Below are 57,300 nucleotides of genomic sequence, written 5' to 3'. Positions count from 1 at the left end.
CCGGTAGCGTTCGGTTTCGACTTCCTGGGTCACGTAGCCGAGCGCCTTGAGCGTCTGGATCACGCGGTGCACGGTGGTCTTCGACATCGCAAGCCGGTGCGACAGCTCGCTGATGCCGATCTGCCCGCTCTCGCCGATCGCGCCGAGAATCGCGAACACGCGGCCGATCGACGACGCCGATTCGCCGCGCTCAGCGCCGCTGCCGCACTCCAGGCTATCCGTGCCCTGCACCTGCAAGGCGGCGTCGTGTTTGCGCTGTTTGCCTGTTGCTGCCATTTCCGTCATCCCTGTTCATGCCGAGCGGCGCTGCCACAGCGCACCCTCAATTCACGCGCCGAGGCGCGAGAGCATACCGTGTCCCGCGCGTTTGCGGCGAGCTAGCGCCCAAGCCAGCCGCCGTCCATCGCCAGTGTATGCCCGTGCACGTAGTCCGACGCGCACGAGGCGAGAAACACGACCGGTCCCGCGAGATCGTCCGGCGAACCTCAACGGCCCGCCGGAATACGGCCGAGAATTTCCTGGTTGCGCTGCGCGTCGTCGCGCATCGCCGCCGTGTTGGCGGTCGCCATGTAGCCCGGCGCGATCGCGTTCACGTTGATGCGGTGCTCGGCCCATTCGTTCGCGAGCAGCCGCGTGAGGCCGAGCACGCCGCTTTTCGCCGCCGTGTACGGCGCCACCCGGATGCCGCCCTGCAACGACAGCAGCGACGCGACGTTGATGATCTTGCCGCCGCTTTGCTGTTTGACGAACTGCCGCGCGGTTGCCTGCGACAGAAAGAACAGGCTCTTCAGATTGACGTCGACGACCGCGTCCCAGTCCGCTTCAGTGAAGTCGAGCGCGGTCTCGCGGCGGATGATGCCGGCGTTGTTCACCAGCACGTCGACGCGTCCGAACGCCTCGAGCGCGGCGCGCACGATGTCGTCGACCGGCGCGGTCGACGCGAGAGCGGCGCGCACGTCGGCGAAGCGGCGGCCGATGGCCTCGACGCGCGCGGGCGTGGTGCCGGCGTCGGCGCGGCTCACGCCGACGATGTCGCAACCGGCGGCGGCGAGCGCGACGGCCATCGCGGCGCCGAGTCCCCTGTTGCTGCCGGTGACGATGGCGACCGTGCCGGTGAGATCGAAAGTGTTCACGGTTTTCAGGCCCATATCGTTTGCAAAGGGTCGTCGGGAAGGAACCTGCGCGGCTTCATCGCAGGTCGCGGACCGCGACGTGGTCCATGTCGCCGAACACCTGGTTTTCGTCGACCATCCCCCAGATGAACGTGTACGCGCGCGTGCCGACGCCCGAGTGAATCGACCAGCCCGGCGAGATCACCGCCTGCTCGTTGTGCACGAGAATGTGCCGCGTCTCGTGCGGCTCGCCCATCATGTGAAAGACGGCGGCGTCGTCGGCGACGTTGAAGCAGAAATACACTTCCAAAGCTTCAGCGCATCGCGCTCGAACACCTGGTCGACCAGAAACACCTTGCGCAGGCCGGTGGTGTCGAGGGTCTTTGCGTATTCGCTGTTGATGGCCTGTCTCACTTCCATGTTCTGTCTCCGTGCGAGTCGATCCGGGCGCGCTGCCGCACGTGTGCGGGCAGCGCCGTTCTGGTCAGGACTGTAGCGCAGAATGGCGGTTTCGGAACAGTGGTCCGAAAAGACTGGATCGCTGCGGCAAGCCAGCCAAGTCTTGCCGGTCGCAGGCGGGTAAACGATGAGCAGAATTTCGGATTTGAAACGGAACGGCGTTCCTTTCACGATGCTATATTGCGCCGAAAGGGAGCAGTCCGCCGTCAGACCGGGACTTTTACCCCGGGCGATCCACCCGACCAACAGGACGCAAAGTCCATGGAGGAGGCATGAAGATCAAGAAGGTCATCGACCGCATTCCCGGCGGCCTGATGCTGGTGCCGTTGTTGCTCGGCGCCTGTGTCCACACGTTCGCGCCCGGCGCGGGCAAGTACTTCGGGTCGTTCACCAACGGCCTGATCACCGGCACCGTGCCGATTCTGGCGGTGTGGTTCTTCTGCATGGGCGCGACGATCGACCTGCGGGCCACCGGCACCGTGCTGCGCAAGTCGGGCACGCTGCTCGCCACCAAGATGGTGGTGGCGTGGATCGTCACGCTGATCGCGGCGCGCTTCATTCCGGTGGACGGCATCAAGACCGGACTGTTCGCGGGGCTGTCGATCCTCGCGATCACGACGTCGATGGACATGACCAACGGCGGTCTCTATGCGGCGGTGATGCAGCAATACGGGTCCAAGGAAGAGGCGGGCGCGTTCGTGCTGATGTCGGTCGAGTCGGGTCCGCTCGTCAGCATGATCATTCTGGGTGCGACCGGCGTCGCGTTCTTCGAGCCGCGGCTCTTCGTCGGCGCGGTGCTGCCGTTTCTGATCGGCTTCGCGCTGGGCAATTTCGACAGCGATCTGCGCGAGCTGTTCGGCCGCTGCGTGCATCCGCTGATTCCGTTCTTCGGCTTCGCGCTCGGCAACGGGATCGACCTGAACGTGATCGTCACGAGCGGCTTGCCGGGCGTCGTGCTCGGTCTTGCGGTGATCGTCGTGACGGGCATTCCGCTGATTCTCGCCGACCGCTGGATCGCGGGCGGCAATGGGGCGGCGGGGCTGGCGGCGTCGTCGACGGCGGGGGCCGCGGTGGCGAACCCGGCGATCATCGGCGACATGATTCCGAGCTTCAAGCCGCTGGTGCCGGCCGCTACCGCGATGGTCGCGACCGCTTGCCTCGTGACCGCGATCCTCGTGCCGATTCTCACCGCGCTGTGGGTGCGTCGCCATCACGCACGCGACGCGTTGCGCGAGGACTTCGCGACGCCGCAGGCAGCGCCGCTCAATGAGCGGGACGCGCGGGTTTGAGCTAGTGTCAGGTGGCCCGTTTTGTCCCTGATCGAGACGAGAACGGGCCATATATGCGTGCCGGCCAAGGTGGGCTGCATGGGACGGCAGGGCATATCGTTCATGGCAATAAAAAAGGTCCGCGAGCGAAGGCTCGCGGACCCGGTGTGACGATTCGAAACAGTGCGGGCCGGCAGGCTTGCGTCAGCCTGCCTCGGCCCGCCCTCGGCTGGCCTTAAGCCGACATCACCGACACCGCCTTCGTGACCAGATAGCCTTCCATGGCTTCTGGGCCGCCTTCCGAGCCGTAGCCCGAGTCCTTCACGCCGCCGAACGGCATTTCCGGCGAAGGCGTGGCCGGCTGGTTGATCCACAGCATGCCGACTTCCATCTGTTGCGACAGCAGATGCACGTTGCTGAACGACTTCGTGTACGCATAGCCGGCGAGGCCAAACGGCAGACGGTTGGCTTCGGCAATCGCTTCTTCGAGCTTGTCGAAGCCGCGGATCGCGGCGATCGGGCCGAACGGCTCGTTGTTGAACACGTCCGCTTCGAGCGACACGTTGGTCAGCACGGTCGGCGCGAAGAAGTTGCCTTCCGAGCCCACCCGTTCGCCGCCCGTCGCCACCGTCGCGCCGGTCTTGCGCGCGTCGGCGAGCACCTTGCTCATGGCGCTCAGGCGGCGCGCGTTGGCGAGCGGCCCGAGGGTCGTGCCTTCCGCGAGACCGTCGCCGAGCTTCAGGCCTTCGGCGTGCTTGACCAGCGCCGCGGCGAACTCTTCGCGGATGCTGTTGTGCACGAGAAAGCGCGTCGGCGAGATGCAGACCTGGCCCGCGTTGCGGAATTTCGCGCCGCCGGCCGCCTTAACGGCGAGCGCCACGTCCGCGTCTTCCGCGACGATGACAGGCGCATGACCGCCCAGCTCCATCGTCGCGCGCTTCATGTGCGCGCCGGCCAGCGCGGCCAGCTGCTTGCCGACCGGCGTCGAGCCGGTGAACGTGACCTTGCGGATCACCGGATGCGGAATCAGGTAGCTGGAAATTTCAGCCGGGTCGCCGAACACGAGGCCGACCGTGCCCGCCGGCACGCCGGCTTCGACGAAGGCCTGCAACAGCGCCGCCGGCGACGCCGGGGTTTCTTCCGGCGCCTTCACGAGGAACGAGCAGCCGCAGGCGAGCGCCGCGCTCAGCTTGCGCACCACCTGGTTGACCGGGAAATTCCACGGCGTGAACGCCGCGACCGGGCCGATCGGTTCCTTGAGCACCAGCTGCTGGGCGGCGAGGTTGCGCGACGGCACGATCCGGCCGTACACGCGGCGGCCTTCGTCGGCGAACCATTCGATGATGTCGGCGGCGGCCAGCACTTCGACGCGCGCTTCGGCGAACGGCTTGCCCTGTTCCTGCGTCATCAGGCGGCCGATGTCGGAGGCGCGCTCGCGCACCAGCGCGGCGGCCTTGCGCATGGTTGCGGCGCGCTCGTTGGCCGGAATCTTGCGCCATGCTTCGAAGCCGCGCTGCGCGGCTGCGAGCGCGCGGTCGAGGTCGGCGATGCCGGCGTGGGCCACTTTGCCGATGGCCTGGCCGGTGGCCGGGTTGATGACGTCGAGGGTCTTGCCGCTGGCGGCGTCGCACCATTCGCCGTTGATCAGAAGTCGGGTATCGGTATAGCTCGAAGTGGCCATGCTGGGTTCCTGTGAATGGGAAAAAACGACAGGCCGCGCAGTCGTGGAGCAAGCGGACGAACGGTGCGCGGCCGAGGATGGACTGCCGATAGTAATCATCTTATCTGATTGCGCGCGATTGCATCGGGTGCGGGCCCGGTTGCGGGACGCGGCACGCCGTTTGCGAGGCTTCTGTCACGGCGCTGGATAATCGGTCGCAGCGGCGTTGCGCAAAGAGGCGTACAGTCAAGCGGCGGTGGCAGTTGCGGTGGCGGCAGGGGGCCCGGGTCCGTGGCCACGGACCGTGCCGACGCGGCTTCGGGCAGGCACCCGCCGACTTGAGCGAAACGCGACGCAAGGTTCGCAAGCGGCGGCCCGAAGACAGCGACTGCAACCCAATCAACCCAGATCCACACGAGGAATCGACATGCCTACCGGTACAGTGAAGTGGTTTAACGACGCGAAAGGCTTTGGCTTCATCACGCCCGATGACGGCGGCGAAGATCTGTTCGCGCATTTCTCGGAGATTCGCTCCGAGGGTTTCAAGTCGCTGCAGGAAAACCAGAAGGTCAGCTTTGAGATTAAGCAGGGGCCGAAGGGTAAGCAGGCGGCGGATATCAAGCCGGTCTGACGAAGGAGGGTGGCCGTCCCTGCGCGTTGGCGTGGGGTCGGCCGCGTTGCCGTGAGTTAGCAGCGGCATTGCCGCGCAAGTTGCTACGGAAGCCGGCCAGCCGTTGCCCGGGTTGTTGCGATGACATAGGGTTGCCGCGAGATCGCCCGCTATACCCGCATCCGTCGAGGGTTTGACGCAGCCGCAATTCCTTCGAGTGTTTCATCCTGCACGTCCACGCGCGCCCATTGCACCGGTCACACGGATGCCACCGACGTCGTGCATGCGCCGGCCCCCTGCAGTGCGCACGCGTGAGCGACAGCAACAGGAGTTGCAGACGTTTGCGGGCCATCGCATCGATGTCGCTGAAAGCGGCCCGCCAAGAGGAAGTAGATCCGGCTGCGGGAACAGCCCGCCCGCAAGTGCCTCGGTCAGCCACCGCCGCGGTCTCGATTCCTGAAAAGTCACGCCGACACGCGGCGAATGGTCCACGCTGCGCGAACCCATCTAGCAGAAACTCGCCGTCGCATTCGCGATCGAGCGGTGCGAGCGCGCGCGGCAATGGCGCATTGCAGCATGAGTGAAATCGGGGTGAGGGGCGCGAGCGCTACACGCCCATGTGGCACGATCATGTCAATGGCCGCCACCGCGCGGCCTGTCGAAAAGCGAGGCCTTCGTGGACAAGGACAGCGCATACCAGCAGATCACCGACAACGGCGGCGAACCTTATGCAAGGTACTTCGCCGCGCAGAACCCCGATCATCCACTCACCCCGTTCTGCTACCGCTACCTGTCCGAAAAGGATCAGGAAGCGCGCACGGCGAGTCACGACGAAGAGCGCGGCTTCGCGCTGAAGTCGCTCGCGCAGATGGAGTCGTCCTCGCATAACGCGCAGGCGGCGGCGAGCGCGTCGCGTGATGCGGCCACGGCCGCGCACACGTCGGCGCTGAGTGCGCGGCGCTCCGCCTTCTGGACCATGATCGCGGCCATCGCGTCGGCACTCGGCGTAGTGGTAAACGCTGCCCTCAATCTGGGCTGGCTCGATTGGGCAAGACACGTGGTCCAGTGAGTTTGGCAACAACCCCGTAACGCGCGAATCAGCGCGCATTTTCTCCTAATACCACACCGAAAAGACAAACGAGCGTCACGCGAAACTAAACATGAGAACAATGCCGCAAGCAGCGGGAACGCAGTATTATTCTTCAGGTTTCCTTCAGCTTTGCTCCGTACTATTTGCGCCACGACTCGCGCCTATGCGACTCATGGTTCTATTAGCTTCCCGACAAAATACTGAAAGCGCCGTTCAGGCTCGCTGGAGCACTCATGAAAACTCTGTTCTTGCAGGCGCCATCTTTCGACGGTTTTGACGGCGGCGCGGGTTCGCGCTACCAGGCGAAACGCGAGGTGAAGTCGTTCTGGTATCCCACCTGGCTTGCGCAACCCGCCGCTCTGATTCCCGACAGCCGCGTGTTCGATGCGACCGCGAATGGCGCATCGGTCGAAGAGACGCTCAAGGTCGCGGAGCAATACGATCTCGTCATCATCCACACCAGCACCCCGTCGTTTCCCACCGACGCGATGTTCGCGCAGCATCTCAAGCAACACAAGCCGTCGCTTTTGATCGGCATGGTGGGCGCCAAGGTCGCGGTCGATCCGCACAACTCCCTCACCGCGACCGAGGCGATCGACTTCGTTTGCCGCGAAGAATTCGATTTCACCTGCAAGGAAATCGCCGAAGGCGTGCCGTTCCCGCAGATCAAGGGCTTGAGCTATCGCGCGGCGGACGGTTCGATCGAGCATAACGAAGCGCGCCCGATCCTCGAGAACATGGACGAGTTGCCGTTCGTCGCGCCGGTCTACAAGCGCGATCTGACGATCCCAAACTATTTCAACGGTTACCTGAAGCATCCGTACGTGTCGCTCTACACGGGCCGCGGCTGCCGCTCGAGGTGCACGTTCTGCCTATGGCCGCACACCGTCGGCGGCCACGCCTATCGGACGCGTTCGGTCGAGCACGTGCTCGAAGAGGTCAAGTGGATTCGCGACAACATGCCTGAAGTCAAGGAGATCATGTTCGACGACGACACGTTCACCGACTTCAAGCCACGTGCGGAAGAGATTGCGCGCGGGATGGGCAAGCTGGGCGTGACGTGGTCGTGCAACGCCAAGGCGAACGTGCCTTACGCGACGCTGAAGATCATGAAGGAAAACGGCCTGCGCCTCTTGCTGGTCGGCTATGAATCCGGCGACGATCAGATCCTGGTGAACGTCAAGAAGGGCTTGCGCACGGATATGGCGCGGCGCTTCGCGAAAGACTGCCGCACGCTCGGCATCAAGGTTCACGGGACCTTCATTCTGGGCTTGCCGGGCGAGACGCCGGAAACGATTCGGAAGACCATCGAGTACGCGAAAGAGGTCAATCCGCTGACGATCCAGGTGTCGCTCGCCGCACCGTATCCCGGCACCGTGCTCTATAACCAGGCGGTCGAGAACGGCTGGCTCGCGGAGAACAAGGTCATCAATCTCGTCAGCAAGGAAGGGGTGCAGCTGGCGGCGATCGGCTATCCGCACCTGTCGCGCGACGAGATGTATCACCAGCTCGAAAACTTCTACAAGCGCTTCTACTTCCGGCCGTCGAAAATCTGGGAAATCCTGCGCGAGATGTTCACGAGTTGGGACATGATGAAACGGCGCTTGCGTGAAGGCGTCGAATTCTTCCGCTTCCTGCGCGCCCATCAAGCGTGAGCGCCACACATCTGCTCGCCGTCACGCTGGCCTACGCGTGTGCGGCGGCGGCTGTGTTCGGTATCGGCTACACCGTGCTGGCCGGCGCGCTGATCGGGCGTTTCTTTGCCCGGCCGGTGGCCGAACCGGCCAGTTTTCCGCCGGTCACGATCGTCAGGCCGCTGCATGGCAGCGAATGGGCGCTGCTCGCCAATCTGTCGAGTTTCTGCTTGCAGAATTACCCGGGGCCGATGCAATTCGTGTTCGGCGTGCACGACTCGACCGACCCGGCGCTGCAAGCCGTCGACGAACTGCGACGGCTGCATCCGGAAGCGGACATCACCGTGGTGGCCGACGCGCGTCTGTACGGCCCTAACCGCAAGATCAGCAACATCCTCAACATGCTGCCGCACGCGCGGCACGACGTGCTGGTGTTCGCCGACAGCGACGTGAGCGTCGAGCCCGACTATCTGCGCAACGTGATCGGCGAATTGCAGAAGCCCGATGTCGGGCTCGTCACCTGCGCGTATCGCGGGCAACCCGATCCGGGTTTCTGGCAGCGGCTGTCGGTCAAGGCCACCAACTACCAGTTCCTGCCCAGCGTGGTGACCGGCCTTGCGCTCGGGCTCGCGCGGCCGTGCTTCGGGCAAACCATCGCGATGCGGCGCGACACGTTTGAAAAAATCGGCGGCTTCACACCGTTCGTGCGGCATCTCGCGGAAGATCATGCAATTGGCGAGGCGGTGCGCATGATTGGCGAGAAGGTGGTGATTCCGCCGTTCCCGATCTCGCATGCGTGCGTCGAAGCGAGCGCGACGCAGCTGGTCGCGCATGAACTGCGCTGGAGCCGCACGATTCGCCATATTGATCCGCTCGGCCATCTGGGCTCGGCGCTGATTCATCCGCTCGCATTCGCGCTGCTGGCGGTTGCGTTTTCAGGCGGCGCGTTCTGGGCATGGCCGTTGCTGCTCATCGCCATGTGTGCGCGGCTCGCGCTGCAACTGCTGACCGACCGCGCGTTGCGGCTGCGCTCCCGCGACATGTGGCTGCAGCCGATATGGGATATCGTATCGTTTGCGATTTTCGTCGCGAGCTTCCTGTCCTCGCGGGTGATCTGGCGGGGCTTCAGTTTCAAGGTGGACGGCGACGGTCTGCTGTCGACGGCGCGCGACGAATGACGGATTAACAGCAGTTTGGGTCGGCAATGATGCAAGAGTTTTTTGAACCGCGAGACGGCGGCAAGACAGCGGCGTTGGCAGTGTCAATGACAGTAACGCGCGCGCACGAGGGGGCCGCGTGATGAAACATGTCGGCCGCGTCGCGGCATTGGTGGGCTTGCTGCTGTCGCTCTGGCTCGTCTGGCGCGACAACCCCGGCGCCGTGCTCGGCGCGCTACGGGCCGCCGGCGCCGGCCTCGTGGTGGCGGCGCTCGTGCACGTGCTGCCGATGCTCGCCAACGCGTGCGACTGGCGTTCACTGATTCGCGGCGCGAACCGGCCCAGCATCCTGAAGATGCTGCATCTGGTGTGGGTGCGCGAATCGGTCAACAGCATGCTGCCGGTCGCGCGGGTCGGCGGCGAAGTCGTCGCGTTCCGCATGCTCAAAGGCTGGGGCGTCCGGCCGTCGATGGCGGTGGGCAGCATCATCGTCGACATGCAGCTCACGGTGATCAGCCAGTTGCTGTTCACGATGGTCGGCATCGGCTTCCTGTTCGCGCACGCGCAGTCGGACACGCTGCGGCTTGCCGGGCAACTGGCGTGGGGCGTCGTGGTGCTCACGCCGCTGCTGCTGTTGTTCGCGCTCGTGCAGCACGCCAATCCATTCGAACGCATCACGCGCGTGCTCAATCACATGACGAGCGGCAAGCTCGCCGCGCTGGTCGGCCAGTCGGCGCAGATCGATCAGTCGATCAAGGTGATCTGGCGGCGGCGCGCGGTGGTGCTGCGCTATCTGTTCTTCTGGCAGCCGCTGCAATGTTTCCTGACTTCGCTGGAAATCTGGCTCGCGCTGCACTTCCTCGGCGTGCCAGTCACGCTGGTCGAAGCGGTCGTGATCGAATCGTTGATCCAGGCGATCAGCAGCGCAGCGTTCTTCGTGCCCGGCGGCCTGGGCGTGCAGGAAGGCGGCTTCATTCTGGTAGGCGGCGCGCTCGGGCTCGATCCGTCCACCTGCCTTGCGCTCGCCGCCGCGCGGCGCATTCGCGATCTGCTGGTGTTCGTGCCCGGCCTGATCGCGTGGCAGTTCGCCGAGTCGTCCAGTCGCACGCTCGTGCATCAGCAGCGGGGCGCGCGCGCGGTGGCCCAATCGCGCTCCGCCGTGAGCGAGACGAGCCGGCGCTAGCCGCGCGGGCGAACCTGTGAGCAGCTCAGTGTGCGGGCGACTGCGCGGCCGCACGCGCGGGAAACGACACCTCGACCGCCAGGCCCCGTTCGCCGATGCCGGTGCCAAGATGCAGCCGCGCGCCGAAATGCTCGGCGATGCGCGCCACGATCGACAAACCCAGGCCGCTGCCGGTGGCCTGATTGCCGGTCGCGCGAAAGAAGCGGCTGGTCAGGCGCGCGAGATCGTCCGGCGCAACGCCGGGGCCGTCGTCGCGCACGGTGAGCTGCACGCGGTCGTCGGCATGGCGCACCGCGACTTCGATGCTGCCGCCGCTGCGCCCGTACTTGATCGCGTTGTCCAGCAGATTGTCTAGCAGGATGCCGATCAACACCGGCTCCGCATTGATCTCAGCGCGCATGTCGCCGATCAGCATCACGCTGATGTTCTTCTGCTGCGCGTTGCGCTCGTTCGCGAGCAACGTGTCCTTCGCCACGCTCGCCGGCTTGAGTGGCACCGTCGACAGCTTCTCCTGCGCGTCCAGACGCGCCAGCAGCAGCAACTGTTCCGCGAGCCGCGCGCTGCGATCCACGCCTTGCACCACCCGTTCCATCGCGAGCCGCTGCAATACCGTGTCCTGCTCGCCCAGCGCGACCTGCGCCTGTACCTTGATCGCGGCAAGCGGTGTCTTCAATTCGTGGGCGGCGTCGGCGGTGAACGCGCGTTCGCGCTCCAGCGAATTCTGCAAACGCGACAGCATCAGGTTGATCGCATCGACGAGCGGCCGCACCTCGGTCGGCGCGCGGCCGATGTCGACCGGCTCCATCCGGTTGATGTCGCGCGAGCGGATCGCGTCCGACAGCACCTTGAGCGGCGCGAGACTCCAGCCGATGCTGAACCACACCAGCAGCGCCAGCACCGGCAGCGCGATCAGCGTGGGCCGCGCGATGCGTCTCGCGACGCCGCTCACCAGGTCGCTGCGTGTGTTGGCCGGTTCGAATACGCGCACCGAATGGCCGAGCGCGGTGTCGCGCAACGTGAACGAGTGATACATCTGGCCGCCCAGCGTGATGTCGTGCGCGCCGCTCGCGGGCGGCACCGGCAGATCCCACGCGCTGAGCGCGCGCAACTGCGGGCTGCCCGCCAGCACCTCGCCGTTCGCGGCGCGCACCTGGAAGAGGGCGTCGCGCGGCAGCGTGTCGTCGTCGTCGAGATCGTTCGCGCCGGGGTCGCCGCCCTTTTCTTCTTCGCGCACGTCGATGCGCGCGTTGGCGAGCGTGATCAGATTGGGCCGATCGAGCAGCGCGAGGATCTGCGCGAGTTCCGCGAGGCGCGCCTCTTCCCATTCGCCGACTTCGCGCGACGCCTGAAGATAGCTCGACACCAGCGCGATGCCCCAGATCAGCACGATGCTCGCGAGCACCAGCAGCGACAGGCGCCGGCGGATCGACGCACCCATCACGCTTTCTCCATCACGTAGCCGATATTGCGCACGGTCTTGATCAATCCCGCGCCGAGTTTCTTGCGCAGATTGGACACGTGTACTTCGATCGCGTTGCTTTCGATCTCTTCCTGCCAGCCATACAGGCTTTCTTCGAGCTGCGAGCGCGACTGCGGAATCCCCTGGTTGGTCAAGAGCTGCAACAGGATCGCCCATTCGCGCGACGTGAGCGGCACGCGCGCCGCGCCCACTTCGACCGTTTGCGCGGCCGGGTTGACCGTCAGTTCCTGATAGTGGATCAACTCGACGCTGCGGCCTTGCGCGCGGCGCAGCAAAGCGCGGCAGCGCGCAATCAGCTCGGTCAGGTCGAAGGGCTTGCCGAGGTAGTCGTCGGCACCGGCTTCGAGACCGCCGACGCGGTCGACCACCGTGCTCTTCGCGGTCAGCACCAGCACCGGCACGTCCTTGCCCGCGTCGCGCAGATGTTTGAGCAGTTCCATGCCGGACACGCGCGGCAAGCCGAGGTCGAGGATCACGAGCGCATACGCGGTCGTGTCGAGCGCGAGGCTGGCCTTGTGGCCGTCGCGGGCCCAGTCGACCGTGAAGCCCGCCTGACGCAGTCCTGCTTCGATGCCGTAGCCGATCAGTTCGTCGTCTTCTACGAGGAGTAGGCGCATGTTTGGAATTCCGTTTTGAAAGTTTTATTGCATAACTGTAGGCGTTTTTGTGCAAGCGCTGAGTCGTGCGGGCGAAGTTTAACCAGCCCTTTGATGATCCGCTTCATGCCATGGGCATGCTTAAGGTTACCTTCAGCTTGAATCGATAGTATCGCCCATCAACAGCCCGGTTCGAGTGGTGATGAAGCGCGTGAAGCGGCGTTGTTGTCAGCCCCTTCTCTCGATTGCTTTGTCAGGTTCGTGCAGCTCGATCGTAAGTACATCGAAAGAATTTTTCCGGCCGGCGCTTTTATGCCGATGAATCGCGCCGTGCGTTCCGTCAGGTCACGAGGCCACGTTATGAAGCCAGTCACCGCCGACATGCTGCGAGCCCATCTGCTGGTCGCATCGCTCACGGCCGCGGGAGCCGAGGCCGTGGTCTTTATCGCGCTGCTGGTCTTGCCGGTGTCGCAGCAGTTCTTCATGACCACGCCGTTCCGCGTGCTGGCGATCGCGGTAATCGCCGGCGGTGTGATCGTGACGCGCGGATTCGCGCAGGCCGCCTTCGAGTTTTCCGTCAAAAGCCACCACACGTTGGCCGCCGGGCGCGCCGCGTCGCCGGTCGAGGTGGCCTCGGACTGTCCGCGCCGCTGGCTCGTCATTCTTCATCTGCGGATGACGGGGCGACCGTTCGTGCTGGCCGGGCACTGACGGAAACGGGCGATGGCGGCGCACGCATGGACCATATGTCAATGGATACTGCTGATCGGCTGCACCGGCGCCGCGCTCTACGCGACGGCGGCGGCGCTGGCGATGCCGTTCTTCGGCATGCGCCGCAACGCCTCGTCCACGCGGGCCAACTCCTCTGATCTTTCACGTGCCGCCGCATGTGCGCCGCAACCGGCGCAGCCATTTGCGCTGGTCGGCGTCAGCGTGCTCAAACCACTATGCGGCGCCGAGCCGCGTCTCTACGAAAATCTGCGGACCTTCTGCGAGCAACGCCACGGGCAGTTGCAGCTGGTGCTCGGCGTGTCGTCGCCGCACGACCCCGCGATCGCGGTGGTGCGCCGTTTGCAGGCCGCCTACCCGGCGCGCGACATCGAGCTGGCGATCGACACGCGCGTGCACGGCAGCAATCTGAAGGTCAGCAATCTGATCAACATGGCCGGGCGAGCCCGTCACGACGTGATCGTGATCGCCGACAGCGACATCGCGGTCGAAGTCGACTATCTCGACAGCGTCGCCGCGCCGCTCGCGGACCCGCGCGTGGGCGTCGTCACCTGTCTGTATGTCGCACGGGGTGTCGGCGGGTTCTGGCCGCGCGTGGGGGCGCTCTTCATCAACGAATGGTTCGCGCCGTCGGTGCGTGTCGCGCATGCGGCGGGCTCGCGCCGCTTCGGCTTCGGCGCGACGCTGGCCCTGCGCCGCGCGACGCTCGAACGTATCGGCGGTTTCGACGCGCTGAAAAACTGTCTCGCGGACGATTACTGGCTGGCCGAACACGTACGTGCGCTGGGGCTGCAGACGGTGCTTTCGCGCGTGATGGTCGCCACCGATGTAATCGAGCCGACCTTCGGCGCACTCTGGCAGCGTGAAACGCGCTGGCTGCGCACGATCCGTTCGGTGAACCCGTTGGGTTTCGGGTCGCTCGCCATCACGTTTCCGACGCCGTGGCTGCTGACCGGCGCGTTACTGAGCGCATCCCTCGCGACGAGCGCGTACCATGGCGCGCACGGGGCGGCGGCGATCGCGAGCGCAGCCGCCACGGCGGCCGGTCTGGGCGCGCGTCTGCTGCTGCATCTGCGCGCCGCGCGCCGCGAGCGCACGTTCTGGCGCGACCTGCCGCTCGTGCCGTTGCGCGATCTGCTGCTGGCGTTGCAATGGTGCGCCGCCGCGTTCGGTTCGCATGTGACGTGGCGCGGCGCGCGCGTGCCGCTGGAGACGTCGGCTGCGTCGCTCGCGCGCGGCAGGCGCCTGAACGTGATGGATGGGATGGAGGTGTCGGATGGCGGCTAGGCCGCGCGGACTGATCGTGACGGCCGACGATTTCGGCCTGCATCCGCGCGTGAACCAGGCGGTCGAACGGGCGCATCGCCACGGCGTGCTGAGCGCCGCGAGCCTGATGATCGGCGCGCCGGCCGCGCGCGACGCCGTGACGCGCGCCCGCGAGTTGCCGCAGTTGCGGGTCGGTCTGCATCTGGTGCTGGCCGACGGCGCCGCGCTCCTGCCGCGCGCGTCGATTGGCGCGTTGCTCGACGAGCATGGCCGCTTCGGCGACAACATGATGCGCGACGGCGTGCGCTTTTTCTTCCTGCCGCATGTGCGCAGACAGCTCGAGCGCGAGATTCGCGCGCAGTTCGACGCCTTTGCGCAAACCGGTTTGACGCTCGATCATGTGAACACGCACAAGCATTTCCATTTGCACCCGACCGTGCTCGGGCTGATTCTCGCGATCGGCCGCGAGTACGGGATGAAGGCGATGCGCCTGCCGTTCGAGGCAAACGCGCCGCTGTGGCTCAAGCCGTGGATCGCGCAGGTGAGGGCGCGCCTCGATCGCGCGGGGATCGCGCACAACGACTATGTGGTGGGAATCGCCGGCAGCGGGCGCATGGACGAGGCGGCGTGGCTCGCGGCGCTAGCCGATCTGCCGCACGGCGTGGGCGAGATCTATTGCCATCCGGCGCTCGCCGGCGAGTTCCCGTTGAGCGACGGCATGCGCGACTACCGGCATGCCGACGAACTGCAGGCCTTGCTTTCGCCGAAAGTGGCCGCCGCGATTCGGGCGTTGGGCGCGCGGGTCGGCGGATTTGCCGACGTGCTGGCGTAGGCGCTTTTTCCTTTGGCCACGGCGGGCAGGTCCACGACGACATGCCGTGGACCTACAACCGCAACGCACGACGCGACGCCATGCACCCCGACGCACGGGGCAAAAACCGCGCGCTATATCGGCTGCTTCTTCATCAACAGCTTCAGTAGGACCGGCAGCAGCAACAGCACCAGCGGCAGCTGCACGATCAGCCCGGAAATGATCGCAACCGCGAGCGGCTGCTGCATCGCCGAGCCTTGCCCGAGCGCGAACGCCAGCGGCAGCAATGCGAGGATCGCGGCGATCGTCGTCATTGCAATCGGGCGCAGGCGATTGCGGCCGGCGCTTCGCAACGCCTCGTCGAACGGCATCTCCTCGTCGCGCACCAGCGCCTGCAACTCCGACACATAGAAGATCGCCACTTCGGTGACGATGCCGATGATCATCGTCATCCCCATCATTGCCGAGATGTTCAGCTCGATGCCGGTGACCCACAGGCCGATGAACACCGCGCCCGCCGCCAGCAATGGCATCGCCAGCACCGCCAGCGCGACGCGGAACCGCTCGTACAGAAACAGCAGCAAGCCGAACACCAGCGCGATCGCGGCGCCGAACACGGTCAGCAAGCCCTTGAAGGCGATCTGCTGTTGCTGATACAAGCCGCCCAGTTCGTAGTAGACGCCTGTTGGCAGCAGGGTTCCGTCGCCGAGCGCCTTCTGCACGTCGGCGATGGTGGAGCCGAGATCGCGCCCATCGATCCGCGCGGTCACCGCCACCATCCGCTTCAGGTTGTCGCGGCTGATCTCCGGCTGGCCCGTCACCGTCACCTGGTCGGCGACGCGATTGAGCGCGAACAGATGACCATCCGGCGCGCGGATCTGTAACTGGCCCAGTTGCGTATCCGTCAGCTTCAGCGCGCCGTCCACCCGCACGCGCACGCCGATCGTTTTCGGTCCGCTCTGGAACTGGGTCGCCACATTGCCTTCGACCATGTCGGACACGGCCTGCGCGATGGTTTGCGGGTCCATGCCCTCGGCGGCCGCCGCCGCGGGCAGGATGTGCAGTTCGAGCGCGTCGCCGGCCGGGTTGATGCCGTCGTTCACATCCACCACGCCCTGAATCTTGCCGATCCGCGCGGCCACCTTGCGCGCGGTGGCGTCGAGCGTGTTCGCGTCGTCGGAAAAGATCTTGATCTGCACCGGTTGCGGCACCGCGGTCAGATCGCCGATCAGGTCCTCCATCAGCTGCGCGAGTTCGACATTGACGCCGGGCACCTGCGCCTCGACCTGCGAGCGGATTTCTTCCATTACCGTGTCGATCGGCTCGCGCCGCCCGGACTTCAGCCGCACGAAGAAGTCGCCCTTGTTGGGTTCGTTCAGATCGCCGCCAAGACCCGCGCCGGTGCGGCGCGAATAGGTCGACACATTCGGATCCGCGCGGATGATGCGCTCGATCTGCTTCATCAGCCGGTCGGTCTCGGTCACCGAGGTGCCCGGTTCGGTGTGGTAGTCGAGCACGAAGCCGCCTTCGTCCATGCTCGGCATGAAGCCGCTGCCCACCCGGGTGAACGCGAACGCGGCCACCGCGATCAGCGGCACGACGCCGAGCAGCACGAGCACCGGCTTCGTGGTGACGCGCTCGACCAACGTCCCGTAACGCCGGTTCAGCCATGCGGCGAAGCGGGTGTCCGCGTGCTCCTCGGCGTCTTTCGGTTTGAGCCAGCGGTCGCACAGGATCGGCACCGCGAGCCACGTGACGAGAAACGAAATGAACAGCGCGCTGGCCATCGTCACCGAGAGCGCCTTGAAAAACGCGCCCGTCACGCCCGACAGAAACGCGAGCGGCACGAAGATGATCAGCGTGGCCGCCGAGGAGCCGGCCAGCGGCCGTGTGAATTCGAGCGCGGCCGCCATCACGCGGCCGTGAAACGCGTGCGCGCCGGCTTCGCGCATGCGCCGCACGATGTGCTCGATCATCACGATCGCGTCGTCGATCACGAGGCCGACCGCGGCCGCCATGCCGCCGAGCGTCATGATGTTAAATCCCATGCCGAACACGTCGAGCAGCAGGATCGTCGCGGCCATCACCACCGGCACCAGCGCGACGGCGATCGCGGTGATCTTCCAGTTGCGCAGGAATACGAACAGTGTGAGCGCCGCCAGCACCACGCCGATCATGATCGCGTCGCGCACGCTGGTGGCCGACGCGATCACCAGTTCGCTCTGGTCGTACCAGTTCGACAGATGCACGCCCGGCGGCATCTGTCGCTGGAAGTCGGCCAGTTTCACGCGGATCGCCTTGGCCATCGCGACGCTGTTCGCGCCGGGCTGCTGGTAGACATTGAGCAGCACGGCATCCTGGCCGTCGGCGGTGACGCGCATCCATTGCGGCACGACGCCCTGGCGAACCGTCGCGACATCGCCCAGACGGATCTGCGTCGCGCCGTTGGCGGACACCACCACGTTGCGCAATTCGTCGAGCTGCGTGATGGTGGTGTTGGTGATCACGAGGTACAGCTTGTCGTGGTCCTCGATGCGGCCGTTGGCCATCAGCACGTTGTGCGCGCCGATCGCCTTCGACACGTCGCCGAGCGACAGCTTGTACGCGGCGAGTCGCGCGGGGTCGACCGCGACTTCGAATTCGTCCTGCGCGCCGCCGGTCACGTCGACCCGCGCGACGCCCTCCACCGACGACAGCAAGGGCCGCATCTGGAACTGCGCGAGATCGTGCAGCGCGGATAGCGACTGCTGCGTCGACGTGAGGCTGTACGCGAGCACCGGAAACACCGTCGGGTCCATGCGCCGCACCTGCATCGAGGTGCCCGGCGGCAGCGTCGCGAGAATCTCGCTGATGGCCGACTGCGCTTGCAACGTGGCTTGCGCCATGTCGGTGCCCCAGTCGAAGTTCAGCGAGATTTCCGCCGCGCCGCGGCTCGTCCTCGACTCCACGTCGCGCACGTTCGGCACGCGGCGCAGCGCCTCTTCGACCGGCATCGTGACGAGCGTGGCCATCTGTTCAGCGGGGCGATCGCCCGCGTCGAGCGAAACCACCGCGCGCGGAAACGCGACGTTCGGGAACAGCGAGATCGGCAGGCGGAACGCGGTCAGTGCGCCCGCGATCGCGAGCAGCGCGATCACGAACAGCAGCGAGCGGCGATGCGCCTGCATCCATTGACCGAAGTTCATCGCGGCGCGCCTCCGGTGGTCCGCACCGCCATGCCGTCCTTCAGTTCATAGTTGCCACTGATCACGAGCCTCTGGGCGGCGTCGAGCGGACCGTCCACGCCATAACGGTCGCCGTTCTCGATCCGGATGCTCACGGCGACGCGGCGCGCCTTGTTCTGCGGCGTGATCTGGAATACGTAGGCGCCGTTGTCGTCCTTCAACACGGCCACGCGCGGCACGACCCAATGCGTGCCGCTGTGAGTCGCAATGTCGGCGCTCACGCGCGTGCCCGGAATGAACGCGCTCTGGCCGAGCGGCACGTTCGCGCCGACGTCCACCAACTGGCTCTGCTGATTGACTGCCGCGCCGACCAGCACCACGCGTCCATTGACCGGCGTGTTCGCGAGCGCGGTCGACAGGCCGCGCAGCGTGACGCTGTCGCCCGCGTGAATGGCGGCCGCGTCCGACGGTTCGACGCCGAGCACGACGTTGGCGCGCGCGTCCTTTGTATCGCCGCCGGCCAGTTGCAGGATCGCCGCGCCAGCCTGCACCTGATCGCCCTGAGCCGCCGACAGTTGCAGCACCACGCCGTCGAGCGGCGCGGTCACCACCTTGTTGCCGCTCGCGACGCCGGTCTGATTCTGCGCGGCGAGGGCTTGCTGCGCGTCGTCGGCGGCCTTGCGGGCGCTCGCGAGTTGCGACTGCGTGGCGAGCCCCTTGTCGTATAGCGACTGCGTGCGCGCCAGTTCGCCTTGCGCGAGTGTCACGGCGCTCTTCGCCTGGCTTGCGGCGAGCACGGCGGCGGGATCGGCCTGCACGACGAAGAGCGGCGTGCCGCGCGCGACGGTCTGTCCGGACTGCACGCGCATCTGCACGATGCGCGCGACGTAGGGCAGATTGATGGTCGTGAGATTGGCTGCGGACGCGGCGACGATGCCGAAGCCGCGCACCGGTTGCGCGATCTCGGCGCGCTGCACGCGTACTGTCTCGACGGATACGACGGGCTGGCTGGCGGTTTCGTCAGCCGAGCTAGTGGCGGCGCTGGCCGTGCCGGCGGCATGAGTCACGCTCACGGCATGGAGCGTCACGCACAGCAGCGCGGCGCAGCCGAGCGCGGTCGCCACGGCGGCGACGCGTGGCCGCGAGGTTGGAAGCGGGCTATTTCGCATGAGTATCGATGAAGGTCTGAGCGGAAGTGAAAGCGTCGGGAATCGTGCTGCCCAGCAGCGCCTGCAAGCCGACGCGCTGTTCGGCGAGCGACTCGCGCAGCGTCGCCACGTCCACGCGTTTGACGAGCGCGGCGCTTTGCGCGTCGGTGTACGCGCCGAGCGCGAGGTTGTGTTCGGCGTAGGCCGCGGCCGCATGCTGGGCGGCGACGTCGACATCGGGCAGCGCGGCTTCGGTCTGCTGCAATTGCCGCGTGAGGATCAGCTGGTCCGCGCGCATCTGGGCGACATCCGCGTAGGCCTGGTTCAGGCGCGTCTGGTATTCGTCGCGCAGCCGCTGGCGGGTGGTTTTTTCGATTGCGACATTGCCCTGGTTGCGATTGAAGATCGGCAGGCTCAGGTTGATCTGGAAGCCGCTGGTGTAGATGTTCGAGGTGTCGCGCGCGCGCACGAAACCCACCGACAGGCTCGGAAACTGGCTCAGAATCGCCGCGCGATATTTCTGCTCCTGTGCTTCGTAGCCCGCCTGCAACGCGATCAGATCGGGGCGGCGTTGCGCGAGATTCGCGAGCGCGGTGTCGAGCGTGGGGTCGGTCAGCGGTGCGAGGTCTTCGTTGCCGCTCAGTTGCAACTGGACTTCGGGCGCGAGGCCGAGCAACGCGTTCAGATCGTGATGCGTCTGCTGCGCGGCGCGTTCGGCATCCGTGGATTGCTTGCGCGCGTCGCTGTAAGCGGTGAGCGCGGCGCTCAGCGTGTCGTCGGTGAGGTTGCCGTCGCGGCGCGCTTCGGCCATCCGTTCGTAGCGCGTGCGCGCGAGATCGCGCTGTTGTTGCAGCAACGGCAGCGTGTCCTGCTGAAAACGCGTCTTGATGAACAACTGCCGTGCCTGCGCGACCACCTGCCATTCCTGCCAGAGCAGGCCGAGATCGGTCTTCGCGACGCTCGCGTCGGCGGACTGCTGGTTCGCGCTGCGCAGCACGATCGCCATCACGTCGATGCTCAGGCCATAATTGAACGCGCGCGTGGCGCCGGCGGCGCCGGGGTAATCGCTCGACACGCTCAGTTGCGGGTCGGGCAGCAACCCCGCCGAGTAGGCCTGCGCGCGGGCGATGCCGAGATCGTCGCGGGCCAGCTTGAGCTCGGGATTGTTGGCCACCGCGAGCATCGCGACTTCGTCGATGTCGAGCCCGTCGGACGGATCGAAACGATGCGCGGCCAGTTCGGGCAGCGGCATGCGCGACGCGTCGATCTGGATGCGTTCGAGCGAATGAGCGGAAGTGGACGTGTCGCGCGGCGCGAGCGGCTCGCGCTGATACCAGGTGCAGCCGCCCAGCAGCAGCGCGCCCACGGTCACCAGCGCGCGCAGCCGTGGCGAGCGGCGGGCGGCCTCTGAAGCGCGCGTTGGCGCGGGCGCGCACGCTTCGCAAAGCGTTCGGAAAGCCGCCGCGGCGGCATCGAAAACGGGCAAAATCCGGCTCCTGAATCAAGAGGAAGAATTGCTGCACCGCGAGCGGATGCGGCGAAGTGGGGCGAGTTTGCGGAGGAAGCGCTTAAGTCACGCTTAAGTTCGCTTTCAGCAGGCGGTCGGGATCGCTGGCGATCCCTTGAGCGTCAGGTAGCCGTCAGGCCGCCTTAAGGAAGCCATAAGCAAGCGTTAAGCTAGCGGCCCGGACAATGTGCGGTCCAAACTGGACGGAGAAGAGGGCATGCGCCTGTTACTGGTCGAAGACGACGAGATGATTGCGGAAACCGTGCTGGGCGCGATGCGCCGCTCCGGCTACGCGATCGATTGGGCCGCCGACGGCCGCGCGGCCGAGCTGTCGCTGGGTAACGGCGTGTACGATCTCGTGCTGCTCGATCTCGGCTTGCCGAAGAAGGACGGCATCGAAGTGCTCAACGCGTACCGCAAGAACGGCGGCGCCGCGCCGGTCATCATTCTGACCGCGCGCGACGCCGTCGACGAACGGATTCGTGGTCTCGACGCCGGCGCCGACGACTACCTGATCAAGCCATTCGATCTCGACGAACTGGCCGCGCGCGTGCGCGCGCTGCTGCGCCGGCGCACCGGCCAGAAGCAGCCGGTGTACGCGCACGGCGAACTCACGCTCGATCCCGCCGCGCACGAAGTCACCAAGGACGGCGCGCCCCTGCCGCTCGTGCCGCGCGAGTTCGCGCTGCTGCAGGCGCTGATCGAAGAGCCCACGCGCGTGTTCACCAAGGCCGAGCTCGAAGAGAAGCTGTACGGCTGGGGGGAGGAAGTGGGCAGCAACACGATCGAGGTCCACGTGCACAGCTTGCGGCGCAAGATCGGCGCGGAGCAGGTGGTGACCGTGCGCGGCGTGGGCTACCGTCTGAAGAGGTGCTGATGACGTCGATTCGCCGCTGGCTGCTGGGCTGGCTGATCTTCGGCATGGCGGCGGCGGCGGCCGTGGCAGGGTTCGGCATCTTCCACACGGCGCGCGAGGAAGCCAGCGAGCTGTTCGACTATGAACTGCGCACGGTCGCGTTGTCGATGCCGTCGAACCTGACCGGCGTGGGCGACGGCGAACATCGCGACCCCGACCTCGGCGACCTTGCCGACGACCGCATCGTCATCGGCATCTGGGACCGCGGCGGCGAGCTGATCTATCACTCGGTGCATGCGCCGGTGCTGGCGCGCTTGCCGGAAGGCTTCAACACGGTCGAGCGCGGCGACTATCACTGGCGCACATTCGGGGTGGACCAGAAAGACCGTTATGTGCAGGTGGCGCAACCCGTCTCGGTGCGCGAGGACCTCGCGCTGAAGCTGGCGCTGCACACGCTGTGGCCGCTGGCCCTGCTGGTGCCGGTGACGATCGTGCTGGTGCTGCTGGTGGTCGCGCGCGGGCTTGGGCCGATCGGCGGCCTGTCGCGCGCACTGTCGACCCGCTCGATCGACTCGCTCGAGCCGCTGCGCCTGGACGGCAGCGTGCCGGTCGAAATCAAGCCGCTGGTGCAGGCGCTGAACGATCTGCTGCAACGGCTGCACACGGCCTCGCAGGCGCAGCGCACGTTCATCGCCGATGCCGCGCACGAACTGCGCTCGCCGCTCGCCGCGCTGAAGCTGCAACTGCAGGCGGCCTCGCGCGACGGCTCGCTGAAGGGCGAGGGGCAGACGCTCGAGCGCGTCGAGGGGCGCGTGAACCGGATCATTCACCTGGTGCAGCAGTTGTTGACGCTGGCGCGCGAAGACGCACATCCGGTCACGTCGATGGTGCCGGTGAGTCTACGGCGGATCGGCGAGCAGGCGGTCGGCGATCTGTCGCTGCTGGCGGAGACGAAGGAGATCGATCTCGGCCTCGAATGCGAAGGCGCGCGCACGCCCAGCGACGCCTACATGGTGCTGGCCGAACCCCATGGGATGAGCGTTCTGTTAGGAAATCTGATCAATAATTCGATCCGGCATACGCCGCGCGGCGGTCGCGTCGACGTGATCCTCAAGCGCGCCGGCGAGCGGGTCGCATTCGAGGTCGTCGATAGCGGCTCGGGCATCCCGGAGGCCGAAATGGAGCGCGTGTTCGACCGCTTCTATCGCGGCGAGGACGCGCGCGGCGAGGGCAGCGGGCTCGGGCTCGCAATCGTGTCGCGGATCGCCGAGCGGCATCAGCTTGGACTGTCGCTGCGCGATAACGAGGGGCGGCCCGGCTTGTGCGTCGCGGTGTCCGGTTTGCAGGCGCTCGCTGCCGAGGTGCCCGTGCCGGTTAGAACCTGAGGCCGTGGCGGGCAGGTTTGCGCGGGATGCAGGCTGTGCGGAGGCACAAGGGATTTGTCTGCGGATTATCCAGCGTGCACGCGCGGCGCAGCGGGCGGGAACACCGTCTGCCGGCCCGCGCGGCGCGCAGTTGCAGCGCGTGCGAAACCGGGTTCGCAGCGTTGTCATGAGCGCGTTTCCACACGCTGCTACAATCCTGTCTTTCTCGACCGATTGTGCGCTATGGGTTTCGAACAACTCGCTGAACTGAAGAAGCAACTGGCCGCTGCACGCGCCGAAGCTGCGCCTGCCGCCAAGTCCGGTGCCAGACCGGCATCCAAGTCTGCTTCAAAGCCTGCATCCAAGGCTGGTTCCAGGCCGGGCGCGAAGCCTGCCCGCAACAATGCCGCGCCGCGCCGCGATGAGCCGGCGGCCGCCGCGCAAGGCCGGCCGGCGCCGGATGCCAGGCCGGTGGACCCGGTCGTCAAGTCGATCGGACGGCTGCAGAAGCGCTTTCCGATCGCGTTTCCGAAGAATCCCGCGCCGAAGCTGCCGTTGAAGATCGGCATCTTCGAAGACCTCGTTGCGCACGCGAAGGAGCTGTCGCTGAGCGAAGCCGAACTGCGCGACGCGATCAAGACGTGGTGCCGTGGCAGCCGCTACTGGAAGTGTCTCGTCGAAGGCGCGGCGCGGGTCGATGTGACGGGCGCCGAGGCAGGCAAGGTCACCGCGCAGGAAGCGGCGGGCGCGCAGCGCCTGCAAGCGCACCGCGCGAGCAAGGGCGCGCCGAAAGCGCCGGTAGTGGCAACGGATGCGCCGGCGGCCGAAGCGGCAGCGGATGCGCCGGCGGCGGCCGAAGCACCGATGGCAGCGGCTGATGCAGCCGACGCACGGGAGCTTTCGACAATCGCGCCGGACGAATCCGCCAGCAAGCCTCAGGCCAGTTCGACGGAACCGTCCGCAAACAGCGCAGCGGTGGCGGAACCGGCAGCTTCGCCGGTCACTCCGTCAGCCTGACTTCCCCGCCACCCCGCTACGGGGTGCCGCTTTGCCGCTCCGCAGCCGTCAGCCGGCTGCGCACGAAGCCGACGTGTTCGCGCAGCACGTAGAACGCGTCGGCATAAGCGAGCGGCATGCGCAGCCCATTCAACGACGCCTCGATCTCATCCAGTTGCGCCAAGAGCTGCTTGCGCTCTTCGCCGGTGGAATGGGCGAGCGCGTCGCGTTCGATCGCAATCAGCGAACCGTAGTAACGATAGATCCGCGAACGTATCCGCCAGCGATATAGCGCGGGAATCAGGCGCATGGTCGGAAACAGCAGCACGGCCACGGGCAGCAACAGCACGAGCGTACGGTCGCCGATGCTCGCCAGCCAGAACGGCAGTGTGCGGTAGAGAAAACTCTTGCCGGACTTGTAGTAGCGCTGCGCGTCCTCACTGATCTGATATTCGTGAGCCACCGGATTCGGAAACTGCCCCGCGTGCTGCAACAGACCCGGCATCCCGTGCACTTCCTGCGCCGCTTCGATCAGCAGATCGGAGATCGCCGGATGCAGGTTGGTGCGCGCGACCAGTTCGACCGTGGGGCTGATCAGATGCACCGTTTCGGGCGGAATCCTGTGCTTCAGATCCAGCACGCCGGGCGGCAGGTCGATCCGGTCCAGATACGGAAAGAGGCGCGTATAGGCGCTCGCCTCCTCGAAATTGATCACCGAGATGCCGGGTACCCTGAGCAGACGGAGCATCAGACCACGCGTGGCCGAGTCGCCGCTCAGAATCGCCGCATCCACCTCGCCCGCGACCAGTTGGGTCGCGGCCTGCAGGCCGTCGCTCGGCATCAGCACCGTATTGCCGCCCGGCTCGATGCCGTTCGCGTCCAGCAGCTTGAGCGCGAGCCGGCGCGTGCCGCTGCCTTCGCGGCCAATGGCGATCCGCCTGCCCTCCAGTTGTGAAAGCTGGGTCACGCCCGTGCCCCGATAAAACACCACCACCGGCACATAGAAAACGCTGCCGAGCGACATCAGCGACGAGGTGTCGAGTCCGTCGGTTAGACCGCCTTGAACCAGCGCAATATCGACGTGCTGCTTCGGGTCCAGCAGACGCTGCAGATTCTGCTCCGACCCGTCGGACTCCAGCACGTTCAGCCGGATGCCGTTGCGCGCGAGGATTTTCCGGTACTGATTCGCGGTAATGAGAAACGAGCTGTCGCGCGGGCCGGCGCTCATCGTGATGGTTTTCGGCGGCGCCGGATCGACCATCCATACGAGCAGCGTGAGCACCAGCACCACCAGCATGGCCACGGTGACATAAGGCAGTGTGTGATCGCGCCATTCGGCATGCGTGGGGCCGGCGGGGAATTGCGGAGGACGCTGACGCTGCGCTTTCATGGGGACTCCGTGCCGCAAGCCGGGATGCTGCATTGTCTACTGTACGCGGCGAGTCTGCCGTCGGCAGTTTGCTCTATTGACCCGGCAGGGCGAAGTAATCGCTGCGCCGCGTGGTGGGTCCATGTGTCGCAGCACCCGCATCCATTTGACTGGCATGCGTGAATGGGCGTGGCATAATCCGCCACAGCTTCTCATCGCATCGACGGGCGCATCTTGAGTCGTTTCCAACGGAAGATCGGCAGTTGGCTAGGATTGTTCGCGATCCTGATGGCCACGCTCGCGCCGACGATTTCGCATACGCTCGCCGCGCGCGCGGATCACGACGCGATGTCGGAAGAGCATTGCTCGATGGCGTCGATGGACGAGATGTCATCAATGCCGGACGAAGCACCGCAGACACCCGCCGCGCCCGACAATTCCGCCGGCAAGCATGCCCAGATGTCCGACGGCGACGCCTGCGGCTATTGCAGCCTGCTGGCCCATCTGCCCGCCATGCCGAGCGTCGAGGCGCTATTTCTCGTCGCCGTCCGGGCCCGCGAGCACGCCGTCGCGACCCGCTTCGAGAGCGTGCGCCGCGTCGAACCGCTCACCTTCGCGCAGCCCCGCGCGCCACCATTTGCATCCTGATTCGTGTCATCGGGGCGCGACGCGTTGAACCGCATCGCGCCAGCCGCCGCGTGCGCATTCGAGCGTACGTGCCGGTATCGTCACGACCTATCAAACAGGATGAACCATGCCAACCTCATCAACGCGCGGCGGCCGGCCGCTGCGCGCAGCGCCGCTCGCCGCCGCCGCGAGCCTCGTGCTCTGTACCCCGTCGCTCGTCAGTGCGCACGCGATTGCGGGCGACCGTGTCTTCCCGGCGACGATGGCGGTCGACGACCCCGGCGTCGGCGACGAAGCCAACTTCGAGTACGGCCATCAGCGCGTACCCGGCGATGACGGCGACCAGAGCATCAACACCTTCAGCTTCGAATACGACAAGCTGATCACGCCGCGCCTCGCGGTGTCCGTCGACGGCAGCTACGTGATGCAGAACAATCCGAGCGCGCGCGGCTTCGACAATTTCGGCGTCGGCCTGAAGTATCTGCTGTACGTCAACGACACGCACGAATTCATGACCTCGATCGGCGTGAGCGCGGAACTCGGCGGCACCGGCAGCCGCGCCATCGCCGATAACTTTTCGGCAATCTCGTCGACCGTGTACGTCGGCAAGGGCATGGGCGATCTGCCGGACTCGCTCGCTTATCTGCGGCCCGTTGCGATCACCGCCGAAGCGGGCCCCGCGCTGACCACCGGCGCGGGTCAACCGAACGCGTTCAACTACGGCTTCACGGTGCAATACAGCCTGCCGTATCTGCAGCAGCACGTGCACGACGCCGGTCTGCCGCAGCCGTTCGCGAACCTGATTCCGCTGGTGGAGATTCCGCTATCGAGGAGTCAGGGGCAAACGACCGGTACGGTCAATCCGGGCTTCATCTGGATCAATCGCTATGGGCAGTTCGGTGTCGAGGCGCAAATACCGATTAATCGTGCGAGCGGCTCGCACGTCGGCATTCTGGTGCAGGCGCATATTTTCTTCGACGATGTTGCCCCGACCACGCTCGGCAAACCGCTGTTTCCGTAAAGCAGGAGAGAGATGATGAACAACGTGCTGGACAGATCTGAAAGCGTGGGCTTGCGCGTGGCCGCGAAACTGACGGCGCTTGCCGCCGGTCTCGTGCTCGCGAGTGCCGCCTTCGCCCATGTGTTTCCACAGAAGCAGGAGCCGGGCGCGGGCAAGACGGTGGCGTCGCCTCCGCAAGTGCGCGTGATCTTCGACGGGCCGCTCGAACCGGCCTTTAGTTCGCTGATGGTGACCGACGCGAGCGGCAAACAGGTCACCACGCAAAAGGCCTCGGTCGATCCGCATGAGCCCACCACGATGACCCTGCCGTTGCCGTCGCTCGCGGCCGGTCACTATACGGTGCATTGGGTGGCTGTGGCTTCGGACGGGCACCGCACGCATGGCGATTACGGATTTGATGTGAAGTAGCGTGAGACCGTAAGGGGGTTGTGTGGACCGCTCGCCGAAGTGTGGGCCTGATCAAGGAGGGCGGTTTGCAGCGGTGCCTGATCGAACGGCACCGCGGTGCTCTTGCAAACAGGTGGCGTGGCCGAGAATTTATTTATAGATCTGCATACCTTATCGATTGAACAGAACAGCATTTCACACGGCACTGTTACGCTGCTGAGACGCCTGCTGATATCGAAGAGTTGCTGTTCAAGGGCGAGGTTACCGTCAGCTACGAAACGGTCCACCACTGCTCCGGGCTGAAAACGCTCACGCGAAAGCCGGGTTCGCCGTCGCTGCCTGGACGCCGCGGTGCGACGACTGCCGCGAGCCCGGCCGCGGGCTGCAGATAGCGGGCCGGCCCATACCCGACGAGCGCTAACTGGATAGTCGCGGCAGGCGTTCTTTGCTGATCAAGGTCAGGCGCTGAATCTCACGCCCCATTCTGCCGAGATAAGCTTGCGTTGCAACGCGTTGCACTTCCAGTTGGGTCACATCCTTGCGTACCTGACGCTCCCGGGCGGTCATGGATCTCGCCTGCTCCGATTCTTCCCGCAGATTTTCGCGCAAACGCTCGAACTCGGCTTCCGATTGGGCAACAAGCCGCGCCAGACGTCTGTTGTCCGCTTCGAGCTGAACGCGGCGTGCCACTCTTGCGGCCAGACGCTTCACCTGCTGCTCGAAGGTGTGAAAAGCGCTTTCGGCGGAGGCGAGGTCGATGGTCTTCAGCGCGCGGGATAGCGCGGTATCTTGATGGAGCGTGACATAGTACGTCAGCTCGTCCTCGTGAAAGAACAGGTTGGCTGAATAGTCAAAACACCGAAGCAGCTGGAAGGAAGTGAGCGCCTTCATCTCGATCAGTTGCCTGATTGCCGATATGTCCCCCGATTCGACGTTCCGGCTTTTGCTGTCTGGCGTGACGCTGACTGGAGACGGGGGAACTACGGCTCGGGCGGGTTCGACTGTCGACGGCTGTGCGGAAAGAGAGGCGGTTTCGCCGTCTTCTGGCCTGGGTGGCTCTGTTCGCGTGGGAGAGCCGTCGTCGTCGTGTGCGACCGCCAAGCTTTCCGGCGAATTATGGTCAAGCCATGTGCTATATAGTTCCAGGATACTTTTCATGACATTTCTTTAAGGCGGGGTCCCGCGACGGTGCGCCACCGCTATTGCCACCTTCTCGCTTGACGCTGTCGCCGCCGCCGTCCACAGGGACGTGTTGGTCTTCCTCGCGCGCTGCGTTCAGTGCAGCGGTCGCGTCAAGGTCAGACGTGTCCGTTGCACGCAACCCATGCGCAGGTGATATGGGACGGGATTTGACCCGTTCTTTCCAGAACGACGAAAGCAATCGCCAGCGCAACGACAACAAGCGACACTACGGACAGGATGCGTTTCAGGCGTGACCGTTGCCGGACGGGCTCGACCCTCCCTTCCGCGGAAGGCGCCGTCATTTGCTGCGCGGCCGCGGGTTGCGCGCGGAGTGCTTCGACATCCTTGATCAGTTCCGACAACACCCGCAGCTTCTTGCCCAAAACCGCTCGTTCGAGATGGACACGCTTTAGCTCGGTCTCAAGCTCGCTAGCGTGCGACTCCAGCGAGGTCGCATTGTCTTTCAGCCGTGAGAGCATGGATAGAACGTCGTCTGCTGTTTCGGTCGACGAATGGGGATCGCGGTTCCAGCCTCCAGCGAGCGGGGCCATGTATTTCACCTCGTATGGGCTGCTCATTCCTCACTCGGCATGATGAAGTTGCCGGCGAGTTGCCGGAGGATGCGCCATGAGGCGACTGGCGGAAAACCGGTTCTGATCTTGCCCAACATTACAGATCACAGTCTGATCTCTCGGAGAAAAACGTTCAGATTCACGTGCGACACGCCCATGTTTTGCAAGGGCGGCACTCATTCGGTTGCGACGGTCATTGGAGCGACATGGCTTGTTTCCCGTCAAGGACCGCGGTGAATTGTATGCAGGCAGGAGATTCTTCACCATAAGACAAGTCTCAGTCGCGAAGACTCTGTGTTTGACGGCCAGGGCAATCTATTCAAACGCGGCTTTGTTCAAAAGAAGTCCGGGTTTCCCTAAAGCGGCACCTCCGGCTCGAAACTCGGATTTTGACACGTCACGCACACTCACATCGCGTTTCCGAACTCGTTCTATTGAGCGATCGAACTCCCGGGACCACAATTCGCCAGCATTAAGTTGTTGAGTCAGGTCAGCCGCAATTCGACCGCAGGAATATTGGCTTGTATCGAAGCCGCAGTGCTGAGTCAGGGAGCCGCGCAGTCCGGCGTTGAGTGGAAGCGAGTCTGGCATCGAGTTAGATGCGCGACGGAACGAGTTTTCGCGAGCGTCCAATACGATTGCCCGCAATTAACCGTCGAAGGAATAGGTCTCCAATCTTGGGCGTATCGCGAAATGAAAATGCGCGGGAGTTGGGCGAGTTGTTGGTCCGATTGGCGGACGTTCTACTGATAGGTTCGACCGCCATTGCTACATCACTTCTGCTATCCGACGATGTCAGGGAGCTGGTTGTGAGGGGCGCGCTGGTTGCCTTCTCGATCGTTTTCAGTCTCATCCTGTTCCCGCTGTTTGGTGTCTATCGTTCGTGGCGAGGTCGTTCGAAACCGCGCATGGCAAGTTATCTCGGGTTTGCATGGGCGGCCGCCCAGCTCTGTGCACTCGCAGCGATGTTCGCATTTCGCCTGACCATGTCCGTCTCGCGGATGTGGTGGCTGTGCTGGGTTATCGGCGCAGCGGTTGCCCTGATGGTCTTTCGACTGACCGTGCATGCTGTACTGGGGAAGTTGCGTCAGGCCGGACACGACTTGCGTGAAGTAGCGGTAGTTGGCGCGGGCCGACATTGTGCTCGACTGGTCCGCAAGATTGCTGAGCTGCCGGACTCCGGATTTCGCGCGGTTGCGATTTTCAACACGCAACCGCTTGAGCAATCAATTCACGATGATTTGCCGGACTATCGAGATCTCGCAACTTTCGCAGAGCGCGTTCGCAAGACAGATGTGCGTGAAGTATGGGTGGCATTGCCGATGTCCGAGGAGTCCACGCTGCTGCGAATCCTTGAAGAATTCAAGGGCGACCTTGTCAATGTGCGCTTTATCCCGGACGTGCGCAGCCTCGCGATGTTCGGAGGCCAGATGACCGATCTGCTGGGAGCGCCCGCGATCAATTTGATGGCGTCCCCGATCTCGTCGTTCGACCTCTTGCGGAAAGCGATTTTTGACCGGCTGTTTGCAGCAATTGCGCTGGTTGCATTGGTACCTCTTCTGGTTGTGATTGCCGTGGCAGTCAAGCTCTCCTCGGAGGGGCCGGTACTGTTCACTCAGCGGCGCAAGGGCGTGGACGGCAAGGTATTTCGGATATTCAAGTTTCGCACGATGCGTGCGCAGGTCGCGCAGGCCGGCGTGGTGCGCCAGGCGGCGAGAAAAGATCCGCGAGTGACGCGTGTGGGGAGTTTTTTGCGCCGCACGAGTCTGGACGAGTTACCGCAGTTCCTGAATGTTTTGCGCGGCGAGATGTCGGTTGTCGGGCCACGTCCACATGCTCTTGAGCACGACGATCAGTATCAGAAAAGCGTTGCCGGTTATATCCATCGCTATCGCGTCAAACCGGGTATCACCGGGTGGGCACAGATCAACGGCTTCCGGGGCGAGACAGATCAGATCGAGAAGATGCAGTGCCGGGTTGAGCACGATCTGTACTACATGAAGAACTGGTCGTTCGGATTGGATATGCGCATCGTCATTGCGACGGTGACGAAGGGTATGGTTCACCGGAATGCGTATTGATCGATGGGCTGGGGGATGGAAAGGAGCTCGCTCCTGGTCAATGACTCGGTCTACTAACGTAAATTGACAAATAGGCATTAAACAGGCGTCGCTCGCCAGTGCATTGAACGAGGCGTGCGACACGACGAATTCGGGAACAGGTTGAACAGGATGTTAGCAGCGGTTTTTGTGCGGACGGTCGGTCGTCTGGGGTTTCTGGTAGTAGCGTCGGTCATGCTGCTGTCCGCATGCGCGGTCGCGCCCGGCATGCGTATGAATGAGCATCCGAACTTACCGGTAGCGGAAGGAGGGGGGCGGGAGCCGTCTGACGCGCTTGCCGTGCCCATCAGTGATATCAACCTTGCATTGATTCAGGAGATGCGCAAGGAGGCCGCGGCACGAAGTGTGGCCGATGGATCAATGCTGTTTTCGGCTCCCGAGCCCTATACGCTTGGCGTGGGCGACGTATTGAGCATCACCGTCTGGGATCACCCGGAGCTTGCTGCGGCGCAAGGCGCGCAAAGCCAGCCTCAAATGCGGCCAGCCGACGCGCCGGCCGGTTTCATTATCGACCAGACTGGCTCCATCTCATTTCCGTATGCGGGCGTGCTGCACGCGGCCGGCCTTCGACCTGACGAGTTGCAGGCCAACCTTGCACGCAGGCTGGCACGCGTATATCAGAACCCTCAGATAACGATACGTATCGCATCGTTTCGGTCCAGGAAGGTGTACGTCGACGGGGAGGTGCACACACCAGGTGTGCAGCCGATCAACGATATTCCCATGACGCTCTATGAAGCCATTACACGCGCCGGGGGCTTCACACCGGCCGCGGACCAGAGTCGGATGGTGCTGACTCGCAAGCACGTGAGGTATCAGGTTGATTTGCCGGAACTGCTCGATCGCGGGCTGGATCCGTCAAGAATCGTCCTGAAGGACGGTGATCTGTTGCGCGTCACGCCGCGTGACGAAAACGGCGTATTCGTGATGGGCGAGCTCACCCGCCCCGTTACCGCAGTGCCGCAAAGCACAGGAAAGCTGACATTGAGCGACGCACTATCACAGGCTGGCAGTGTGAACGCCACGACCGCTAACGCATCGCAAATGTATGTAATACGTGGCGATGGAGAGCGGACACCGAGGGTTTATCACCTCGACGGAAGTTCGCCAGTATCGATGGTGCTTGCGAACCAGTTCGAACTGCAGCCGAAAGATATCGTGTATGTGGATAGCACCGGCCTCGCACGTTTCAGTCGCGTGCTGAGTCAACTGCTGCCCTTGGTTAATGCAGGTCTGACGGGTGCTGTCGTCGCCAAATGATCGACCGCATTCTCGTCGTCTGTGAGGGGAATATCTGCCGTAGTCCGATGGCGGCAGCCCTGCTTGCGAAAGCCTTGCCCAAGGTCGGTGTGACCTCTGCGGGCACGCATGCCCCAGTTGACCGCGGTGCGGACCCGGCAGCGATCGAACTGATGAAGCAGCGCAGCCTCGACATCGGGGAGCATGTGACGACGCCTTTGACTGCGGCTCATCTACGTGAGGCCCAGTTGGTCCTGACGATGACAGCGACCCAGCGTGAAAGGATAAAAGCCCTGTACTCGTTCGCCAGGGGAAAGGTATATCGCCTTGCCGAACATGACCATCTCGACATCGTCGACCCGTATCGACGCGGTTCTTTCTTTTTCGAACTAGCGCTGGCGCAGATTGAGCAAGGTGTTTCGCACTGGCTCCCTATCGTCCAGCGACTTTCTTAGTGATCTATGGGTTCTAATAGCCTCAAGCAGTTCGTCGTTCCGGATGCCAGAGATGAAATCGATCTATCCGAGCTTGCCAACGTCATTGTCGAGAACCGGCGTGTCATCGCGTGGTTCACTGCGGGCGCGTTGCTGATCGGTATTGCCTATGCAATTCTTGGCACGCCAGTGTACCGCGCTGAGGCGATGCTTCAGGTTGCGGATAGCTCGGACGCCCTCAACGCCAAACTAGGGGATCTGGCGTCCCTTTTTAGCGGCAAGGCGACAGCGGATGCCGAGATTCAACTGATCGGTTCCCGAGAGTTGCTCGACGATACGGTTCGTCGCCTGCACCTTGACATTGACGCGGAGCCCGATTACTTCCCTCTGATCGGAGGCTGGATTGCGCGCCAGGTCCCCGTGGGGCAACTCGCCACGCCTGTTCTCGGCTGGCGTAGTTTTGCGTGGGGAGGCGAGGATATCGACGTCGCCCGCTTCGAAGTCCCGTCGAAACTTTACGACGCGAAATTCACGCTGATCGCGGGTAACGATGGGGCGTTCGAACTAAAAGGTCCGGACGGCGACCTTGTCCTCAAAGGGCATCTTCACGATGCAGTAACCGGGATGACAGAGTACGGTCCTGTTGCATTGACGGTGACGGCACTTGTTGCGCGTCCCGGCACCAGGTTCAAGCTCGCTCGCGCGTCGACGCAGTTGACGACCGCCAAGCTGCGGGACGAGTTATCCGCGAAAGAAAATGTCAAGCAGTCAGGGATCATTTCGGTTCAACTGGATGGAGAAAACAGCGCGAAAGTGGCGCAGACCGTCAATACGATCGTGCAGGGATATGTGCAGCGCAACGTCGACTGGAAGTCCGAGCAGGCCGAACAGATGCTGAACTTCCTGAGCAGTCAGCTCCCGCAGTTGAGGAAGAATCTCGATGCGGCTGAAGGGCGCTATAACACGTTCCGTACCCAGAATGGAACCGTTGATCTTGCCGACGAGAGCCGTCTGCTCTTGCAATCCATCGTCGACACGAAGACCAGGATGCTCACGCTGCAGCAGCAGCGGGACGATTTGCTTACGAGGTTCACACCCACTCATCCTTCCGTCGCGGCGCTCGATGCCCAACTGGCCGACCTGAAACGTCAGGACGACGGGTTCGATACGAAGGTATCCGAACTTCCGGCTACGCAGCAGGCGGCCGTCCGGTTGATGCGTGACGTGGATATCAATACTGCCCTCTACACAAATCTGACGAACAGCGCTCAACAATTGCGCGTTCTCAAGGCCGGACAGCAGGGTGACGCTCACATCGTTGACTACGCGGAGGCGACGGAGAAGCCGGTCAGACCGAAGAGAGCGATCGTCATTGCTGGCGCTGCCCTATTAGGTCTTCTGGTGGGGACAGCCGTGGCGTTCGTGCGACGTTCGCTGTCCCGGGGCCTGGACAATGCGGCTGAGATCGAGCAGATCGTGGGTGCGCCAGTCTTCGCCGTTATCTCGCACAGCGATCGCCAGACTACGTTGGAGAAGCTGTCGCGCCGTGGTCAACGTGGACCGCGCGTGCTGTCGATGGTCATGCCCGACGATGTCGCGGTGGAAGCTATCCGCAGCCTGCGCACTGCCCTGCAGTTCAAGATGGCTGAAGCGCGCAGCAATGTGGTGATGATCACAGGGGTCCGCCCTGGGGGCGGTAAAACGTTTCTGTCGGTCAATCTCGCTGCCGTCCTTGTGTCAACCGGAAAGCGGGTGCTTCTGATCGATGCAGACATGCGTCGAGGTGATGTTCACCACTACCTTGGTATAGCGCCGGAGCGAGGATTTCAGGACGTCATCGCTGGAGCTGATGTGGGCGCGGTAGTGCGGCGACAGGTCCTGCCCAACCTCGATGTGCTGACGCGCGGAACGAACGCGCACTCGCCCGCCGAGCTATTGACCAGTCAGCATCTTGGCGCACTCATCGACAAGCTGTCTCACGAATACGATCTGGTGCTTCTGGATACGCCGCCTGTTCTCGCTGTCACGGACTCGGCACTGATTGGCAAACATGTCGGAATCACATTGCTTGTGATGCGTCACGGCGCGCATTCAGCGGTTGAGCTTCGCGAAACCAAACGATTGCTGAATGGGGCTGGCGTGCCGATCGACGGCATTCTGCTGAGCGATGTTCCGCAGCGTGCGTCCGCGTATGGGACGTACTCCGCTTACGAAACCGATAACGGATAGGCGAACCTGATATCCGGACGTGGCGCGCCGCGGGTGAGCGCATCGCCACCGGATTTATCATCTAACACGAAATGAACAAGAGAATTTTGCTCACGTTCGGAACCCGTCCTGAAGCCATCAAGATGGCGCCGCTCGTGAAGCAGTTAAAAGATACCGAGGGTGTCGACTGCTTCGTCTGCGTGACGGGACAGCATCGCGAAATGCTCGATCAGGTATTGACGTTGTTCGAGATCCGGCCGCATTTCGATCTGAACATCATGAAGCGCGGTCAGGATCTTTATGATGTGACGACGTCGATATTGACAGGAATGCGCGATGTGCTGAACGACAGCAGGCCGGACCTGATGCTCGTTCATGGCGATACCACGACGACGATGGCGGCTAGCCTTGCGGCGTTTTACCGGCGTATTCCTATCGGGCACGTCGAGGCGGGTCTGCGCACCGGCAATATGCTTTCGCCGTGGCCGGAGGAGGCGAACCGGACCGTGACCGGCGCCTTGGCAAACATGCATTTTGCACCGACCGAACGGGCACGTCATAACCTGCTTGCGGAAGGTGTCGCCGATGAGAACATTTCGGTGACGGGCAATACAGTCATCGATGCGCTGCTTCACGTGCGGGCGCGTCTTGAGAAAGACCAGAGCCTTGCCGCCGCGGTTGATCGTGAATTGCCGTCTCTTGCGCACGACCGGCGATTGATTCTGGTAACCGGTCATCGCAGGGAAAGTTTCGGCTCGGGCTTTGACCAGATCTGTTCCGCCTTGGCGCAGATCGCCCGCGCGCACCCTGAGGTCGACCTTGTCTATCCGGTTCATATGAATCCCGCCGTGCGCGAGCCCGTAACTCGTCTGCTGACCGGTATTCCGAACGTTCATTTGATCGAGCCGCAGGACTATCTGCCTTTTGTCCGTCTGATGGTCCGCTCGTATCTGATTCTGACCGACTCGGGCGGTGTTCAGGAGGAGGCCCCTTCGTTGGGCAAGCCGGTCCTGGTGATGCGGACCACCACAGAGCGGCAAGAAGCCGTCGACGCCGGCGTAGTGAAGCTGGTGGGAACGGATGCGCGAAGGATCGTTGATGGCGTGTCCGAGCTCTTGACCGACGCGGATAGCTATCGGGCGATGTCCCGTGGCACGAATCCCTACGGGGATGGACATGCCAGCGAGCGCATTGTCGATTCACTGATGGCCGGCTGGCTTCGGGCCCTCGCGGCTTGATGGCTGCAAGAAAGACATAAGGTTAAATGCGATATGGAATTCAATGTCATTTCGGTAGTCGGATTGGGCTACATTGGTTTGCCGACTGCCGCGGCATTTGCCGCGAGGCGCAAGCAGGTCATTGGTGTTGATGTCGATCAGAACGCGGTGGAGACGATCAACAAGGGCGAAATTCACATCATCGAGCCGGAACTCGATATGCTGGTTCACGCCGCAGTGACTCAGGGGTATCTGCGCGCGACGATGACACCCGAGCCTGCCGATGCATTCCTGATTGCAGTGCCGACGCCGTTTCGCGAAGGCAACAAGCCCGACTTGAGCTACATCCAGGCGGCGAGTCGCTCTGTTGCGGCCGTGCTGAAAAAGGGTGATCTCGTCGTCCTCGAATCGACGTCGCCGGTCGGTGCGACAGAACAGATGGCTGCATGGATGGCCGAACTGCGCCCGGACCTCAGCTTTCCGCAGCAAGCCGGAGAGAACTCCGATATTCGTGTCGCGCATTGTCCGGAGCGGGTGCTACCTGGCCACGTGATCCGGGAACTCGTCGAGAACGACCGCGTAATCGGAGGTATGACCCGTAGGTGCGGCGAGTCGGCGCGTGAGCTCTATCGGACATTCGTACACGGCGATTGCATCCTGACAGATGCTCGTACCGCCGAGATGTGCAAGCTTACCGAGAACTCGTTTCGCGACGTCAACATTGCATTTGCGAACGAGCTTTCGCTGATTTGCGACCACCTTGATATCAATGTCTGGGAACTGATCCGACTGTCCAACCGGCATCCGCGCGTGAGCATTCTGCAGCCAGGGCCTGGCGTCGGCGGCCACTGCATCGCGGTTGATCCATGGTTCATAGTCGATTCGTCGCCAGAACATGCACGCCTTATCCGCATGGCGCGCGTTGTCAACGATGACAAGCCGCACCACGTGATCGGACGCGTCGAGCGCGCGGCACGCCGTTTCAGGGAGCCCGTGATAGCGTGTCTCGGTCTGTCGTTCAAGGCCGATATCGACGATCTGCGTGAGAGCCCCGCGGTTGAAATAGTTCGTGAACTTGTGGATCGGAATATAGGGCATGTCATCGCGGTCGAACCGAACGTGACGGCATTGCCAGCAGGTCTCGATCACAAATGCGAGCTTGGCCAACTGACCGACGCGGTGAGCCGTGCTGATATTGTGGTTATTCTCGTCGACCACCTGCCTTTCCGGCGTCTCGATCCGCTGCGCTTGCACGACAAGATCGTAATTGACACGCGCGGGCTGCTATCGCAACTGCAACTGGTCAATTGAGAAGCCGGATGTCTACGAGCGAGCCGACCAGCAGTACCGCAGCCAACGGACAGACGCCCGTGTCGAAGGCGGGTTCTGGCCTCGGCCGGAATTTTGTCGCGATGGTTATCTGGCAGGTAGGCAACTATCTGGTGCCACTGGCCACATTTCCCTACCTCACACGCGTGCTTGGACCTGCACAGTTCGGCTCGCTGGCGTATGTGAATGCGATGGCGGTCTACGGTACGGTATTGACCGAATGGGGTTTCAACCTGAGCGGTCCGCGAGCGGTCATTGAGTGCCGCGACTGCCCTGAAGCGCTCAACGAACTGATCTGGTCGACTATCAGCGCCAAGGCTTGTCTGTGTCTGCTCTCGTTTGCCGTTCTTCTGATCGTGCTTCATTTCGATCGGCAAGCAGCTTTGGCAACGCACGCAGTTCTGCTGTCGTGGCTGGTCGTGATCGGCAATGTGATCACATTGAACTGGTTGCTGCAGGGGCTTGAGCGGTTTTCCCTGTTCGCCGCGATATCGCTTGCGGGGCGTTTCATTACGCTGCCTCTAGTAATCGTGTTCGTGAAAAGCGCTGACGATGTCGCCGTGGCTGTGGCGATTCAGGGCGCGGCACCGCTGCTGACGGGTTTGCTCTCGCTCGGTATCGTATGCCGACTAGGCTTGCTGCATCGGCCCCGCACCTCATGGCGCCGAATTTGGCTACGGATCAAGCAGGGCGCTGACACGTTTGTGTCAACCGCTTCGGTCAGCCTGTTTAGTGCCACGAATGCAATCATCCTCGGTTCACTTTCCGGTTCTTATCAGGTTGGGATCTATTCTGCTGCGGACAGACTGAAGACAGTCGGCAACATGATACCCGCACAGATCAACACAGTTCTTTACCCACGTGTTTCCGCACTCGTTGCGAAATGCGATCCGGTCTCGGGGCGGGCTGCGGCCAGGCTGACGGTGGTGGGAGCCATCGCGACGATAGCGACGACAGGCGCGGGTGCCGCACTGTTCATCGGCCTGGCCGGATCGCTCACGACTATCGTGCTGGGTGGTTCATACCGTGGCTCGGCCGCGGTGCTGACCTTGCTTTGTATCGCGACCTTGTTCGGGAATCTTGCGTACTTCCTTGGATTGCAAGTGCTGGTCCCCTTTGAGGCCGGATGGCGGCGCTCTCGCGTCATGCTGGCAGGCGGCGTATTGAATGTCGCGTTAGCCTTCGCCCTGGTCCCCACTTTTGGCGCCGAGGGCGCCGCCTCGGCGTTCCTGATTGCAGAGGCCGCGATTCTGGCCGTCTACCTCGTTGTGATCGTGCGCACATTGCCGTGGCGGTCCCATTTCACGCAATTGCTGAATCGTTAAGTGTCCTTCAATGTTTGACATCTATGTGATTTCATTGAGCTCGTCAGAACGACGCGAATCGATCGCGAAAGTTTTGACGGATCGGGGGGCGGCATTTCGTTTCGAGGATGCGGTCGATGGCCGCGAACTCACGGAGGCCCAGATTGATGACATTTACGACGAAGCGGCGGCCAGGGATCGCTACGGTCGTCCGTTGACGCGTGGCGAGTTGGGTTGTTTCATGAGTCACCGGTCCGCCTGGCGAAAGATCGCGGAATCGGGGCGCTCTGCCGTAGTCATCGAAGACGACGCGCTTCTGGAAGCTGTCTTTTATGAACGCGTGTTGACCGCTTCCGAGGCGCTGCTTGCATCTGCAGCCGACATCGTGCTCCTGGGCCGTTCGAAGTTGTGCCGCGCAAGCGCGGCACGGACATATCTTCAGGAACCGTTGAAGCGCTCACGAAAGATCGATGGCCTGATCGTCGGCGTTCCGTTTAAGCAATGGACTAGCGGTTCGGTTGCCTACTGGATTGCTCACGACGGCGCTCGCAAGGCGCTTGCCCATACTGAAGGCGCAATCGGTGCATTGCTCGACGACTGGCCGTGGCATCGCAGCCATGGAGGCCTGCGTGTTGCGGAGTTGCGCCCCTATGCCGCGTGGGAAGCTTTTGAAACGATGCAGAGCTCTCTTGAATCAGCGCGCAGCGTGTACGTGCGCCCACGCCCTGCATCGCATAGGGCGGCGGTTTGGCCGTTGCGCCACATGCGTACGGCGGTTCGCTGGATGATGGTGCTCGCTTTCACCGTGACAGGATCGCGCGGCAGGATGTTTGAATCGTGAACAGTTCATCACCGCTTTACGCTTTGCCGGTGCGAATCCCGGCATCGAAGGCTTGCGCGTCACCCTCGGTGGCATTTGTCTGGACCTTGGTTTTACTGGGCTTCATGTTATCTCCAGTTGCTGACTTCCTGTCGGTGTATGCGTCGCACGGAGCGCTCTCGACGAGCGCAAGCGATGCGCGCTTCTCGCTATTCTTGCGCGGGGCGATTCTGTTCGGCCTGATTATCGCGATGCTGACAGGCGGGAAGATACGGCGGTCCGGGTTGTACCTGTCGCTGCTGGTCTGTGTGGCGATCCTGTCGTCGGGTGCGGCCTATGCGCTCGACATTGCGTCGGGCCCCGAATTCGGCCAACAGTCGATCTTCGTGCTGAAAGTATTTTCGTTTTTTGTCTATTTCAGGGCGCTGTCGGAACTGGGCGACCGCAGACTCGCGAAGCTCGAGTGGTTTGTCAGGCTTGCCTTGTTGGCCTATGGAATCTGCATCGTTGCGGGCGCTGCGCTGTCGATCGAAATGTTCCGTAGCTATCAGGCCGACACGCATATCCGATCGGGTTACAAGGGTATCGTCTATGCACAGAACGAGGCGTCAGCGTTGGTAACCGTCGGTCTGGCTTTCGCGTATCTAGGAGGCTTGCGATCAGGTTGGCGGGTGCGCGAGATTCTGCTAGCCGGCATTCTCCTGGCAGCGTCGATGCTGATCGGTACAAAAGGCGCGGTGATCGGCGCACTCGGTGTGACCTGTGCGTATTTCTACGCGCGTCACAACGCGTTCAGGGCGACCGCACGCGCGGCGTTGGTACTGGGGACGCTGGCAGCCCTGGCGATTCTGGCCTATGTGACGATACCGAACATACAGCAGGCGGTCGATCTCACCCTCAACTACTTCGAGTACCAGGGTGGTCGCGCCAGCAGCGACAGACTGCTGACTATTCTATTGTCTGGCCGCAACCTGAAGTTCGCAAATGTCTGGGACGGCGTCGCGCAACACAACTACATCGCCCTGCTTACCGGCGGGTATCCCGTCACGCGCTATATGGTTGAAATCGACATTCCCGATCTGGTGCTCACTCTGGGACTGCCGGCTTTCGTCGCCTACTTCATGGCGTTGCGCGGCGCGTTTGTATATAGCGGGAAGCCGTGTTCCACGACGCGCTTTGGCAAGCTGTTCTTCTATTTGATCGTGGCAGTGGCGGCGACCGCCGGGCACGTGTTCGGCTCGGCTCTTGTAGCACCGTTTCTCGCTTTCATTGCAGTGATCGTAAAGCGCTACGCGTCTTCCGGTAGCCAACAGGGCAATCTCGATGTGGTCCGATGAAACATTGTCGCAGCGCTCCTCCCTCAACCGGGCGGTGCGTGTTTTGCACGTCGGTCCAGGCTGGGGGCAGCGTGGTGGAATTGCGTCGATGATGGGCGAACTCGAAAATCTCCAGCCACGGTTTCGAAGAGCCAATCTCGTGCTTTCCTTCTTTGAAACGCACGGGTTTCAAAGCGTCCGGAATCTGCTTGGATTTGCGTTGCTCGATCTGCCCCGTTTCATACGGGTTCTCATGCGGGACGTGGATATCGTTCATCTGCACGTTTCTGTACGGGGGTCGTTCTATCGGAAATTCGTGCTTAGTCTGCTTGCGAAGTTGACCGGGAGGAAAACGATCTTCCATCTGCATGCGGGAAATTTCGATCGATTCGAATCGCGGGCGGGGAAATTGACGCGACTATCGATTTCACGTTTTGTTCAAGGAGCGGATGCCACCGTAGCCGTGTCCAGCGCGATTGGCGAGGAATTAATCCGTCTTGGTGCGGACCCTGCGCAGTTATACGTGATTGGCAACACAGCGGGCTCGGCAGAGTTCGTCGCGGACGCGGGCTTGCCGAGACTAAAGAACGATGATGGGGGCTATCTCGCCTTTGCCGGGCGTCTGGTGGAAGGGAAAGGAATTGGCGATCTGTTGAAAGCGCTCGCTTTGCTCAGAGCAGCAGGGTGCGATGTATCGCTGAGACTGGCCGGCGATGGAGATGTGCACCATTGGCAGCGGATGGCATGTGATTTCCAGGTCGATGATCTCGTGACCTTCGTGGGATGGCTGGACGGTGACGCGAAGCTGGAGTTCTATCGCAATGCGCGAGCCTTCTGCATGCCCAGTCACTACGAATCGTTTGGAATTTCGACACTCGAGGCGATGTTTTCAGGTGTGCCGGTCATCGGTACGCGGCTCGGCGGATTTCTGGATCTGGTGGAGGAGGGGGTGACGGGCTACCTTGTCGAACCTTCGAGTCCGCAGGCGCTGGCTGCGCGCATTCGTCGTTTGATGGAGGATCCGGAACTGGCCGGACGGATGGGGAAAGCCGGACTCGCGCGGGCACGACAGTGCTATTCAACCGAAACGCTCAGCAATCTATATGTCCGTTGTTATCGCGACCTAGTGGAGCATTAGGGGAAACACATGCGTGACCGATTCAAACAATGGTACGGGTGCCTCGGGGTTGGCGCGCTATTGATTGCGCAATTGCCCGTGTGGGCTCAGGAATCAATTTCGCTCGCGCATAGCGAGTTGGGCATGTCGCGTCCCGCGGATTCGTATCAGGCGGTCTATGTCGAGGACTGGCAGGGCGGCCTGGATGCGCGCATCGGTGTTCAGGCGAATCCTGGCGACATCGCCATAGTGGACGATCCGGTCTTTCCCGGAGGCAAGGTCGTTCGGGCGAGTATCAGCCGCAATGGGAACTTCTCGCACGTCGCCAATGGCGCGCCGCGAGCAGAGTTGTTGTTTCCAAAGCCGGTCAGCTTTGTACAGGGCCAGGACTACCTGATTCGCTGGAGCACGTTTCTTCCTTCCAGCTTCGAATTCGACGACAAACAACTTGTGATTGTCACGCAGATTCATCAAGGCACGCTTGCCGGCCCGCCCACCATCGCGCTCACGATGCTCGGTAGCCGGTATGCGATCTCTGAGCGCGGTGGACTGCATCCGGAACGGGTCTCAGCCGCGAAATGGATTTGCTGCGCAGACTTCGACCGGGGCAAGTGGGTCCACTGGGCCTTGCGTTACGTTCCCGACGATTCGGGGAAGAAATCTTTGACGGAGTTATGGAAGGACGGTGTTTCCGTCTTCGCGAGCAAAGGTGCGCCGAACTCGTACCTCAACGATCAGCAAGCCTATCTAAAAATCGGGCTGTACAAGTCCGGCTGGAATTCCCAACCATCGGATGTCACACGGATTCAGGCTTTCTTTGGGCGAGTCGACGTGTCCAGACGCTCATTGTTGCCTGCAATCGGTGGAGATCAGGCACAGACTGCTAGCGTCCGCAGAGAAAGGAGTGAGGCAAATCACGAGAACCATGTCGAGAAGTAAAATGAAACGTATTGAATTATTTTCCTGCCCTTTGGACGTCGCATCGATGGATGAAACAGTCGGCTGGATATCGAAGCGCATTGCTGCCAGACAGTTTACCCAGCACGTCGTAGTCAACGTCGCCAAGCTTGTCAATATGCAATCGGATCCCGAACTGGCTGCGTCCATCAGAGATTGCGATATCGTCAATATCGACGGCATGGGGGTCGTGTGGGCGGCTCGTTTGCTCGGACACGAAGTGCCTGAACGCGTCGCCGGTGTTGATCTGTTCGACCGCCTGCTCGCGGACGCCGCGCAGAGAGGCTTCCCGGTCTTTCTCCTTGGCGCGACTGACGCGGTAGTCAAAACTGTGGCAGTACGGTGTGCGAGCCGCTATCCGGATTTCCTGCTTGCAGGCCATCACCACGGCTACTTTTGGGATGACGAGTCCGCAGTGGTCGAGAGGATTCGTGCTTCGGGAGCCCGTCTTCTATTCGTCGCAATTACGTCGCCGAAGAAGGAGAACTTCATTAATCGCTGGAAGGGGCAGCTTGGAGTGGACTTTGTCATGGGCGTCGGCGGTACATTCGATGTCGTTGCGGGTACGGTGCGCCGTGCGCCTCAGTGGATGCAGCGCAGCGGACTCGAATGGGCCTATCGCGTCGCACAGGAACCCCGGCGGATGTGGCGGCGCTATTTCGTAACGAATAACAGGTTCGCGCTGATGCTTTTAAAGGCGTGTATCGGTTCGATGTTCCAGCGCACTGCAGGTGGTCAGCGCCAGTAAGACGTCGTACCTGACGTGTGCTGTGACTGGTTCAGCGTGCCACGCGGAGGAGCTGAGCGGGGTAGCCATCTTTTTCGTGCAAAAACTAGCGCTTGCTCAATCAGCGTTCAGCACGACGCGACCCGCTTGATGCGATGAAAATTGCGGTCGAAATAGATCAAGCCGTCGCCATCCGCCCGCACGCTGATGCGCGTGGTCTTCACGAACATCACCGAGTGCGAGCCGACTTCCTTCAGATCGACGATCTCGCCTTGCAGGCTCGCGAGCGCATCGCGCAGCACCGGGACGCCGTGCGCGCCGTCGTCCCAGATCGGCCAGCCGAAGCGTTCTTCCATCGGCACCTGGGTCATCCCCGCGAAGTGGCGCGCGAGCAGTTCATGCTCGCCCGGCAGGACGTTGACGCACACGTGGCGGTTGCTCTCGAACGTGGAGTGCATCGCGCTCGAACGGTTCAGGCAGACGAGCAGGGTCGGCGGCGTGTCGGTGACGGAGCACACGGCGCTCGCGGTGACGCCGCAGCGGCCGTGCGGGCCGGCGGTCGTGATGACGTTGACGGCTGCGCACAGATGCGCCATCGCCTGGCGGAACTGCTGTTTGGCGTGCAGATGGGCGTCGTTGTCGGAAGCGGGGGACTGGGTCGGCATCGTGGTCATCGTCTGGATTCCTTGGGGCGCGGCATCGTGGGTGCTGATCTGGATTCAAGCGTAATCAATCCCGGTGCGGAAAAAAATCCGCGCGAGCGGCGCATGGGTGGGCGTCGTTCCCTACGTGTCTAAAGTTTTCCCCAATACGCCATGGGTCCTCAGTGCCCCAGTGCACATTCGAGCGGCAAGCGCATGAGCCCAACGTAAGCGACGTTTCAGGGTAACGACGATCGCCTGAAAAACCCGCAGCAGGTTGAGGTCGACGTGTCCCAGCGAGGTCATCGAGATATCCACGTGGCGGATTTTAGTGTCGGCCGCGCTCGACACGGTGCGCGAGGCGCTGCGCTACGCGGAGCATTTCGATCCGGCGGTGAGCACGCGCACGTTCCGGCTGTCGCTCTCGGACGCCGGCGAGCTGGCCTATCTGCCGCCGATTTTCGAGCCTTGCACCGGCAGGCGCCGCGCGTGAAACTGCGCATCGAGCCGTTGCCGGTCGAGGCAATCGAAGACGCGTTGCGCGCGAGCCGGCTCGATTTCGCCATCGGCAATCTGCCGACACTGACCGCGCGCACGCGGCATCAGGCGCTGTTCGAAGAGACGTATGTGTGCATGACCCGCAAACGGCGCGGCTTGCCGCGTACGAAGGAGCTGGGTCTGAAGGCGTTTCTGGACGCGTCGCACGTACAGATCACGTCGGTCGAGCACAGTCATCACGCGCTCGACGACGAATTCCGCGCGCAAGGCGTCGGGCGTCATATCGCGCTTGAACTACCGCATTTCGTCGCGTTGCCGAGCGTGCTGGCCGTCACCGATCTGTTCGCGACCCTGCCGCGTCGCCTCGCGCACATCTTCAATCGCGACGGCGGCTTCCATATCTACGAGTTGCCGGTGAACTTGCCGATCGCGGCGGTGACGATGCACTGGCATGAGCATTTCGACCAGGACGAAGGCAACGTCTGGCTGCGCAACCTGATGGGGGACATCGTGCGGCGCTTCGACGAGCATTGAGCCGCAAGCGGCGTCACGCACGCTTGAAGAGCTGGCGCGCGAGCGAACACATGAGCGTGGTGGCGGGCGATTCGTCCTGCAAACGGCGGCTCATGATGATCGGCGACGCGATGTTGACCGCCGGAATCGGCCGGTACGTGACGCCGTGCGCGCGCAAGCCTTCCACGCTTTCCGGCACGAGGCACACGCCCACTTGCGCGGCCACCAGGCCCAGCGCGGTCTGCAACTCTCTCACTTCGTGGATCGCCTTCGGCTCCAGTGCATGATCGTGCAACGCGGAGAGCTGCTGGTCGGCGTAGCTCGGGCGCGGGGTGCTCGGATAGACGATCAGCGTTTCCTGCGCCAGCGCGGCTAGCGTCAGTGGCTTCTTCTGACGCGCGAGCGGATGGTCCTGCGGCAGCGCCGCGATCATCCGTTCCTCGACGAGCACTTCGCGCGCCAGTTGCGCGTCGTCGAAACGCAGGCGGCCGAAGCCGACATCGATACGGCCGCCTTTGAGCGCGCCCAGTTGTTCGATCGTGAACATTTCGATCAACGACAGTTCGATCTGCGGCGCGGCTTCGCGAAACGCGCGGATCACGGCGGGCAGCGCGCCGTACAGCGTCGACGGCACGAAGCCGATCACGATGCGCTCGGCCAGTTGCGCTAGCCGGCGCGTAAGCGGCGCGAGTTCATCGGCCTCGTCGATCAGGCGTTTTTGCCTGCGTGTAGAAAATGCGGCCGGCTTCGGTCAGCCGCAGCGGACGCGAGCCGCGTTCGAACAGCGGCAGGCCGATGCTTTCCTCGATCTGCTGAATCTGCCGGCTCAGCGGCGGCTGTGTCATGTGCAGGCGATTCGCGGCCCGCGTGATGTTCATCTCTTCGGCGACCGCGATGAAGTAGCGGAGTTGGCGAAGTTCCATGCATGCCCCTGAGGTGTAAACGTTCTTATTGTTTTTGAATGTTGCCGTCCGTTCGCGGATAAGCGCCTTCGAGATACGGTGGCCTCAAGCGTTCCCGCTCGCATCATCGGACCGCGTGCGCCAATGGCTCATGACTGCGGTGGGCCAGCACCGCGCTCGTCCACGACGACGCCCGATTCTCTCAGGTAGTCGTCGACAGCGCTTCCTATCGTGGGATGAAAGCTTCTGTCGCCAATGATGTCCATCAGCTCGAAGCGTATGAGCTTGTCGCGAACAGGGTCCTTCATTTCGGCGAAATGCAGGCTGATGCCACGCTCGTCCAGGATTTTGCTCAGCTCCCTCAGCATGTCGGCGGAAGTCACGTCGACGCTGGTCACGGGCTCGGCCGCCACGACGACTCTGCGCACGGGCGTCGGATAGCCGGCTACCGCTTCCAGTAGACGATCCTGAAACAACTCGGCGTTCGCAAAGAAGAGTGGGGCGTCCCAGCGAAACAGCAGCAGCCCCGGAATTCTCAAAGCATGGGGATAGCGCTCCACGTCATGATAGCCGCGCAAACCTTCCACATGACCCAGAATCGCGTAATGAGGCCGCCAGCCGTCCCAGAGAAACTCGATGACCGCGATCACCACCGCCAGACAGATGCCAGGAATCGCACCGAATACCGCAACACCCGCGAAGCACGCAACCGAGAGCCAGAACTCCCACTGCTGGATGCGGTAGATACGCTTGAGGTCGGCGAATTCGAACAAGCCGAGCGCCGCGGCGATCACCACCGCGGCCAGCGCACTGGTGGGCAGATCGCGCAGCAGATTCGGCGCGGCGATCAGAAGTGTCGCGACAGCCAGCGCGCCCACCACGCCTGTCACCTGCGTGCGCGCGCCCGCTGCTTCGGCGACCGGTGTGCGCGACGCGCTGCTGCTGATCGGAAAGCCCTGAAAAAACCCGGCCGCGAGGTTCGCGGCGCCGAGGCTCACCATTTCCTGATTCGGGTCGACGCGCTGGCGCAAACGCGCGGCGAAGGTGCGCGACAACACGCTGGTGTCCGCGAAGGAGATCAGCGCCACCGCGCAGCCGCCGAGCACGATCCTGATCAGATCGGCGCCGCTTGCCCACGGCAGCACGAAAGCCGGGAGACCTTGGGGAATCTTGCCGAGCACGCTCACGCCGAGCTTGTCGAGGTTGAACATGTCGACGCACAGCGTCGCGAGCACGACGGCGATCAGCACACCTGGCACTTTCTCGTAGCGCTTGAGGAACAGGATCAGCGCGAGACATGCCGCGCCGATCGCGAAGCTGTATCCGTTGACTTGCCCGGCGGTGATCGCGCCAGCGACGCTCAGGATGGTGTTCAACGGGCCCTTTGCTTCGCTGGAGACGCCGAAGAGCCGGGGTAGCTGGCTGATCAGAACGGTGAGGGCGATGCCGTTCATGTAGCCGTAGCGAATCGGTTTGGACAGCAGTTCGGTGATGAAGCCTAGATGCAGCAGCCCCATGACGATGCAGAAGAGTCCCGAGACGACCGCCATCATGCTCGCCACCGCGATTGCGCGCTCTGGATCGCCGGCGGCAATCGATACGACGACGGCGAGGATCGGCGCGGCCAGCGCGGAGTCCGGACCCAAGACGAGAAGCCGGCTGGGCCCGAAGACGGCGTAGGCAAGCAGCGGGACGATCGTCGCGTAGAGGCCATACACGCCCGGGACGCCGGAGGCCTCGGCATAGGCGATGCCGACCGGCACCAGCATCGTGGTCAACACGAGGCCGGCCGCGATGTCCTTCGGCAGCCACGCGGCCTGGTACTCCTTGAGCATTCGCAGGCCCGGCAGCCAGCGCAGCCATCGCTGCGCGTGGTTCGCGGGATGCGCGTCGTGCGAAGTTGACCTGTCGGGTTGCATGAGTGGGCTATTTCCGTCGAATCGCGGTCACGCGGGAGAGAACATGAACGTTGTCTAACAGAAAGAATAGTGCAGACCCTGGTTAAGACAATAGGCGGTGAGATAGGCCGCGAGTGGTGGCATCGGTGGCCTGTTGAAGCATCGCGCTCATGCACGTCAGCATCACGATGACCCACGTGTTGCTTGCCGTCGATGAATTGGTCCTGACTCGACGGGGCGGCGCACGTGGCAGGCAAGGATGTCAGACCCGATATGCAGCGTAATGTCGCGTGCTATGCTTGGTCAGGCATCGGCGCTCCATGTAGCAGAAGCCTGTTCGGGTCGACAACGGAGTCAGTGCCGTGTCAAACACCGAACAGATCGGAGCAGAACGAACGGTGCACGACCGCGAGCCCGGGCATGGACTATCGTCATCTGCAACAGCGCAAGAGCATGCATGGCCGCATTGTGCAGGAGCTTGGCATGGGCATCGTCAGCGGCAAGCTGCAACCGGGCCAGCGCTTGCCGGCCGAAGCCGTGCTGTGCGAAGGCTATGGCGTGAGCCGCCCGGTATTGCGCGAGGCGACGCGCGTCCTGGCCGCGAAAGGGCTCGTCGTGTCGAAGCCGCGAGTGGGCAGTGTGGTGAGGCCGCGCGCGGACTGGCACATGCTCGATCCGGATGTGCTGTATTGGACCATCAGCAGCGTTCCGGAAGGCGAATTCTTCAGCTCGCTGCTGACCGTGCGCCGCGTCATCGAGCCCGCGGCGGCGGCGCTCGCCGCCAGCGCCGCGACCAGCGACGACCTTGCGCGTATCGCCTCCGCGTATGACCGGATGGAGCGCGCCGGAACGGCGAGCGAGCTGCTGGACCCGGACCTCGAGTTTCATCGCGCGATCATGGCGGCGACTCACAACGACATGCTCGCGTACATCGGCAATATGCTGTCGCTCGCGCTGTCGGAATCGATCAGACTGACAAGCCGTCATCCGGACACGCATGCGCTGTCGCTGCCTCGGCACAAGGCGATCCTCACCGCAATCCAGAATCGCGACCCGCTGGGCGCGCGGCATGCCAGTCTGGTCCAACTGGAAAACGCACGGGCGGATGCCGAGAGCATTCTGGAGCTTGGCATCCATCATCCGGCGTGACCGCTTGCCCGTCACGCCGGTGCTTCTCATGATCTGCTTAGATAGTATTACTATTGATGCGGCGTACCGCGCAGCCTCAAGGCGGGCAAGGGAGAGAAAAGCGGATGGAGAACTCGTTGCCCTCAAGCTCATTGCGCTGCCGCTATGAAACAGGCAATCAGCGCCGTTACTTGCTGCGTCGCGAGCGGTCACGTGCAAACCGCTGCTGCAACCGCGCCACGCCAGCCGTCACGCGCTCTCAACACCAACTCGCCGCCCGCTTCGATTGCCTTGTTGCGAACAGTATTCCCGTGCCCCTTCAAATAGTCGGACTAGTTAAGGGTATACATTGATTGAGGGTAAAAGCGCGTGATATAGGATTTTCCTCAGGGTCGTCAGGCGCACGCGCATGCACACGCGTTTTGTGGAGTGTGGTGGGGCCCCGGCACTGGCGCTTTCCTGGCCTGCGCCGTCATGCACAGCGAGTTATTCAATAACCGAGAGACTGGAGACTGACATGGCGGAAGAGCAGGAAGGCCTGGAGCAGGTGCAACGCACGCGCCGCGGATTGCTGCAAAGCGCGGGTCTCGGTGCAGCGCTCGCAATGTTCGGCGGAGCGTTGACCTCGGCGCAAGCCGCGCAGGCGAGCCCATTTCCGGAACATAAGCGCTGGAAGATCGTATTCGTGAACCACGTCACGACGAATCCGTTCTTCGTTCCCACGCAATACGGCATTCAGGATTCCACGTCCCTGCTCGGGATGGAGTATCAGTGGACCGGATCGGCCAATGCCGACATTGCCGAGATGGTGAATGCGGTCAACGCGGCGATCGCGGGCAAGGCCGACGCCATTGCCGTGCCGATCGTCGATCCCAAGGCATTCGACAAGCCGATCCAGGCGGCGCTCGACGCCGGCATTCCGGTATTCGCGTACAACGCCGACGCGCCGCAAGGCACGCCCAATCCGCGCCTCTCGTATATCGGCCAGGATCTGTATCTGTCCGGGTATCAGATGGGCGAGCGCATCGTCAGTCTCATCGATAGCGGTATGGTCGCCATCTTCATCGCGACGCCGGGGCAGCTCAACATTCAGCCTCGGCTGGACGGCGCGGTCGCCGCGATCAAGAAGTCGGGCAAGAAGATCGACGTGCAAACCATCGCGACCGGCGCGACCGTCAACGAAGAACTCTCGAAAATCAAGTCGTTCTATCTGGGCCACCAGGATGTGAAGGGCATGTTCGCCGTCGACGCCGGCAGCACCCAGGGCGTGGCCGAAGTGATGAAGGCGTCGAACCTGCCTTCGAAGGGCGTGCACGGCGGCGGCTTCGACCTGTTGCCGCGCACGGTCCAGCTGATCCATGAAGGCTTTCTGGACTTCACGATCGATCAGCAGCCCTACGTGCAGGGTTTTTACACCGTGGTTCAGGCATTCGTGTTCCTGTCCTCCGGCGGACTGGTGGGTCCGGCCAATGTCAACACGGGCCTGAAATTCGTCACGAAAGACACGGTCGAACCTTACCTGAACACGTCGACGCGCTATGAAGGCAAGAGCACCAAGCCGCAGATCGTGCCGCACTCGGGCGCAATCAAGGGATGACGTCTTCTGTGGCGGAAAAATCGAAACCTCACGAACGCCGGCGGTTATGGTCCAGACCGGTCTGGCGTTCGAGCGAGATTCGCATCTTCGCGGTTGCGCTCATCCTGTGCGCCTATTTCGAAACCGCCAATCGTGATTTTCTGCTGACGGGCGCAAGTCTGGAAAACCTGTCGCAATTCATCGCGCCGGTTGCGATCATCGCGTTTGGCGAAATCATGCTGATGATCGGCGGGGAGATCGATCTCTCCGCCGGGATGGTCTTCGCGTTCGCGCCGTTCGTCATGTATTTCGCCAACGAGGCCGGTTTGCCCGTGTGGGCCGCCGTGCTCACCGGGCTGCTCGCGGCGGCCGTGGTCGGGCTGGTCAACGGCGCGGTGACGGTGTATCTGCGCATTCCATCTTTTGTCACCACGCTCGGCACGCTCTTTTTTGTCAACGGCTTCACGCTGACGATTTCCAGAGGCACGCCGGTTTCACCGCCGGAAGGTACGCGGTTTTCGGCGATCATGGGCGCATGGGGTTACAGCGAGATCATCTGGACGCTCGTGATCGCGGGCGTCATGCATATTCTGCTGCGTCATACGCGCTGGGGCCTGCATACGATTGCAGGTGGCGCGAACCCGCTCGGCGCGAGCGAAGCCGGCATTCATGTCAAACGCCTGAAACTCGGCAACTTCATTCTCGCCGCGGTGCTCGCGGGCTTTACAGGCATTCTCGAAGCGTTCCGGATCACCTCGATCGATCCGCAGGCAGGCGGCAACCAGATCATGTTTCTGGCCGTGGCCGCAGCGGTGATCGGCGGCACGCCGCTCGCCGGCGGCTCGGGCACGATCATCGGCGGTCTGATCGGCGCGGCGGTCCTCGGCATTCTCAATGACGGATTTACGCTGATCGGCATCAACGCGTTCACCTTCAATATGATTCTCGGCGCCGCCATTCTCGCGGCGATGATCTTCAACATTCATGTGGTCCGTCTCGCGCGCAAGGGAGAGCTTTGATGTCCGAGCTTGCGCAAGCCCTGCGCGGCGAGGACATCGTCAAGCGCTTCGGCGCGGTCACGGCGCTCGACGGGGTGTCGCTGACGCTCAGGCCCGGTGAAATACTCGGCGTGCTCGGCGACAACGGCGCGGGCAAGTCGACGTTAATCAAGATTCTGACCGGCTTTCATCAGCAGACGAGCGGCAAGCTCTTCGTGCACGGCGTGGAAACCATGCTTCGCTCGGTCGATCATGCCCGCTCGCTGGGGATCGAATGCGTGTATCAGGATCTGGCGCTGGCAAACTCGCTGAGCATTTATCACAACATGTTTCTGAATCGCGAGATCATCCGGCGCGGCCCGTTCCGTTTGCTGGACAACCGCGCGATGCGCAAGCGCGCGGCGGAATGTCTCGAAGAGATCGGCGTAAACGTGCCTTCGGTCGAGCTGCCGGTCGAGCAGCTCTCCGGTGGACAGCGCCAGGCGATCGCAGTCGCGCGCGCGGTCAATTCGAACGCAAGGATTCTGCTGCTCGACGAACCGCTCGCGGCAATGGGTGCCCGCGAAGCCGGGCTCATCATCGATCTGATCTTGCGGCTCAAGGAGAAGGGCGGGCTGTCCATCATCATGATCATGCACAACTATGCGCAGACGCTCGATATCGCGGATCGCGTCATGCTGATGCAGCGCGGCCGCGTGACGTATCAGCGGGAGGCCGCGAGCACATCGGTCGCGGAGTTGATGGATATCGTGCGGCGCGAGTATCGGGCAATGCGAACCTCGGCGCAGTGACGCCGGTTCGTCAGTGATTCTGCCCGGTGCCGTCGGTTGAAAAACGCGCACAGCGAATATCCTCGTAAGCCACCATCCTCTTTCACGTCTCGTGCCGATTCGAAGGCCGTCAGCGGCATAGTCCATCCATTCGCCGTCAGCGCGAAAGTCGCCGCTCTCCCGCAACCCAAGCCCACGTCAACCTGCCGTCATCCGCCCGTTCGAACGCTTCATGCCGTCAAGGTATGGAAATAGTCTGAATGGGTGTTGGACTGCGTCGCCGGTTTGTTTCTAATATGAGCGCTCCCGGTATCGCAGTTCAGGAGAGCAAGGAATGACAGCAACACCCGTGAAGATCGAGAGCGTGGAGACGATTCTCGTCGACGTACCGACGATCCGTCCGCACCGGCTCTCGGTCGCAACGATGAACTGCCAGACGCTCGTGCTGGTGCGCGTGCGGTGCGCGGACGGCGTGGTCGGCGTGGGCGAGGGCACCACCATCGGCGGGCTCGCGTATGGCGAGGAAAGCCCGGAGAGTATCAAGGTCAACATCGACACCTATTTCGCGCCCCTGCTCAAAGGTATGGACGCGACCCGTCCGGGCGCCGCGATGGGGAAACTGCGCGAGCTGTTTCAAGGCAACCGGTTCGCGAAATCGGCGCTCGAAACCGCGTTGTTCGATGCGCAGGCGCAGCGCGTCGGCGTGCCGTTGTCGGAGCTGTTCGGCGGCTGCGTGCGCGAGTCGGTGGACGTGGCGTGGACGCTTGCGAGCGGCGATACGAAGCGTGATATCGACGAAGCCGAACGTGTGTACGAGGCGCGGCGTCATCGCGTGTTCAAGCTGAAGATCGGTTCGCGCGCAGTGGCCGACGATGTCGCGCATGTCGTGGCGATCGGGAAAGCAGTGGAAGGATATGGCGAGGTGCGGGTCGACGTGAACCAGGCATGGACCGAATCGGAAGCGATCTGGGCCGGCCGCCGTTTCGCCGATGCCGGCGTCGCGCTGATCGAGCAGCCGGTCGCCGCGAACAACCGCGCGGGTCTGAAACGTCTGACCGAGCTGGCGGACGTGCCGATCATGGCCGACGAGGCGCTGCACGGCCCGGCGGACGCGTTTGCGATTGCCAGCGCGCGCGGCGCCGATGTGTTCGCGGTGAAGATCGCGCAATCGGGCGGCCTGAGCGGCGCGGCGCAGGTGGCGGCGATCGCGTCGGCCGCGCACATCGATCTGTACGGCGGCACCATGCTGGAAGGCGCGGTGGGCACGATCGCGTCGGCGCAACTCTTCAGCACCTTCGGCGAATTGAAGTGGGGCACCGAACTGTTCGGCCCCTTGCTGTTGACCGAAGAAATTCTCACGGAGCCGTTGCGCTACGAAAACTTTGCACTGCATCTGCCGCAAGGTCCGGGCCTTGGCATCACGCTCGACTGGGACAAGATCGACCGCCTGCGGCGCGATACGCGCAAAGGCGCAAGCGTCACCGCGATTTGAAGGATCTTTGTCTGAAGACTCATTAACGGATTCACCTGCCAGCCATCCACAAGATCGAACGAAGGAGATACCCCATGAACAAGCAAGCTATCGACACGCTGTTGCAGAAGATCAACGACAGCGCCACCAGCGACGGCAATTCGCGCACCAAGCAAATCGTCAACCGGATCGTGCAGGATCTGTTCTATACGATCGAAGACCTCGACGTGCAGCCCGACGAATTCTGGACCGCGCTGAACTATCTCGGCGAAGCCGGCAAGAGCGGCGAACTGGGCCTGCTCGCCGCGGGTCTCGGCTTCGAGCATTTTCTCGATCTGCGTATGGACGAAGCGGAAGCGAAGGCCGGCATTGAAGGCGGCACGCCGCGCACGATCGAAGGGCCTTTGTACGTGGCGGGTGCGCCGGAATTCGTCGGCCACGCGCGGCTCGATGACGGCACCGACCCCGGCCAGACGCTGGTGATGCGCGGCCGTGTGTTCGGTGAAAATGGCAAGCCGTTGGCGAATGCACTGGTCGAAGTGTGGCACGCGAACCACCTCGGCAACTACTCGTACTTCGACAAGTCGCAACCGGCGTTCAATCTGCGCCGCTCGATCCGCACCGACGCCGAAGGCCAATACAGCTTCCGCAGCGTCGTGCCGGTCGGCTATAGCGTGCCGCCGCAAGGACAGACGCATCTGCTGCTCGATCAGCTCGGCCGTCATGGACATCGTCCGGCGCACATCCACTTCTTCGTTTCCGCACTGGGCTGCCGCAAGCTGACGACGCAGATCAACATCGACGGCGATCCGTATCTCTGGGACGACTTCGCGTTCGCCACGCGCGACGGTCTCGTGCCGGCCGTCAAGCAGGCGGAAGGCGCCGAAGGCAAACCGTACGGCGTGGAAGGCCAGTTCGCGCTGATCGACTTCGACTTCACGCTATTCGACGAACGCGACAATCTGCCGGGCGCCAAAGTGGAGCGTGTCCGCGCGGAAGCCTGATGCCTGGGCCGCGATAAGCGAAAACGCCTGAGCGTCCCGCAGGAATCAGCCGGGGTCTTTGTTTACCGATCACCGATCACCGATCGATCACGTCGATCACATCAATCACACGAGGAGTGCAAGCATGCTGTTTCACGTCGAAATGACCTTCAATCTGCCGACCGACATGGACGCCGGGCACGCCGCGCGCCTGAAGGCCGATGAGAAGGCAATGTCGCAAAGACTGCAGCAGGAACGCATCTGGCGGCACTTGTGGCGCATCGCGGGACGCTACGCGAACATCAGCGTGTTCGATGTAGAGAGCCCCGCGCATCTGCACGACGTGCTGAGCCAGTTGCCGCTGTTTCCGTATATGGATGTCGAGGTGCGTGCGCTGTGCCGGCATGCATCGTCGATTCGCGACGACGACCGCTGAAAACACGAGCGAAAAAGGGTGCCGCGAGCGCGGCACCTTTGCTGTCGGATGAAACGGTAACTGCGTCGAACCAATCTGCGGCCCAACGCGGCGCATCAAAAGTCAAAGATCAAAGGTCCAGCACCAGCTCCGGCGACATCGCGCGCGACACGCAGCAGCAAATCACCTTGCCGCTCGCGCGTTCCGCTTTGCTCAGGCAGTGATCGCGATGCTCGGGCGGGCCGCTCACCACGTCGATCATGCAGGTCCCGCAAACGCCTTCTCCGCAGGATGTGTCCACTTCGATGCCGATCGACGCCAACGCGGCGACGATGCTCGTGTCCTTATCCACGCGCACTTTCCATGATCTTGCCGACAAAAAAGAGCACTGCGCGAAGCAGAGCGGGGCGGCGCATGCGGGGGAGTCGCATACGCTCTGGCAGCAAGAATAAGAACTCCGGTTGGATCGGGCAAATTGATTAAAAATGGCCTCATGGATAAGCCAGCCTGATATCTGACGAACCTAATCTGCCTCGGGCGCGGCTCCCCACCGCCCGCTAGCTCCCCGCCAGGTGCCGAACCAACGCCTTCTCCGGCCTCGGCATCACGTTCAGGTCGCGCATGCACACGAGCAGCTGGCGCGACGCCCAGCTGTCGGTCAGCTCGATCGAGCGGATGCCCGGCGTGCCGCGATAGCGCTTCGCCGCCGTGGCCGGCACGATGCCGATGCCGGTGCCTTGTTCGACCATGCAGCAGATGCCATCGAACGTGCGCATGTGGGCGCGAACTCCGAGCGGCTGGCCGGTCAGCAGCGCGCGCTCGCCCAGGTAGGCCTGCAGCGCGCTGTCCGCGCTCAGGCCGATGAAATCCCGCTGCGCCACGTCCGCGAGACTGGCCCGCCGGCGCGTGGCGAGCGGGTCGTCGCGGCTTGTGATCAGCACCAGCTTGTCGACGGCGAAGGGCAGGGTCTGCAGCGCGCCGTACTCGACCGCATCGGCAATGATGCCGATCTCCGCCGCGCCGCTCAGCACCGCCTTGACCGTCTCGCTGCTCTGACGTTCTTTCAGATCGATCTGCACGTTCGGGTGATCGCGCAGAAACAAGCCGATCGCCGACGGCAGAAACTCGGTGATCGCAGCGGTGTTGGTCCATAGGCGAATGCAGGCTTTGCGCCCTTCCTGATGCTCGCCCAGTTCGCCCTGCATTCTTTCGATCTGTCCGAGCACGAGCCGCGCATGATGCGCGAGCGTATCGCCGGCTGGGGTGGACTCGACGCCGCGGCGGCCGCGTTCGAGCAGCGGCATCCCCAGGGCGTCCTCCATGCCGCGCAGCCGCGCGCTGGCCGAAGGCAATGACATGTTCGCGCGTGCCGCGCCGTGCGTGATGCTGCCGGTGTCGAGCACATACAGAAAGAGCCGGAGATCGATGAGGTCGAAGCGCATGAAAGAGGGTTTGAGTGGGTTTCAGCCTT

General features: G+C 63.1%; 48 protein-coding genes and 5 pseudogenes (1 of these 53 only partly in view). 35 read left to right on the top strand and 18 right to left on the bottom strand.

The window, feature by feature from the left end:
* The 4 genes and pseudogenes from kdgR to PQR02_RS24840 form a co-directional block, all read right to left on the bottom strand.
* Positions 1-276 carry the 5' end (the start) of a DNA-binding transcriptional regulator KdgR gene (kdgR, locus tag PQR02_RS24855; RefSeq protein WP_408237285.1) on the bottom strand. Its footprint begins 600 nt before the window's first position, so 276 of the gene's 876 nt are visible here — the first part of the coding sequence; it begins with the start codon at positions 274-276; its stop codon lies beyond the left edge, outside the window.
* Between the two features lie 101 nt (positions 277-377).
* Positions 378-1,148 (bottom strand): annotated as a pseudogene (gene kduD / locus PQR02_RS24850) (2-dehydro-3-deoxy-D-gluconate 5-dehydrogenase KduD).
* 40 nt (positions 1,149-1,188) lie between these two features.
* Positions 1,189-1,422, bottom strand: a pseudogene (locus tag PQR02_RS24845) (5-dehydro-4-deoxy-D-glucuronate isomerase); the annotation flags it as partial.
* Positions 1,368-1,742: a hypothetical protein gene (locus tag PQR02_RS24840; protein WP_408237282.1), complete on the bottom strand. Its 375-nt coding sequence runs from the start codon at positions 1,740-1,742 to the stop codon at positions 1,368-1,370. The pseudogene PQR02_RS24845 and the gene PQR02_RS24840, both read right to left, overlap by 55 nt.
* 101 nt (positions 1,743-1,843) lie before the next feature.
* On the opposite strand from PQR02_RS24840, the gene kdgT reads away from it, so the two are divergent.
* Positions 1,844-2,860 (top strand): 2-keto-3-deoxygluconate transporter, encoded by a 1,017-nt coding sequence (kdgT, locus tag PQR02_RS24835; RefSeq protein ID WP_408237279.1) that lies wholly within the window; start codon positions 1,844-1,846, stop codon positions 2,858-2,860.
* 214 nt (positions 2,861-3,074) lie between these two features.
* Here kdgT and PQR02_RS24830 read toward each other — a convergent pair whose 3' ends face one another.
* Positions 3,075-4,520, bottom strand: coding sequence for an NAD-dependent succinate-semialdehyde dehydrogenase (locus PQR02_RS24830; protein ID WP_408237276.1), 1,446 nt, complete (start codon positions 4,518-4,520; stop codon positions 3,075-3,077).
* Positions 4,521-4,926: 406 nt separating this feature from the next.
* On the opposite strand from PQR02_RS24830, the gene PQR02_RS24825 reads away from it, so the two are divergent.
* From PQR02_RS24825 to PQR02_RS24805, 5 genes are all read left to right on the top strand, one after another.
* Positions 4,927-5,130: a cold-shock protein gene (locus PQR02_RS24825; protein ID WP_007181784.1), complete on the top strand. Its 204-nt coding sequence runs from the start codon at positions 4,927-4,929 to the stop codon at positions 5,128-5,130.
* Positions 5,131-5,785: 655 nt separating this feature from the next.
* Positions 5,786-6,178 carry a hypothetical protein gene (locus PQR02_RS24820; RefSeq protein WP_408237273.1) on the top strand — a complete coding sequence of 131 codons (393 nt, stop codon included), beginning with the start codon at positions 5,786-5,788 and terminating at the stop codon, positions 6,176-6,178.
* Between the two features lie 254 nt (positions 6,179-6,432).
* Positions 6,433-7,854 (top strand): hopanoid biosynthesis associated radical SAM protein HpnJ, encoded by a 1,422-nt coding sequence (gene hpnJ, locus PQR02_RS24815; protein WP_408237270.1) that lies wholly within the window; start codon positions 6,433-6,435, stop codon positions 7,852-7,854.
* The gene (gene hpnI / locus PQR02_RS24810) at positions 7,851-9,011 is read left to right on the top strand and encodes a bacteriohopanetetrol glucosamine biosynthesis glycosyltransferase HpnI (protein WP_408237267.1); all 1,161 of its coding nucleotides are present in this window, start codon (positions 7,851-7,853) and stop codon (positions 9,009-9,011) included. Before hpnJ ends, hpnI (PQR02_RS24810) begins: the two co-directional genes overlap by 4 nt.
* A 121-nt stretch (positions 9,012-9,132) precedes the next feature.
* The gene (locus PQR02_RS24805) at positions 9,133-10,173 is read left to right on the top strand and encodes a lysylphosphatidylglycerol synthase domain-containing protein (protein WP_408237327.1); all 1,041 of its coding nucleotides are present in this window, start codon (positions 9,133-9,135) and stop codon (positions 10,171-10,173) included.
* Positions 10,174-10,198: 25 nt separating this feature from the next.
* Here the strand turns inward: PQR02_RS24805 and PQR02_RS24800 are convergent, their stop codons facing one another.
* Together PQR02_RS24800 and PQR02_RS24795 are read right to left on the bottom strand one after the other, a co-directional pair.
* Positions 10,199-11,614 (bottom strand): ATP-binding protein, encoded by a 1,416-nt coding sequence (locus tag PQR02_RS24800; RefSeq protein ID WP_408237264.1) that lies wholly within the window; start codon positions 11,612-11,614, stop codon positions 10,199-10,201.
* Positions 11,611-12,270, bottom strand: coding sequence for a response regulator transcription factor (locus PQR02_RS24795; RefSeq protein ID WP_408237261.1), 660 nt, complete (start codon positions 12,268-12,270; stop codon positions 11,611-11,613). The genes PQR02_RS24800 and PQR02_RS24795 overlap by 4 nt, the downstream gene beginning before the upstream one ends.
* A gap of 339 nt (positions 12,271-12,609) precedes the next feature.
* Between PQR02_RS24795 and PQR02_RS24790 the strand changes: the two genes are divergently transcribed.
* The 3 genes from PQR02_RS24790 to hpnK are packed head-to-tail and all read left to right on the top strand — an operon-like array spanning position 12,610 to position 15,076.
* Positions 12,610-12,960: a hypothetical protein gene (locus PQR02_RS24790; protein WP_408237258.1), complete on the top strand. Its 351-nt coding sequence runs from the start codon at positions 12,610-12,612 to the stop codon at positions 12,958-12,960.
* 12 nt (positions 12,961-12,972) lie between these two features.
* Positions 12,973-14,265 carry a bacteriohopanetetrol glucosamine biosynthesis glycosyltransferase HpnI gene (gene hpnI / locus PQR02_RS24785; protein ID WP_408237255.1) on the top strand — a complete coding sequence of 431 codons (1,293 nt, stop codon included), beginning with the start codon at positions 12,973-12,975 and terminating at the stop codon, positions 14,263-14,265.
* Entirely contained in the window at positions 14,255-15,076 is an 822-nt protein-coding gene (hpnK, locus tag PQR02_RS24780; protein ID WP_408237252.1) for a hopanoid biosynthesis-associated protein HpnK, read from the top strand. Before hpnI (PQR02_RS24785) ends, hpnK begins: the two co-directional genes overlap by 11 nt.
* A 113-nt stretch (positions 15,077-15,189) precedes the next feature.
* Here hpnK and PQR02_RS24775 read toward each other — a convergent pair whose 3' ends face one another.
* Genes PQR02_RS24775 through PQR02_RS24765 form a run of 3 tightly spaced genes read right to left on the bottom strand, consistent with a single transcriptional unit; the run spans position 15,190 to position 20,853 of the window.
* Positions 15,190-18,240 carry an efflux RND transporter permease subunit gene (locus PQR02_RS24775; RefSeq protein ID WP_408237249.1) on the bottom strand — a complete coding sequence of 1,017 codons (3,051 nt, stop codon included), beginning with the start codon at positions 18,238-18,240 and terminating at the stop codon, positions 15,190-15,192.
* Positions 18,237-19,388, bottom strand: coding sequence for an efflux RND transporter periplasmic adaptor subunit (locus PQR02_RS24770; RefSeq protein WP_408237246.1), 1,152 nt, complete (start codon positions 19,386-19,388; stop codon positions 18,237-18,239). The genes PQR02_RS24775 and PQR02_RS24770 overlap by 4 nt, the downstream gene beginning before the upstream one ends.
* On the bottom strand, positions 19,378-20,853 hold the full coding sequence (locus tag PQR02_RS24765; RefSeq protein WP_408237243.1) for a TolC family protein: 1,476 nt from the start codon (positions 20,851-20,853) through the stop codon (positions 19,378-19,380). Before PQR02_RS24765 ends, PQR02_RS24770 begins: the two co-directional genes overlap by 11 nt.
* A 238-nt stretch (positions 20,854-21,091) precedes the next feature.
* Here PQR02_RS24765 and PQR02_RS24760 point away from each other — a divergent pair, with 238 nt between their 5' ends.
* The 3 genes from PQR02_RS24760 to PQR02_RS24750 all read left to right on the top strand — a co-directional run bounded on the left by PQR02_RS24760 (position 21,092) and on the right by PQR02_RS24750 (position 24,111).
* Positions 21,092-21,751 carry a response regulator gene (locus PQR02_RS24760; protein WP_408237240.1) on the top strand — a complete coding sequence of 220 codons (660 nt, stop codon included), beginning with the start codon at positions 21,092-21,094 and terminating at the stop codon, positions 21,749-21,751.
* A complete protein-coding gene (locus PQR02_RS24755; RefSeq protein ID WP_408237237.1) occupies positions 21,751-23,115 on the top strand; it encodes a sensor histidine kinase in 1,365 nt (454 codons plus the stop codon). The genes PQR02_RS24760 and PQR02_RS24755 overlap by 1 nt, the downstream gene beginning before the upstream one ends.
* A 222-nt stretch (positions 23,116-23,337) precedes the next feature.
* The gene (locus PQR02_RS24750; RefSeq protein ID WP_408237234.1) at positions 23,338-24,111 is read left to right on the top strand and encodes a ProQ/FinO family protein; all 774 of its coding nucleotides are present in this window, start codon (positions 23,338-23,340) and stop codon (positions 24,109-24,111) included.
* Between the two features lie 16 nt (positions 24,112-24,127).
* On the opposite strand, the gene PQR02_RS24745 is transcribed toward PQR02_RS24750, so the two are convergent.
* Positions 24,128-25,480: a TAXI family TRAP transporter solute-binding subunit gene (locus PQR02_RS24745; RefSeq protein WP_408237231.1), complete on the bottom strand. Its 1,353-nt coding sequence runs from the start codon at positions 25,478-25,480 to the stop codon at positions 24,128-24,130.
* A gap of 210 nt (positions 25,481-25,690) precedes the next feature.
* Between PQR02_RS24745 and PQR02_RS24740 the strand changes: the two genes are divergently transcribed.
* From PQR02_RS24740 to PQR02_RS24730, 3 genes are all read left to right on the top strand, one after another.
* Positions 25,691-26,107, top strand: coding sequence for a DUF2946 domain-containing protein (locus PQR02_RS24740; protein WP_408237324.1), 417 nt, complete (start codon positions 25,691-25,693; stop codon positions 26,105-26,107).
* Between the two features lie 106 nt (positions 26,108-26,213).
* Positions 26,214-27,107 carry a hypothetical protein gene (locus PQR02_RS24735; protein ID WP_408237228.1) on the top strand — a complete coding sequence of 298 codons (894 nt, stop codon included), beginning with the start codon at positions 26,214-26,216 and terminating at the stop codon, positions 27,105-27,107.
* A 15-nt stretch (positions 27,108-27,122) separates the two neighbouring features.
* Positions 27,123-27,515, top strand: coding sequence for a copper resistance CopC family protein (locus tag PQR02_RS24730; protein ID WP_408237225.1), 393 nt, complete (start codon positions 27,123-27,125; stop codon positions 27,513-27,515).
* Positions 27,516-27,911: 396 nt separating this feature from the next.
* On the opposite strand, the gene PQR02_RS24725 is transcribed toward PQR02_RS24730, so the two are convergent.
* Positions 27,912-28,652 (bottom strand): DUF2968 domain-containing protein, encoded by a 741-nt coding sequence (locus PQR02_RS24725; RefSeq protein WP_408237222.1) that lies wholly within the window; start codon positions 28,650-28,652, stop codon positions 27,912-27,914.
* Between the two features lie 140 nt (positions 28,653-28,792).
* A complete protein-coding gene (locus PQR02_RS24720; RefSeq protein ID WP_408237219.1) occupies positions 28,793-29,254 on the bottom strand; it encodes a hypothetical protein in 462 nt (153 codons plus the stop codon).
* A 671-nt stretch (positions 29,255-29,925) separates the two neighbouring features.
* On the opposite strand from PQR02_RS24720, the gene PQR02_RS24715 reads away from it, so the two are divergent.
* From PQR02_RS24715 to PQR02_RS24660, 12 genes are all read left to right on the top strand, one after another.
* Entirely contained in the window at positions 29,926-31,329 is a 1,404-nt protein-coding gene (locus PQR02_RS24715) for an undecaprenyl-phosphate glucose phosphotransferase (protein WP_408237216.1), read from the top strand.
* Positions 31,330-31,542: 213 nt separating this feature from the next.
* A complete protein-coding gene (locus PQR02_RS24710; RefSeq protein WP_459252052.1) occupies positions 31,543-32,628 on the top strand; it encodes a polysaccharide biosynthesis/export family protein in 1,086 nt (361 codons plus the stop codon).
* Positions 32,625-33,062, top strand: a complete 438-nt coding sequence (locus PQR02_RS24705) for an arsenate reductase/protein-tyrosine-phosphatase family protein (protein WP_408237210.1) — start codon at positions 32,625-32,627, stop codon at positions 33,060-33,062. The genes PQR02_RS24710 and PQR02_RS24705 overlap by 4 nt, the downstream gene beginning before the upstream one ends.
* 6 nt (positions 33,063-33,068) lie before the next feature.
* Positions 33,069-35,270, top strand: a complete 2,202-nt coding sequence (locus PQR02_RS24700; RefSeq protein WP_408237207.1) for a polysaccharide biosynthesis tyrosine autokinase — start codon at positions 33,069-33,071, stop codon at positions 35,268-35,270.
* Positions 35,271-35,341: 71 nt separating this feature from the next.
* Complete coding sequence (gene wecB, locus PQR02_RS24695) at positions 35,342-36,487, top strand: non-hydrolyzing UDP-N-acetylglucosamine 2-epimerase (RefSeq protein ID WP_408237204.1); 1,146 nt, start codon at positions 35,342-35,344, stop codon at positions 36,485-36,487.
* A 33-nt stretch (positions 36,488-36,520) separates the two neighbouring features.
* A complete protein-coding gene (gene wecC / locus PQR02_RS24690; RefSeq protein ID WP_408237201.1) occupies positions 36,521-37,777 on the top strand; it encodes a UDP-N-acetyl-D-mannosamine dehydrogenase in 1,257 nt (418 codons plus the stop codon).
* A gap of 8 nt (positions 37,778-37,785) precedes the next feature.
* Positions 37,786-39,120 (top strand): flippase, encoded by a 1,335-nt coding sequence (locus PQR02_RS24685; RefSeq protein ID WP_408237198.1) that lies wholly within the window; start codon positions 37,786-37,788, stop codon positions 39,118-39,120.
* Between the two features lie 10 nt (positions 39,121-39,130).
* Positions 39,131-39,940 (top strand): glycosyltransferase family 25 protein, encoded by an 810-nt coding sequence (locus tag PQR02_RS24680; RefSeq protein ID WP_408237195.1) that lies wholly within the window; start codon positions 39,131-39,133, stop codon positions 39,938-39,940.
* Between the two features lie 263 nt (positions 39,941-40,203).
* Positions 40,204-41,256 (top strand): O-antigen ligase family protein, encoded by a 1,053-nt coding sequence (locus tag PQR02_RS24675; RefSeq protein WP_408237192.1) that lies wholly within the window; start codon positions 40,204-40,206, stop codon positions 41,254-41,256.
* Positions 41,243-42,373: a glycosyltransferase family 4 protein gene (locus PQR02_RS24670; RefSeq protein ID WP_408237189.1), complete on the top strand. Its 1,131-nt coding sequence runs from the start codon at positions 41,243-41,245 to the stop codon at positions 42,371-42,373. The genes PQR02_RS24675 and PQR02_RS24670 overlap by 14 nt, the downstream gene beginning before the upstream one ends.
* A gap of 9 nt (positions 42,374-42,382) precedes the next feature.
* On the top strand, positions 42,383-43,291 hold the full coding sequence (locus PQR02_RS24665; protein WP_408237186.1) for a heparin lyase I family protein: 909 nt from the start codon (positions 42,383-42,385) through the stop codon (positions 43,289-43,291).
* A gap of 1 nt (position 43,292) precedes the next feature.
* Complete coding sequence (locus PQR02_RS24660) at positions 43,293-44,057, top strand: WecB/TagA/CpsF family glycosyltransferase (protein WP_408237183.1); 765 nt, start codon at positions 43,293-43,295, stop codon at positions 44,055-44,057.
* A gap of 107 nt (positions 44,058-44,164) precedes the next feature.
* Here the strand turns inward: PQR02_RS24660 and hpaC are convergent, their stop codons facing one another.
* Positions 44,165-44,701, bottom strand: a complete 537-nt coding sequence (gene hpaC, locus PQR02_RS24655; protein WP_408237321.1) for a 4-hydroxyphenylacetate 3-monooxygenase, reductase component — start codon at positions 44,699-44,701, stop codon at positions 44,165-44,167.
* A 304-nt stretch (positions 44,702-45,005) separates the two neighbouring features.
* Here hpaC and PQR02_RS24650 point away from each other — a divergent pair.
* Positions 45,006-45,709: pseudogene (locus PQR02_RS24650) on the top strand (LysR substrate-binding domain-containing protein); the annotation flags it as partial.
* 13 nt (positions 45,710-45,722) lie between these two features.
* On the opposite strand, the pseudogene PQR02_RS24645 reads toward PQR02_RS24650, so the two are convergent.
* Together PQR02_RS24645 and PQR02_RS24640 are read right to left on the bottom strand one after the other, a co-directional pair.
* Positions 45,723-46,611 (bottom strand): annotated as a pseudogene (locus PQR02_RS24645) (LysR family transcriptional regulator).
* Between the two features lie 128 nt (positions 46,612-46,739).
* The gene (locus tag PQR02_RS24640) at positions 46,740-48,509 is read right to left on the bottom strand and encodes a SulP family inorganic anion transporter (protein WP_408237180.1); all 1,770 of its coding nucleotides are present in this window, start codon (positions 48,507-48,509) and stop codon (positions 46,740-46,742) included.
* Positions 48,510-48,908: 399 nt separating this feature from the next.
* Between PQR02_RS24640 and PQR02_RS24635 the strand changes: the two genes are divergently transcribed.
* From PQR02_RS24635 to catC, 7 genes are all read left to right on the top strand, one after another.
* Complete coding sequence (locus tag PQR02_RS24635; RefSeq protein WP_408237177.1) at positions 48,909-49,637, top strand: FadR/GntR family transcriptional regulator; 729 nt, start codon at positions 48,909-48,911, stop codon at positions 49,635-49,637.
* A 496-nt stretch (positions 49,638-50,133) separates the two neighbouring features.
* The gene (locus tag PQR02_RS24630) at positions 50,134-51,213 is read left to right on the top strand and encodes a sugar ABC transporter substrate-binding protein (RefSeq protein ID WP_408237174.1); all 1,080 of its coding nucleotides are present in this window, start codon (positions 50,134-50,136) and stop codon (positions 51,211-51,213) included.
* Positions 51,210-52,211 (top strand): ABC transporter permease, encoded by a 1,002-nt coding sequence (locus PQR02_RS24625; protein WP_408237171.1) that lies wholly within the window; start codon positions 51,210-51,212, stop codon positions 52,209-52,211. Before PQR02_RS24630 ends, PQR02_RS24625 begins: the two co-directional genes overlap by 4 nt.
* Positions 52,211-52,981, top strand: coding sequence for an ATP-binding cassette domain-containing protein (locus tag PQR02_RS24620; RefSeq protein WP_408237168.1), 771 nt, complete (start codon positions 52,211-52,213; stop codon positions 52,979-52,981). The genes PQR02_RS24625 and PQR02_RS24620 overlap by 1 nt, the downstream gene beginning before the upstream one ends.
* 313 nt (positions 52,982-53,294) lie before the next feature.
* Positions 53,295-54,452, top strand: a complete 1,158-nt coding sequence (locus PQR02_RS24615) for a muconate/chloromuconate family cycloisomerase (RefSeq protein ID WP_408237165.1) — start codon at positions 53,295-53,297, stop codon at positions 54,450-54,452.
* Positions 54,453-54,526: 74 nt separating this feature from the next.
* Positions 54,527-55,435 carry a catechol 1,2-dioxygenase gene (catA, locus tag PQR02_RS24610; RefSeq protein WP_408237162.1) on the top strand — a complete coding sequence of 303 codons (909 nt, stop codon included), beginning with the start codon at positions 54,527-54,529 and terminating at the stop codon, positions 55,433-55,435.
* A gap of 124 nt (positions 55,436-55,559) precedes the next feature.
* On the top strand, positions 55,560-55,850 hold the full coding sequence (gene catC / locus PQR02_RS24605; protein WP_408237159.1) for a muconolactone Delta-isomerase: 291 nt from the start codon (positions 55,560-55,562) through the stop codon (positions 55,848-55,850).
* Positions 55,851-55,959: 109 nt separating this feature from the next.
* On the opposite strand, the pseudogene PQR02_RS24600 reads toward catC, so the two are convergent.
* Together PQR02_RS24600 and PQR02_RS24595 are read right to left on the bottom strand one after the other, a co-directional pair.
* A pseudogene (locus PQR02_RS24600) lies at positions 55,960-56,187 on the bottom strand (2Fe-2S iron-sulfur cluster-binding protein); the annotation flags it as partial.
* Positions 56,188-56,386: 199 nt separating this feature from the next.
* Positions 56,387-57,271: a LysR family transcriptional regulator gene (locus PQR02_RS24595; protein ID WP_408237156.1), complete on the bottom strand. Its 885-nt coding sequence runs from the start codon at positions 57,269-57,271 to the stop codon at positions 56,387-56,389.
* Between the last annotated feature and the right edge of the window lie 29 nt (positions 57,272-57,300).

It is taken from the genome of Paraburkholderia sediminicola, assembly GCF_046026895.1.
Classification (GTDB): Bacteria; Pseudomonadota; Gammaproteobacteria; order Burkholderiales; family Burkholderiaceae; genus Paraburkholderia; species Paraburkholderia sediminicola_C.
Note: the sequence above shows the minus strand (reverse complement) of the source record. Positions and strands in the feature narration are given on the sequence as shown.

Excerpts from the sequence above, each read along its gene's own strand:
- kdgT (WP_408237279.1), top strand. The coding sequence starts at position 1,844 with ATGAAGATCAAGAAGGTCATCGACCGCATTCCCGGCGGCCTGATGCTG.
- PQR02_RS24830 (WP_408237276.1), bottom strand. The coding sequence starts at position 4,520 with ATGGCCACTTCGAGCTATACCGATACCCGACTTCTGATCAACGGCGAA.
- PQR02_RS24825 (WP_007181784.1), top strand. The coding sequence starts at position 4,927 with ATGCCTACCGGTACAGTGAAGTGGTTTAACGACGCGAAAGGCTTTGGC.
- hpnJ (WP_408237270.1), top strand. The coding sequence starts at position 6,433 with ATGAAAACTCTGTTCTTGCAGGCGCCATCTTTCGACGGTTTTGACGGC.
- PQR02_RS24805 (WP_408237327.1), top strand. The coding sequence starts at position 9,133 with ATGAAACATGTCGGCCGCGTCGCGGCATTGGTGGGCTTGCTGCTGTCG.
- PQR02_RS24795 (WP_408237261.1), bottom strand. The coding sequence starts at position 12,270 with ATGCGCCTACTCCTCGTAGAAGACGACGAACTGATCGGCTACGGCATC.
- PQR02_RS24790 (WP_408237258.1), top strand. The coding sequence starts at position 12,610 with ATGAAGCCAGTCACCGCCGACATGCTGCGAGCCCATCTGCTGGTCGCA.
- hpnI (WP_408237255.1), top strand. The coding sequence starts at position 12,973 with ATGGCGGCGCACGCATGGACCATATGTCAATGGATACTGCTGATCGGC.
- hpnK (WP_408237252.1), top strand. The coding sequence starts at position 14,255 with ATGGCGGCTAGGCCGCGCGGACTGATCGTGACGGCCGACGATTTCGGC.
- PQR02_RS24775 (WP_408237249.1), bottom strand. The coding sequence starts at position 18,240 with ATGAACTTCGGTCAATGGATGCAGGCGCATCGCCGCTCGCTGCTGTTC.
- PQR02_RS24770 (WP_408237246.1), bottom strand. The coding sequence starts at position 19,388 with ATGCGAAATAGCCCGCTTCCAACCTCGCGGCCACGCGTCGCCGCCGTG.
- PQR02_RS24760 (WP_408237240.1), top strand. The coding sequence starts at position 21,092 with ATGCGCCTGTTACTGGTCGAAGACGACGAGATGATTGCGGAAACCGTG.
- PQR02_RS24755 (WP_408237237.1), top strand. The coding sequence starts at position 21,751 with ATGACGTCGATTCGCCGCTGGCTGCTGGGCTGGCTGATCTTCGGCATG.
- PQR02_RS24750 (WP_408237234.1), top strand. The coding sequence starts at position 23,338 with ATGGGTTTCGAACAACTCGCTGAACTGAAGAAGCAACTGGCCGCTGCA.
- PQR02_RS24745 (WP_408237231.1), bottom strand. The coding sequence starts at position 25,480 with ATGAAAGCGCAGCGTCAGCGTCCTCCGCAATTCCCCGCCGGCCCCACG.
- PQR02_RS24735 (WP_408237228.1), top strand. The coding sequence starts at position 26,214 with ATGCCAACCTCATCAACGCGCGGCGGCCGGCCGCTGCGCGCAGCGCCG.
- PQR02_RS24730 (WP_408237225.1), top strand. The coding sequence starts at position 27,123 with ATGAACAACGTGCTGGACAGATCTGAAAGCGTGGGCTTGCGCGTGGCC.
- PQR02_RS24725 (WP_408237222.1), bottom strand. The coding sequence starts at position 28,652 with ATGAAAAGTATCCTGGAACTATATAGCACATGGCTTGACCATAATTCG.
- PQR02_RS24720 (WP_408237219.1), bottom strand. The coding sequence starts at position 29,254 with ATGAGCAGCCCATACGAGGTGAAATACATGGCCCCGCTCGCTGGAGGC.
- PQR02_RS24710 (WP_459252052.1), top strand. The coding sequence starts at position 31,543 with ATGCTGCTGTCCGCATGCGCGGTCGCGCCCGGCATGCGTATGAATGAG.
- PQR02_RS24705 (WP_408237210.1), top strand. The coding sequence starts at position 32,625 with ATGATCGACCGCATTCTCGTCGTCTGTGAGGGGAATATCTGCCGTAGT.
- PQR02_RS24700 (WP_408237207.1), top strand. The coding sequence starts at position 33,069 with ATGGGTTCTAATAGCCTCAAGCAGTTCGTCGTTCCGGATGCCAGAGAT.
- wecB (WP_408237204.1), top strand. The coding sequence starts at position 35,342 with ATGAACAAGAGAATTTTGCTCACGTTCGGAACCCGTCCTGAAGCCATC.
- wecC (WP_408237201.1), top strand. The coding sequence starts at position 36,521 with ATGGAATTCAATGTCATTTCGGTAGTCGGATTGGGCTACATTGGTTTG.
- PQR02_RS24685 (WP_408237198.1), top strand. The coding sequence starts at position 37,786 with ATGTCTACGAGCGAGCCGACCAGCAGTACCGCAGCCAACGGACAGACG.
- PQR02_RS24680 (WP_408237195.1), top strand. The coding sequence starts at position 39,131 with ATGTTTGACATCTATGTGATTTCATTGAGCTCGTCAGAACGACGCGAA.
- PQR02_RS24670 (WP_408237189.1), top strand. The coding sequence starts at position 41,243 with ATGTGGTCCGATGAAACATTGTCGCAGCGCTCCTCCCTCAACCGGGCG.
- PQR02_RS24665 (WP_408237186.1), top strand. The coding sequence starts at position 42,383 with ATGCGTGACCGATTCAAACAATGGTACGGGTGCCTCGGGGTTGGCGCG.
- PQR02_RS24660 (WP_408237183.1), top strand. The coding sequence starts at position 43,293 with ATGAAACGTATTGAATTATTTTCCTGCCCTTTGGACGTCGCATCGATG.
- hpaC (WP_408237321.1), bottom strand. The coding sequence starts at position 44,701 with ATGCCGACCCAGTCCCCCGCTTCCGACAACGACGCCCATCTGCACGCC.
- PQR02_RS24640 (WP_408237180.1), bottom strand. The coding sequence starts at position 48,509 with ATGCAACCCGACAGGTCAACTTCGCACGACGCGCATCCCGCGAACCAC.
- PQR02_RS24635 (WP_408237177.1), top strand. The coding sequence starts at position 48,909 with ATGGACTATCGTCATCTGCAACAGCGCAAGAGCATGCATGGCCGCATT.
- PQR02_RS24630 (WP_408237174.1), top strand. The coding sequence starts at position 50,134 with ATGGCGGAAGAGCAGGAAGGCCTGGAGCAGGTGCAACGCACGCGCCGC.
- PQR02_RS24625 (WP_408237171.1), top strand. The coding sequence starts at position 51,210 with ATGACGTCTTCTGTGGCGGAAAAATCGAAACCTCACGAACGCCGGCGG.
- PQR02_RS24620 (WP_408237168.1), top strand. The coding sequence starts at position 52,211 with ATGTCCGAGCTTGCGCAAGCCCTGCGCGGCGAGGACATCGTCAAGCGC.
- PQR02_RS24615 (WP_408237165.1), top strand. The coding sequence starts at position 53,295 with ATGACAGCAACACCCGTGAAGATCGAGAGCGTGGAGACGATTCTCGTC.
- catA (WP_408237162.1), top strand. The coding sequence starts at position 54,527 with ATGAACAAGCAAGCTATCGACACGCTGTTGCAGAAGATCAACGACAGC.
- catC (WP_408237159.1), top strand. The coding sequence starts at position 55,560 with ATGCTGTTTCACGTCGAAATGACCTTCAATCTGCCGACCGACATGGAC.
- PQR02_RS24595 (WP_408237156.1), bottom strand. The coding sequence starts at position 57,271 with ATGCGCTTCGACCTCATCGATCTCCGGCTCTTTCTGTATGTGCTCGAC.